Source organism: Stieleria marina, from assembly GCA_007741555.1.
GTDB lineage: Bacteria > Planctomycetota > Planctomycetia > Pirellulales > Pirellulaceae > K23-9.
On sequence record CP036526.1, the window covers coordinates 7,900,993 to 7,948,699 of the forward strand.

Sequence of the window (47,707 nt, forward strand, 5' to 3'; positions counted from 1 at the left end):
CGCAAAGCCCAGCTTCTTTTCGCATCCCGCCTTCGTCGCTCCGCTTACCGCGTTGGTCACCACCATGGCGATTTACATGCTGCTCCCATTGGCGGGTTGGAACCTGTTTGGTTGGAATCTGCGTCCTGAAGCAAATCGAATCAATCGCAATGCAGTCACAATTGCCCCACCCAGAGAGAATGCAATTCACCTAGGCTATGAACGATCCGCTGCGACCAAGCCGGTCGAATCGTTTTCGCAAGATCCTTCGCGGGTGCGACGGCCATCGTTGCAAGCTTCCCAGCAAAACACGTTCAGAACTGGCGACGCGAACGTTAATCGATTCGACGGATTTGGCACACGGTCAGAAACCAAAACGCCATTCGCCAGTACGCCAGGTTTAGTCACGCAGAACTCACCGTCCGCGATCGCGTTGCCACCACCGATGCCCAAGTCGACTAATTTCGATCCACCAAACGCCACACCAATCGTTTCCACCACCAGTGAAATTTCGACGACCAAGGAAACGGTGTGGTCAGAAATCTCGCTGCTAGAAGAACTGCTCCGCGATGCCGAAACCAACTCGCCGTGGACCGTTCACTAGCCGCTGACAAAACTCGAATACAATGCCTTACACTTGCCACACTCAGGAAATCGCCATGAACTCTAGTCATCCTAAGCCCGTCCTGAGATTCGCTTTTGCAGCCGTGATCTCAATTTCATCCGGCGTGTCATTGTTGGCACAAGACGCAACCAGCGAAACTTCACCCTTGAAAGTACCGGAGAAGATAGAACCAGCGGAGTCGGGCGATGCATCCAAGCCCAAACGAGAAGCTGGGACGGTCGACGATCCATTGGCAGGCACACCCGAGGATCAGTCGCCCGAGAAATCGTCGATCAGCGAAGAATGGACAGTCGGCAGATTAAGCGATTTACTAAACGGAAAGGCTGATCCACCCAAGGGTTGGCCAAAAGACCGGTTCGAACTTCGATCAAGACGCGAAGTTACCGTTCGACACTCCGATGGTAAGACTGGTACGCGCCCGGTAGTTGAATCTCAATTAATTGATCCCAAGGAAAAGCAGCTATCATCCGTTCATCGACATGCGATCTGCGTCATGCAGTTCGACGCAGTGATACGTGATCTGCGAAAGGATTTGGACCAAGCAAATGGCGCAGCCGCAGAAACAGAGATTCTAGACGAATTAGCAAAAGCCTATTCAGCGAGGTTCAAAATAGACACTGTCTATCAGGACATCAAAGTCAAGGAAATCGAACAACGCGCTCAAAAATTGCGTGACGAATTGACCGCCCGCGATGAAGCCGAAAAGGCTTGGGTCAAAGCGATGATGACTTTGGCGGAATTGCGCGCCGATGGGATCGAAACGATGCAAACTACGACGAGTGCAGGCGTCGGGGCGCTTCCTTCGATGGCCTATTCACTGAACCGATCTGGCAATCCGGTTGATCAATATGGTCGTCAGCTTGATCGCTCCGGCAACATCATTCGATCTAATCCGAATGTGGCGCCGGTCGAACCCAACACCAATTCTCGTCGTCAATTCCTGGGCACCTCAATCCTGGGCACCTCAAGACCTAAAGCGGCTCAGCCTGGTTTCTCTGCACTTCACACCGATCGACGCTCAGCGACGACTATCTCGCCCAGCTGGAGACCATTGAATCGATCGGATCAGAGTTTGGAGCCGGATTCGGCATTGCGTCCAACTCCGCCAACTCCGCCAACGCCAGCACCGCCAGCACCGCCTCGGTCAAGTGACCCGCGACGTTAACCACGCGCGTCGCCATTTTCTCGCAACCCAAAAGGATACGTAACGGCGTCGCATTTTCCCTTTCCGCGAACGACAGGCCGACGGCGGACCACATGAAATGGCCTGCTCTTGTAAGATTGCTCTGTGTTAGACTACGCCGGAATCAATCCGATTTCGCCTTCTAGATAGACAACTCGATCAAGCCGAGCCGATACGCTGAAGACTCTTGAACGACGATTAGGACTCGGCGCGGTCGTTGCCATCAGCATCAGCGCGATGTTGGGTAGCGGCATCTTTGTGCTGCCCGGACTTGCCGCCGCCAAAACGGGGCCCATGGTTTGGTTGGCCTACTTAGCGGCGGGACTTTGCGTCCTGCCTGCGGCGCTATCCAAAAGCGAACTCGCCACTGCGATGCCGACATCCGGCGGTACCTATGTGTATCTGGAACGCACGTTCGGGCCATTGGCGGGAACAGTTTCTGGCCTGGGCCTGTGGCTGTCTCTGCTACTTAAAAGTGCCTTTGCGCTGCTTGGCTTTAGTGCCTATCTATCGGTTCTATCTCCGGGAATCCCGCCCAAGCCAGTCGCGCTCGCGTTGCTAGCCGCGATTACGTTGCTGAACATCATGGGCGTCAGCGTCATCAGCAAGATGCAGAAAATCGTAGTCGGTGTGGTCATCGTCGCGCTGATTGCGTTAGCGTTGTTGGGTCTGCGAACGATGGACACCGAACTCCTTGCAGGCGGTTTCGCCCAAGGCACTCATGGCTTCATCGCCGCAGCGGCCTTTGTGTATGTCTCGTACGCCGGTGTGACCAAAGTTGCTGCGATTGCCGAAGAAGTAAAAAACCCCGACCGAAATTTGCCGCTTGGCATTTTGATCTCTTGGGTCAGCGTGATGTCGATCTACGTGTTCGTCGTGTTAGTACTGGTAACCAACGTGCCAACCGAGCAATTGACCAACTACAACGGCACCGGAAAACCTGATTTACATCCAATCTATACTCTGACCGTGATCATCGCGGGCAAGACTGCGGGAACCGTCGCCGCGGTCCTAGCCGTGCTAACGATGGTATCGATGGCGATTGCTGGCCTGCTCGCTGCATCGCGTTTCCCATTTGCAATGAGCCGCGATAACTTGCTGCCGCAGAAATTGCGCGAAGTCAATCAGCGATTCATGACACCTGTGTGGTGCATTCTGCTGACATCAACCGTGATGGCAATCAGCATCCTGTTCTTACCTGTCGAACAGATCGCCAAACTGGCCAGTGCGTTCATGATCCTGGCGTTCATGTTTATCTGCGGCACCGTTTTTGTCCTGCGTGAGTATGCTGGCACGTGGTACCAACCGCGTTTTCGCGCACCACTGTACCCGCTGACTCAAATTGTCGGCATCGTCTTAGGGCTGACGCTATTGTCAGCGATGGGCCTGACCAGTTTGGCTGCGATCGCAGGCATCGTTTTGCTGGGCGCTTTGTCCTACGCTTTCTACGGACGCAAATACGCTTCGCAGCGCGGCGTATTCGGAAAGATGGGAAAACGCCGCGAACTCCTTGGTGACAACGAAGCAGCCATTGCTCAAACACTGGGCGAACAGTTGCCTGCCGAAGCCGCCGTTGTGGTGCCACTCTTTGGCAACGAACGTTCCGCGGAAACACTCGTTGAAATGGGTGCAGCCCTGGCGCATGGTCGCAAGCTAGAAGTCCTACATGTCACGCCCGTGCCCGAGCAAATGTACATGGCCGACGCGTTGGCAGACGACAACCAGTCCAATGCACTTCGTCGTCGGATCCACACGATGGCCGATGAAGAAGACGTGCAGTTGGAATACGACACGACCGCAACGCGCGATGTCGTGCATACGATTCACGATGTCGCCAACCGTTTGCACTGCGAATGGGTGGTGATGGAATCATCGCATAAGCGACACCGCGGCATCACTTTTCAAAATCCGCTGGGCTGGCTACAAGATCACTTGCCGTGCAACTTGGCCGTGTTTAAAGACGCCGGCGTACGCTACATCCGACAAATTTTGGTTTGGGCCGAACCCGGACCACACGATTCGTTGGTCGTCGCCACGGCCGATCATTTAGCCAAAATCTACGGCGCAGAATTGAACTTTGTCTGCTTCATCCAAGACAACGAAGAGGCGCACTCATCGCAAGCGCGTGCAGACTACGTCGGTCAATTGATCGACATGTGCGAAGCTCCCAGCAAAGCTGTCATGCTGCATGGCACCGATGAATTGGCCGCGATCGAAAAAGCGACCCAAGACGACGATCTGTTGATCATGGGAGCTCCGCCGGATCGCTCCTTCATTGGTCGCTGGTTCGGAACCCCGAAAGACAAACTGACACGTGACGCGTCCTGCAGTGTGCTATGGTTAAAAACACCTCGCACTCAGACGCATGAATCCTTTGACGTGTCCAACATAACGGTTGAGCGTGAGTTTCATCTTTTTGATCACCTACCGGCGGACAACTTCCATCTGCAACTGAAGACGAGCAAGAAGGAAGAGCTTTTCCGAATGGCAGCGGACTACTTCGCCAAACAATACGGCGACGACATTAGCCCGATCATCATCAGCACGGCGCTTTGGGAACGCGAACAACTGCAAAACACATCGGTGGGCAAAGGCGTGGCGATGCCGCACGCGACGCTTGCACGCGCACCAGCAGGCAAGTCATGTGTCGCCATTTTTTCGACGGAGAAACCAATCGATTACGGTGCCCCCGACAAACAGAAGTGCGATATTTTCTTCTTTACAATCGGACCTTCAAGCGACCGAACGATTCACCTTAAGATCCTGGCAGAGATTTCCAAGTTGTCGCTCAAAACAACGTTATTGGGGGACATTCGTGCCGCGAAAACGTCCGAAGAAGCCACCGCGGCAACGCATCGGTGTTTGGACCAGATTCACGGGGTGTAATCCTTTTCATACACCTCGCGTTGGATTGATCGACCTTCCCGTTTCTTAGGTCGGTGAACTCACCGAGCGAACCGGCCATTCGTCATTCACGACAAAGAGCCGATTTGCTTCTTCGTAGTGACCTCTACTCATCTCAAGTTGGCTGACCAGCACCGGGTGATTGTTTTGCTGGAAATGACGCTCGAGGCAATCGGCTATCCCAGCTTTGCTCATCAGAGAGTCGTCATCGATTGCCGCAATCTCATTTGCCAACCAATGGGGTTTTCGCAAAACACAAAACCGCGAATCGCTCGGTTGATCTTGAAAGCAACGCGTTTCACTCTGGCGAATCCAATTTCCTTGCCCGTGATCAGGTGATAGCTTGGCCGGCAGACTACGGGGAACAGCGTTATTGGGATGATAGAAAATGCGGCCTTTGACGATCGCAATCGTTTGCGTGATGCCGCTAATATGCTGGCGTCCTAATGGAAGCTGATGATCGAACAGTCGCGACATTTTGCGATCGAAAGTGTCGGCAGCGTTGGGTCCGATGAAGTGGCTACCGCCCACGTCCGCATCAGGCGTGTGCAAGTAAAACTTCACTGCTATTTCGAGATGCGTTCGTCGCCCCTGCTCATCTGTATAGAGAAAATCCAGTTCACCGATGGTGCGTTTCACGTCGCGAATTTGCCGCGAGTGTTCTAGATCCGTCACGCCCCGAATTTCCGCCAACCAAAATCGAATCAAGTGCTCGAAATACTTGCCAACGCGACGATTCGGATTGGCTGCAATCGTATGGGCTAGTCGTTCTTGATCAAAATCGCCCCGTTCAAGCGGAGCAACGCCAACCGAATCATTTAGCAACGACGGACTATTGATCGCCCACAGCAAATCATTGACTGCACGCTGGGCATCGGTGGTAGAAATCAAGTGAAGGGACTCCAGCGGATTGGGTGTGCTGATTTCATCGAACCGCCCAATAACACGAATGAAATACTCGTCAAACCGACGGAGTATCGATGTAGATTAACGTCTAGAGGCGGTTTCTGGCGTCGATATATCTCGTCTCACTTGCGACGCTTCGAAAAGGCTAAAATGATGTTCTCATCCACCAGTTTCTTCTCGCTCAGGCTTGACCATGACGTCAGATTTGGACGCCTCGACAGACAACGATCCGATTGATTTGAACGAAGCCTGTGAAATGTTTGGGGGTGACCGGCAGCTGCTTCGATCGATCGTGGAGGCCTTCCTGATGGAAACACCCGGCATGATGAAAACAATTGACGGGTCGCTAGAGTCGGGAGATGCCAAGGCCATCGTGCGAGCCGCTCACACGATGAAGTCCAACTTCAGCAATCTTTGTTTGCACGAAACCGCCAAGCAGTGTCGTGACGTCGAAGACTTCGCCAAGCAGAACAATCTGACCGAAATTAAAAGCAGTTTGGATGCTCTTCAAGTTCGCTTGCAAACAATCGTCAAGCAGTTAGAAGCGTATCTCGCGTCTTGACGTTTACTGCATCGCCGCTTGGACGACCGCTTTACTCTTTTGCAGACCTTCTTTGCAGACCGCTAGAGCATCGCGTTCCCAATACTCTGGATTGAAAAGCTCCAACGAGAACACTCCCGCGAAACCACGGTCCAATAGGCCGCGAATGATTTTCGGAAGTTCACAGACTCCGTCCCCGGGAAACACACGATGCTTGTCGCCGATTTCATTCAGCGGTGGGTCGGACGGATAGTCATTCATGTGGAAGCAGTGCATTCGCGAAGATTCGATCATCGCCAGTCCCGCAAAATCGCTGCCGCCTTTGTAGATGTGATAAAAGTCCGGCAGAACGCACGCACTGTCGTGTTGTGCTCCAGTGGCCACGTAAGCCAATTCGCTAAGCTTGCTGAGCGTTTTGGAGAACCCCCACAATTCTAGCTGCGGGATGACGCCCTCCTGATCGCCGATTTCCAACAATGATCGATAGCGGTCGGCGATCACCGGCAACGGCGGCGAAGCTTGATCGGCCTTGTGAGCACCGATGGGCGGCGCGGCGATGTACGTGCCGCCAATGGCTTTGACCAAGTTCATGTCACGCTTGGCTTGCTCCAACCCTCTGGCCCGTTCTGAGTCGTCATCAGTAATCCAGTTGGCAAACCCGATCGCGCTAACGACGGACAAACCCGCATCGTCGATTTGCTTCTTCAGCGTCGCAAGCTGGCCGCCGTCTTTCACGTACTGTTCGATGTCACGAATCCAAGGTTCGATGCCATCGTATCCGGCCTGCGCGACGACTTCGACTTGCTGGTCGATCGATAATTTTTGACCACGAATGGTACTGGTATTCAGAGCAAAACGAACGGGCATGGCGGGCTGGTCGGTGGGAGTAGCAGCGTTGGAAAGGGAAGGACGGTGGAGGCCGCAAGCCGCCGCAGCGGTGCCGGCAGCAACCAGAAAATCACGTCGGTTGGTCATCAAGTGGGTCTCTCACGCAGAAGGCAGGAAGGATTCAGCAGAGTATAGACCACTTCGTCGCCATGCTCCGCGTCTGAAACGACGATCAGCATAAAACGAGAGCGGGTCTACCTGAGCGATGCCATTCGGAGTGCCTGGTCAGCCGATGCGCCAAAAAGACGCTTGAACTCAGCGGTCGCCAGTCGGCGTAGATTTTCGGATCGCAGATTGCCAATCGCTAAGCGATAACTCGCAAACGACGATGACTGATTGCCCGCGCGATACTCTCTGCGGGCTTGGCGGACCAGCGATTTGCCTTTGCCATCAGGGTCAACTGGTGCAAGCGGGTCGATGCCCAAACGGGCTTCGTTGGCGCGCTGGCGACGCAAGAATTCTTCGGGCGTGCCGCCCAGCAACTGCCGATCGATTTCGGCGTGATCGATGATGTGTACTTTCGCTGTCGCTTGGCTGATACCGTGATCGAAACCACTCGCACGGCTCAGTCCACGACGTGACGAACCACTGGCCGATCGCTTGACGCTGCCCAAGTGTGCCTCCCCACCGTCGGGAACCAGTACGGATCCATCGTAGGAAAAACTAGAAAACGACGGCAGTTGAACCACCGACGGCAACTGTCTCTGTGCAAACGATTGGCCTGACAGCAGTGCTAGAGCGGATACGGTCAGGATCATGAAGCGTGCTGCCGTTAGCATGGGTCTTTGGCCTTCTTCTTTAGCACGTTGTTTGCTTTGCGAACTTTCTTAGCGACCACTTGGCGACAGTAACCCGCGTTGGGATTCTTGCGGAAATAGTCCTGATGATACTCTTCGGCGGGAAAAAACTTCGTCGCAGGTTCCAACTGAGTCACGATCGGGTCGCGAAACTCCGAAGCGATCTTTTTCATGTAAGCGGCCGCGGCGGCCTTTTCGTCGTCATCACGGTAAAAAATACTGCTGCGATACTGAGTCCCCTCATCGGCGCCTTGCTTGTTCAACGTCGTAGGGTCGTGCGTCTTGAAAAACATGCTCAGCAGTTCTTCCAAACACGTTTTGTTTGGGTCGTAATAAATCTCAATGGCTTCGGCGTGATTGGTCAATCCAGTACAAACTTGTTTGTAAGTTGGATTGGGATTTTTGCCGCCGATGTATCCCGACACCACATCATTGACGCCGTCCATCCGCTCGAACACCGCTTCGGTACACCAGAAACACCCGCCAGCGAGAGTGAGCACTTTTTCAGTTTGGGCGGTCGGCTTTGCGTCCGATTTAGCAGGGCTCGTGGTCGCTTCGTCAGCGCTGACTTGGGCGACTGCGAAAAGCGCCAGGGCGACTAGCGGTAAAGTGTAGGAGATTGTTTGAGAGATTTTCATTTTCGGTGACCTTTTGCAAACACGGGGTTACTTGGAAAATGTCGATTCGACCTCTCCCTCCGTCACTTCCATGATACGCTGCCGCCTACCGGTTGATGCAACGCCGACTGCCCCAAAACGACTAATTCTCGCCCGATGAAGCCCTTTTTTGACCTTTTGCACACCGTATCGGCTGACGAAATCGACGCTCAGCAGCACGTCCACAACTTGCGGTATTTGCAGTGGACGCTTTGGGCAGCCGGCAAGCATTCGGCTGCCTGCGGATGGGACAGCCAAGCCGCTCTGGATCGCGGAATGGGCTGGGTCGTTCGCAAACACGACATCACCTACCGTGCGGCTGCCGTTGCCGACGACGAAATCGTGGTCAGGACTTGGGTGGCTGACGTCGCGTCATTCGCCGCGCGGCGAAAGTACGCCGTCTGCCGGCCGTCGGATCAAACCGTCCTGGCTCGTGTTGAAACCCGCTGGGTCTACGTCGACCTGACCCAGCACAAAGTCGTTCCGATTCCGCAGGAGTTAAAATCAAAGATGCTGGTCGCCGACCGAATTCCGCCGCTGCCTTGGGAGCAAGCCAATGACTGATGCTACGCACATGGAACCCCAAAGCACCTCTTTGAAATCCGACAAGCTCCTGCTGCTATATTTGCGTCTGGTCGGCTATTTCACGCTGCTGGCGTTCGCCGCCGCCGTAATGCCCGAACGTTGGATGATCGATATTGCCCAATGGCTAACGATCGATCCGTTTCCTGAGCATCCCTTGACGTTTTATCTTGCGCGGAACCTTTCGCTGCTTTATGGATTTGTCGGCATCGGATTGCTTGTCATTGCCAATGACATCGATCGGTATCGTCCAATGGTCCGAATGCTGGCGTATGGCACAATCGCGTTCGGCGTATTGCAAATCGTCTGCGACCTCATGTCAGCAATGCCTTGGTGGTGGAGCTGGGGCGAAGGGGCCGGGGCGATCATGGGCGGCTCACTGATCTACTGGTTGGACGCGCGCGCTCGGCGTGAAATCGATTCGACAACGAAATGTCTGACGACAAGCTCCGCTGGGCCCAAGACAAATCAAAACAAAAACGATTGAATGCGATCGATCACCGCCTGCGTTTGATCCACGCTCTGCAGCGGTGGAATCTGCTGCAAGAAATTGTCGGGCAATCCTTTTCGCTGCAAAAACATCTGGGTCGCTTTGAAGTCACCGTCGCGAAACGACTCTGCCTGCTGATACAAACGCACGCCTAGGATCGAATCGGCGATCTGAGTGACTACCAAACCCCAGATTTCTTGGTCCACCGAATCCAATCCCACTTTCGGCGGTCGCCCGTTCTGACATTCAAAAGCCGCGACCGCACTGCGTCGCCAAGACGTGGGCGTCAATGCTGGATCGTCGATTTCCATCACGATCAGATCAAACAGCTCGGCAAAGATCGCATCAATTGTTGCTTCCAACATTGCCGCTGGCGATGGCGGATCAGCATCGGTCAGGAGAGCGTCGGTGACTTGATCAAGCAGCCATAACCGTTGGGCGACTTCGCACGAATCGAACCACTCGATCCCATAAAATTGTTGGTCGGATTCTTGGCGTGATTCGGCTACCAATTGGTCGACCATCATGCCAATGATTCCGCGAATCAATTTCGCTTCGTCACCACACAGCTTGCGAACGCCATTAGTTGTCGGCCACATCGCCAGCCTCCGGATCCTTTTCGGGCCGCGCAACGATGACTCCCGCAGCCAAAAGACAGGTAGCGGGAATGATGGGCGCACGCATCCGAAAGTTGGTCCAGTAAATCGCATGGACGCCGCAAAGTGTGATCGCCAACGCCAAGATCGCCCACCACTTTGGCGCAAGCACACGGCGTCGCAAACGCCACAAAGTCATTGCGACTGCGACGTACAGTGCCGAGTAGTACAATCCGACGATCACAACCTTTGCCCAGCTTCGGCCGGGCGCCACATGCGGCATCGGACTCCACAATCGGCCCACTCGAACCAAGCAGGAGTACAGGAACATGGTCGGCTGGCGGTCGATCGTCGCGCGAGCCGCCAAGTAACAACGCCGGTCGTCGCCTTGCTCTGTGATCAACGGTTGCTGGGAATCGGCCGGAGCTTCGAAATCGGACCAATCGCGATTCCAAAATTCGGTCGTGGTTGGATCGCCATCGAAACGATGAACATAGGCTTCCAAAAACGGCTTTGCATCCCAGGCTTCGCCCCAGTTTCCGTTTCGCAGGTAGTCGTAAAACGATTCGTTGTTGGCCAACAGCAACGTGTAGCCGCCATGGCTGGTTGCCCAGATGGGATGTCCGACAGCGGAAGCGTTTCGCCAGGACCAGCCAGCTAAAGCAACGACCACTAGTAGCGCCGTCAAAACGCCGTGTTTGAAACGCTGGGTCAATTGCGTTTTGCTGCCAGCGAAAAAACTGGCCAGAGTCAACAACACGGCCCAAACAAGAAACGTGGGCCGGCACAGATACGCCAGCGCCAGGAGCAAGCTGAGCACTAGATAACCGCCAGCGTTTCGAGATGCGTTTTCGCTTCCAATGCGACCGACCCACCACGCGATCACACTGATCGATAGCAGCGTTGCTATCGTTTCGGTCATCAGCTGCGTGGACTGTTGAACCAAAATGGGATCGATTGCGACCAGCAATCCGGCAACAATGCTGGCTTTACCAATGCGATTTTTTTCGATCAGTCGGCTTGCCACCCAGGTCGTCGCAAGTGACGTTAGCGCGCCCATCACGACATGCAAAATGCCCACCGCGAACGTCGAAAGCTGACCCGTTTGACTTGGGGTCAACCATGACAGCAGATAAGGGTACAGTGGCGGACGAAATGCAGTGGGTTTCGGCGGCAAGTCGCCCAGCGTGATTCCAAAGACACCGGTCTGGGCCAAGGACTGGGACAGCGCACGGTAGGCGTCCGGATCTGACGAAAAAGCACTCGGTGCAACGATCAATACGGCAGCGCGCACGGCAATCGCAAACGCAAAGACACCCATCAACGCTTTTCGTTCATCAAGACGCGTCGCAATCAAAGTCGTCTCCTGAAAAAGCGAAACCATACACGTTAGCTGCGAAGCTGATTCTAACTCGCCAAATTTTTGAGCCATTCATGGGCCATCTCAAGCCCGAAACAACGACACATTCCGCCGTCCAAGCCCCGACCCCTCAAGCCCGATCGAGGCGTTGGACACGGGCGTTGGCCGATCGATTGGTCAACATTCGCGTCGTCGCAGTCTTATCGGCGATCGCACTTTTTGCAATTGCCTATCCCATCGCTTGCCGTCTGGAGATGAATCGCAGTGTGTCGGCCATGTTCGCTCCCGATGACCCAACGATGCGAGACTATCGGCAATTGCAAACGGCTTTTGGCGGCAATGCTGTCGCGATCATGGTCTACCGCGATACGGACTTGTTTTCGCCCGAAGGGTTTTCGCGAAGCCGCCAGATTTCCGAGCAAGTACTAGCGGTCGACGGTGTTGATGAAATTCTATCCCCGTCGATTCTGAGCGATTTGGTTGCCAAAATAAGACCCTCGGGGTTCTTGACGGGCTTTTCCAGCAAAGTGCCCCCGTTGATGCGGCGCCGCGATGTGGTCGCACGCGGCATCGACAAGTTGTTCGCCGGTTACACGCACAGCGAAGACCATCAGCAAGCCGCTGTGGTGGCGATGTTGGACCCACAGCACACCCCCGACACAATCGAAGCGATTAAGTCGATCGCAGCGTCCTTGCCTGATCAACATCTCGGAGCTGTCGATCAAGTCGCGTTGGTTGGCGAGCCTCTGCTGGTGCACGACGGGTTTGCTTTGATCGAGCGAGACGGGACAAAGCTGGCGACGTGGACGATCATTCTGCTGTCGATCGTGGTTCTGATCACGCTGGTCGACCTACGGTTTGTCTTGCTCAGCGCGGCGTCCATTGTTTGGTCGATTACGATTACACAAGCGATCATGGTTCTGTCGGGAATCCAACTCTCGCTCGTATCCACCATCCTGACCGCCATCGTCACTGTCATTGCTGTTGCATCGGTGTTGCACCTGGGAGTGCGCTTTCGCATCGCAAGAACGCGCGGCTACGAACACCGCGAAGCGACTGTGCGTTCGCTGGGCATGCTGGTGATGCCGATTTTTTGGACTTGCGCGACAGATGCCGCAGGATTCGCCGCCTTGCGATGGTCACGTATCTTGCCGGTTCAACAATTTGGCTGGTCCATTGCGATTGCGTCGACATGCGTCTTTCTGTCGATCCTGCTGATCGCACCCGCCATCATGATGTTGCCCAATTGGCGCACAGCATCCAAATTGCATCAGTGGCAATCGAAACTGGCCCGACAGATGCGACGCCTTTGTCTGCGAATTGCGATGTGGTTCGTCGCTCACCGCCAGCTCAGTGTCGCAGTGGCGGTGGTGATGATGATTGTGTCCGCGATGGGGGTTTGGCGGACGGAAACAGAAACCAGTTTCTTGAAGAACTTTCGCCCTGATAGTCCGATCGTGGTCGACTATGACCGAGTGGAAAAAACATTCGGTGGTGCAGGGGTCTGGGATATTATCGTCGACGCGCCGCCCGAAATCAGTAAACGTTATTTGGCTGATGTGCTGAAATTAGAAGACGACTTGCGCAAGATCCAGGTCGATGGCGTATCGCTGGCCAAAGTGATCAGCGTTGCCGATGCCAGCGAGATCGCCGGCAAGGCACCCGGTCTAAAATACTTGCCACCGCCCGTCAAACTCCGGGCAATGCGATTGATTATGCCGCTGTTCGTCAACGCTTTGTTGACGCCGCCCACGGCCGAACCCGAACTTCGCCATTTGCGAATCATGCTCCGCAGCCGCGAACATTCCTCGGCGCTGCAAAAGTCGGGTTTGATTGACGCGGTCAACCAAGTCGTCAAGAGCCACACGCTTTCTGCTCAGTGGCGTGGTCACTTCAAAGACGTCTCCCCGCCGCCTCGTGCCGGCCGCGTGACGGGCTATTACGTGATGATGTCTCGGTTGGTCAGTCAATTGATTCGCGATCAATGGCGTTGCTTTATTGCCTCCAGCATTTTGATTTGGCTGCTACTGTTAGCGGCAACCCGATCGCCTCGCCTGTCGACCGCGGCACTGCTTCCCAATTTGCTACCGGTGCTCTTTGTGCTGGCCGTCGTTGGGCTCTCAGGCGACAAGATCAACATGGGGGCAGCCATGATCGCCGCCGTCTCCGTGGGATTGTCAATCGATGGCTCGGTGCACTTTCTGGCAACGTATCGTCGGCATCGCGACGAAGGCCATTCGTGCAAAGTGGCCGCCACTCACGCGTCGGGCAACGTCGGCGTTCCCGTTTTGTTAGCAACGATTGCACTCGTGATCGGTTTCAGCGTCCTTGCCACCAGCGACTTCGTTCCCACAGCCACGTTCGGATTACTCGTCGCAATTACTCTGGCGGCAGGAACGGTGATCAACCTCACCATCCTGCCTGCGTTCGTATCGTGGATCGATCGTTAACCGTCGTCCCGCAGCGCCGATAATAGGACTACGAGAACAATTCAATTGGCTCGAACGTGCCACCCAAAACTTGTTCGGGATCGCATTCCAACCACTCTTTCAATACGGCGGCATACACCTGCCGAAAATCCGTGTGAAACTTCAGATCACCGTGATCCAAATCCGACAGCGATGGCATCCGGCCAACTAAACCACTTCGCAGCTTTTGACCTGCGAAAAACATTGGCCCCGCAGTTCCGTGGTCCGTACCCTTGCTTGCGTTCTCTGCTACTCGGCGACCGAACTCGCTGAAACACATCACTAAAGTTCGATCAGCTTCCCCGCGATCTTTTAGATCGTTCGTCAATGCCGTCACGCCTTGACTGACATCTCTCAGCAAGGCAGCGTGAGCTTCGGCCTGGTTAGCGTGCGTATCAAATCCATCGATGCGGACGTAATAGATTCGCGTCTGCATCCCCGCGGCGATTAACTTTGCCACCGTCTGCAACTGACGCCCCAGTTCTGTGTTGGGGTAATCTGCCGATGATCGCGCTAATTGTTTGGATGCCTGTTCGACTTGGTCGCTGGCGTTGATCGCCGTTGACGTACTGGATCGAACGAATGCCAACAAGTCGTTCTGCCCTGCATCAGTTTGCAATTCCGGCTCCGCAACCAGCTGTGTAAGTTCCCGCTGCTGCGACAGTTCGCGGATGGCGGCTTTCAAATCCATGCTCTGATTCTTGGCGAAACGAAACTGATCCAACGAACGGATGGATACGGATCGCACATCGCGTGACATCAACGCAAACGGTTGTTTATCACGCCCCAAATGGATCGCTGGCGGGTCCGACGCGTCTTCCATTCCCATGGCCTGCATGTAGCGTCCAATCCAACCGTCGTCGCGTGTGACGTCTTTGCGAAAACAGGAATGCCAGATATCCATCGACTCGAAATGCGACCGATTTGGATTGGGGTAGCCGACACCTTGGACGACTGCCAAATGCCCGGCTTCCAGTAAATCCGCAAATCCTCGGAGTGACGGATGCAGTCCCAATTCATCCGTCACTGCCAACGTGTCGGACCTATCGATTCGCAGCTGTTTGCGCGAATTCAAATACACATCGTGGGAATGGGGCACGACGCAGTTCAATCCATCGTTTCCACCAGCCATTTCGACCACGACCAAAATTCGCTGGTCACTGCGCGACGCTTCCGCGGCCCGGCACAGAATATCGGGCGCAATCGCGCCCAAGCTGACCATTGCCGAACCAGCCGCAGCACGTCCAAGAAATTCACGACGATCAAAAGGTTGTCTCATGCCAATTGGAACTCCGGTAGTGAGCACAGAATATGAATCGCATCCTTCATCCGGTCGTCGTCGCTGCCAACCAGTTTTGCCACCCTCGACTTGGCAGCCTGCGGAATCGGCACCGCAAACAACAATGGCTCGATCCAATCGATCAAAGAACTGACGTCCTTAATTTCTTGCTGACGGAGGTAATCCGCGAGTGACTTTTTTGCGAACCGCGTCTTGGAATGATCAAGGATCTGCCGGATCAAGTTCGATCGCCCCAGCAGTGTCGACGAATTGATCCACGTCCGGCCGCCATCCCAACCTTTCACGCTAGGTGGGAAATACAATCCCTGCCCCAATTCGTGCAGCGAATCGGCCAATTTGTACGCGTCAGCCGAACCATTCATTGATCGCAAAAAACCAATCGCAAATTCAGCGGGCGAGCGAATTTTTCGTGCTCGCGCATGGGACGAAAAGAACAGATTGCTGCTCAAGATTCGCTGGATGGTCGGTCCAACATTCATGTCATCCTTACGAAGTTTCTTTGCCAACGGATCCACCAATCGCTCTGAAACTGTCGGTTCGTCCATCACAAAAAACTTTACCAGCTTTGCGACGATGAACCGCGGGGCAGATGCCTGCTTCGCGACCAACGCTACACCTTGTTCGCCACCGAAGTTGCCCGTTTCACCGAGCAGCGTTTTTGTGCCGCCGTCATGCTGATATTGATTGAAACGAAACTTCTTTCGCTTGATCTCCCATCCCGTACAACACCTCGCCAATTCACGAACATCTTCCTCGCTGTAGTTGCCTTCGCCGAGACAAAACAGTTCCATGATCTCGCGGGCGAAATTTTCGTTGGGATGGCTTTTGCGATTCGATACGGAATCCAAATAGATCAGCATGGCCGGATCACGAGCGATTCCCAGTAGTAGAGTATTGAAATCACCGAGTGCGTGCTTCCGAAGCAAATCGTTTTGCGTCTGCATCAGCTCCGCCACTTCGACCTTCTGAGCGCTGGTGGCGAAATGACCGTGCCAAAACAAGGTGGTTTTCTCTAGCAACGGTCTTGGCGTTCGAAGCATACGATACACCCACTGAGCTGACAGTTGTTTTGCGTTTCCACTAGCCAGCGCTGCTCGGATCAAAGCCTGCATCTGCGTTTCAAACACTTCGCCTTCACGACTCGCCACCATCAAATCCCCCACCACTTCACCGGGCGACAACTGCACTGCCGAATACAACTCCGATCGGTTCGCTGCAAAACCCGCGCGACGAAACAAGTGAGCCGCACAACGAATATCCCACGGACTTTCGGCCGAAGGTTTGTACGGACTCCAAGCCCAGTCTGGATTGACGTCGCTGATGTTCATCGCTCTGGTCACGGCGATTCTCCAGGATTTGTCGAGCAATCGAGCCGGACAGAAAAATCAAGCTGCAACTCGCCGTCGGCTTGCCCCATTCGTATCGAAGCGTCATCTAAATAGCCAACGACTTCCAGTAGCAAACCGATTGACGCTTCTGCTTCTTCACGGCTATTTCCGTCCGTCAGCATGTTTTGGGCGATCAGCTGCTCGCGATTGTCAGTCAGTACACGTTGCAAAATGCTGGCCTGCAGCTTGGCCGCCGTGTTGTCCGCCATTTGATTCGGATTGGATGTTTTGGCGGTCGACAATTCTTTCGCCAATTCTTGGGTGCTGGCCAACACAAATCGATCGCCTGCGAACCCTACCGTCGGCGAAAAATTGAACACGATCGGAGCCGCGGTCGACTGGCGATCATCCTGCTCAGGCACATAAAACGACGAAACCAGTTCGACATCATCGCCGATTTTTTCCATGTCCAATTCCAATTGCCGCTGTCCGTTCATCGCCCCAACCACATTGAAAAAGCCGATCATGCTTTGGAAGGTTCGCCGCAGTTCCCGCGTCATCTTTGCGGAATCCTTCATCGTCATCACGACTCCAAACGCTGGCAGCTTGATCGTCGGAATCGGAGTCGTCCCCGAAAACGTCTGGCGGGACGATACGAAAGCCACTTCTGGATTGAAGCTCCCGAGAATGTCTTCGCCAAAATCCCGTCCGGCAAACAAGGTCGTCAATGTCGCATCGGCTTTGGCAAATTCATCGTTGATGCGTTCGTCAAAAAGATCCCCCGCTCGCAACCACATCTCCGCAAAATCACGATGGGTACTGAGCGTGAAAAGCTCCTCGGGCACTTCCGCTACTTTCAATCCTCGACCGTGGCCGTCCGCACCGAAGTAGTAGTGCCGCTTCTCATCGACGGAGTCCGGTTCGTGTGGCGCCGACAGCCGCAGAAACATTCTTTCGGTTCGCGCCGTGAAGCTCGCTGACACGAAAGGAGTGTCTTGCAAAGTTTCTTGGATCCCACCAAACAGCAGTTCAGCAATGGGTTGATTGATTTGATCCTCGAAAACGTTCTGCCCCACACCCGCCTCGCGAATCATCGCCACATCAACGAATCCCCATCCCGTTGCACCTGCGTTTCGCGTCTTCAATGAGGATTGGAATCGATCCGCGTTTTGAAGCAACGGTAACTCATCGCCCAACATTCGATCCAAAATGGCTTTTCCCAAGTCGGAATGATTTGTCAGCAACAATTGATCGGCCACCACGGCCATGCGAACGTCCTCAATGCGATGCGCGTCGACACCTCGGTAAGACACCTTTTGCACTTTCTTGCCGGACTTGGCCATCGATCCAAGCGTTAGCAGTTTGTCGCGAAACAGCTTCATCGATTCCGCGTTGTCGCCTTGGACAATCACCGCCACACCGCGCGTCGGACCGTCCACAGCGATCGACACTCCTTTTGCAGCAAACGTTTCGATCGCTTCACGCCACGGCATACCAAATAGATTTTCGATCATGTCGCGGCCGAGCACAAACTTCTGGTAATCGTTCGATCCGGTGGCCTGTTGGTAGGACGGCAGCGATTCGATCTTCTGCCGGAGCGGATGGTCAAAAATCGTCGCCAACAGTCCCTTCACGTCGGTCAGTTCCGCAAATGCCACCGTCGATTCCGGCAAGACCCTCGCTGATCGAATGACGGTGCGTGGAGCTTCGGCCCGCGCGCAGACCGCAGTTGCCGTTAGCAGGACAACGCAGACGCATTGGCGATTTATCATGTTGAGTCCAGATGACGAGGGAGGAATGCAGGCCGATTCAATTCGCAACACGGATGCCAATCTTGGCAAGGAAACTGCCACTTTAGTGCATGCCTTGGTCGAGCGCCCCATTCCGCCCAGCTATCATGTTGCCGAATCGGCTGATTCATCTTTCCCGCCCCCCCGTTGCCTGCGGCCCATTTCCTGCGGCCCGTTGCTTGCCGCCATCCTCAGTCTCCTGTCCGCTCAACAGCCCGCCCATCCCGAAGCCGCCATGTCACGCCCTCTGATCGTTTTCGCCGTCTACGCTCTGATCATCACCGCCTCAGCGACTGGATTGGCTGATGGTCCCAAAGACAACTCAGCTGCGAATGTTCGCCCTATTCCCCCCGTTGGGATCGAAGTTGCCCAGGACAAGCTGAATGCCTTGTCAAAGCGTTGCAAGTCGATTCGCAAATCCTGGGAAGAGCTGCTTCGCGGAACTTGGAACGAAGCTGTTCGCGAATCGGTTCAAGGCAGCAAGAAATCGACGGACAAGAAGCGCGCTGCGGAACAGTTGGCAACTCTGACCCGACTGCGCTCACTCGAGCCAGAAATCTTGGTCTTTCCCCGCGCGGTTGAAATGGCCATCGAATTTGGACAATTTCACAAACCCGCCGAAGTCGACAACGCTGGCAAGCTGTTGGACCTGGCTCAGCGACGAATCAACGCTGCCGGTCGCGACGGTAACTGGGCCGAAATCGTTGGTCTTTCCGATGGCACGCAGCAACAGCTAATCGTCGGCGGGTATCGCAGCAAAATCGATGGCTCGTTCCAACCCTATAGCGTTGTCATCCCAGCGGGCTACACGACGGGTGATCTGCGCAAACGTCGCATGGACCTGTGGTTTCATGGTCGTGGCGAGACGCTCAGCGAAGCCAACTTTCTTAACAAACAACAATACGCCGCTGGTGAATACACACCCGCCGACACGTTCGTGGTTCATCCGTATGGTCGCTATAGCAACGCATTCAAATTCGCCGGCGAAATTGATGTGCTTGAGCTGACCGATCACATCAAGTCGCGTCTGCCAGTGGATCCGTCGCGCATTGCAGTGCGAGGTTTTTCGATGGGCGGGGCAGGGTGTTGGCAAATGGCCGTTCACTACGCCGATCATTATTTTGCCGCCAATCCCGGAGCAGGCTTCAGCGAAACGCCCGAATTTCTGAGCTTCTTTCAAGGCGAGAACGCCGCTGAGACAGCACCAGGTTATCAGAAACAACTTTGGCAACTTTACGATTGCCCGCCCTGGGCCACCAACTTGAACCAGTGTCCCACTGTCGTTTACAGCGGCGAAATCGACCGTCAAAAACAAGCCGCTGACGTAATGGAAGTCGCCCTGAACGAGGTCGGTATCAAGATGACTCACATCATCGGTCCCGATACCGCCCACAAAATCCACTCCGACTCCAAACGCGAGATCGCATCGCGTCTATCCGCAATCGAACGCAGCTTATCGCCGGAAGTTCCAAGATCCATCCAATTCTCCACCGTGACACTTCGCTATCACCGGATGCACTGGGTGGACGTACAAGGTCTGGCCGAGCACTGGAAACCCGCTGGAGTTGATGCCGCGATCGATCAAGACGAAATCAAAATTGAAACGACTAACATTACGCGTCTGGATCTGAATTTCGACGCCGGACAATGGCCCGAAAACACAAACGGCCCGATTCACATCGCGATCGACGGCGATGAAATCGTCGGTGACAATGTCGGGTCCGATCGATCCTGGTCCATTCGTTTGGCACGATCCGACGACGGCTGGCAAGTCGCCGACGAGGAATCTGGACTTCGCAAACGACCCGAATTGCAAGGTCCAATCGACGATGCCTTCATGGACTCGTTCGTATTTGTGCTGCCAAGCGGAAAGAGCAGTGACCAAATCGTCCAGCAGTGGATCGAAGCCGAATCGCAGCACGCGATGACTCACTGGCGAAAACACTTTCGCGGTGACGTGCGAAAAGTGATCGACACTGAACTGACCGATGAACTGGTCGCGTCGGCCAACCTGATTCTTTTTGGCACGCCCGAGTCCAACACGGTGATCAAGAAAATCGTCGGCGAACTCCCAATTCAGTGGACATCCGAAACGCTGGCGATCGGAAAACACAGCACAACCGCAGCTTCGCACGTCCCGATTCTGGTTTACCCCAATCCCCAAAACCCAGATCGCTACGTCGTGCTCAACAGCGGATTCACGTTCCGGGAATACGACTATCTAAACAATGCTCGTCAAACTCCCAAGCTGCCCGATTGGGCGATCGTCGACGTCACCGAAGGTGCCAACTATCGCGATCCCGGCAAAGTCATTGCAGCTGAATTTTTCGACGAAATGTGGCAACCGAAGTAAACCTGCTGCGACGCACACTCACAAAGAACGTCGGTGTTCTCGCAGTGCGCAGGCAGCGCTACTGTTTTCGGTAATCAATGGTCAAAAACGACACCATGCTGAGCGTGGCGACGACGGTGATCGACAGCAGGCCGATCAAGAATACTGACCAGCCGTAGTCTTCCGCGATGCTGCCGCCAAAAAAGTTAAACGCCCAGGCACCGCTGTAGCCGCAGACATCGATCAGCGCGACCAAAAAACCCGCGTGCTTGCCACCGAATTTCACCGCAAAAATACTCATCGGTATGTAGTACGCCGGCGAGATTGCGAATCCAAACACGAAGATCAACCCGATCGCCAGCGGCATGCGGGCCGTCGGACTGACCGGCAGGTTTCCCAAATTCCAAAGTGCAACAACGCAAACACAGCTGCCCGCCAGCAGACCGCCCAACACATAGATCAAATTCTTCTTGGTCACTCGGTCATACAGAAAACTAGTCGCAATGAGTGCCAGGAACATCCCGGTCGGAAAGGCACTACCTGCCATTGACGCTCGGTTGGCAGGAATTTCCAGTACTTCCGAAAGGTAGATCGGGATGAAATTGATGAAGTCCATCAGGATCGTCAGAAAACAAATGCTCAGGCAGATCAACCAGAATCGGCCGCTTGCAATGAACCGGTAACAAACTTGCCCGATCGACAAATCATCAAATGGGTGACCGACCGATTCGCTCGTTTCTAGCGGCGTTTCGTCGGGCTGTAGCGGCAGCAAGCCAACACTTTCGGGGCGATCGCGAAGCAGAAAGAAAGCGCCGATCACGGCGAACGCAGTCATCACGGCCGACACCACGAACACCATTCGCCACGGCATGACGCCCAACAGGAAACCTAACAACACGCCCGCCGTAATCGTACCGACGCGTGAACTAGTCGAAATGATGCTCCAGACTTGGCCGTAGCGCGCCTGCGGATACCAATCGGCGACCAGTTTTGTCATCGCCGGCCAACCGCCAGCTTTGAAAAACTGGCCAAAGAAATTGAACACGCCCATCATCACCAGCGACGAACTGAGTGCAAAACCGATGTTGGCGACCGCGGTCAACGAAAGCGCGATCATGAACATGCGACGCCCGCCCAGCAAATCCGCGGCAATGCCTGTCACCAATTTGCCCGCAATCGCGCCGGCACTATGCCAGCTCATCAAACGGCCAAACGATGCTTTGTCCATCGCGATCGTCGGGTCTTCCATCATCGCTGGGCTGGCCGCGCCCAAGGTGTTGCGACAAAGCATAAAAGCCGCATAGCCGATGTACATCGTCAGCAGAATGGTGATCTGCCACTTGGCTCGCGGATCACTCAGCCAGCGTTTGTCTTCAAGTGCACTACTCACCAGCGATTCCCAACATGCGTCGCATGTCCGATTCCAATTGCAACATCACGGGATCTTGCTGGCCGCGAACACGCTTGGCGGTCACTTCGATCGGATCACCGACTGACACTTCCACGGACATCGGTCGATAGATACGGGAGTGGTCGGTCAGGTCTTCTTCAAATTTTTCCACCGTTTCAAGCATCCGTTCGTTCGTCGGATCGTCGCTGACGTAGTCAGGCGGATAGTGCCCCAGTTGTTGGGCCATGTACATGCCGGCAAGTTGATCCCAGCGACGGTCCTTTTCGTCATCGCCTAAATCACCGTCGATCATGTCAGGCAGGACAGCGCTGCGGAGCTGCTTGACGCGAGCAACAGGAGTTTTGTCGCTTTGCGATTCACCGTCGCCGATCCATTCGTTTTCCATCGGTACCAAAATCTTGTCAATCAAGTTCTGCAGTCTTTCGGCAACCGCGCCCGTTTGGGGCTGCCCGAAGTACTCAATTTCTTTCAGCCACAAGAGCGCTTTGCCGATCCTGTGAATGCGTTCTTTCAGCGTTTCACCTTTCTGAGGACGCCAAGAAAGTCGCTCCTCGATGTCGTCCAGAGCGGCGTGCAGTTCTTTTTCCGCATCACCGTGAAACCGATACCGAATCGCGACCGGGTGAACCACGACTTTGGCATCCGAATTGTCTTTGGTTCGTTTCTTGGCCGCGGATCGGGCAATAAACGAAAGCCCTTCCATCATCGCCAACAATCGATCGTTTGTTCGTGTGATCACGCCTTCGGGAAAAATCACCAACGGCCGATTGGCCTGGGTCAGAATTTCGATCGCTGCGTTGAGTGCCTGCCGATCAGTGCCTTCGCGATAAACACTGAACGCACCGACGCGCCGAAGCACAAACCCGTGTAGCCAGCTGGTTTTGAAAACGTGCCAGCTAGCCATCATTTGTGGCTGCAGCCCCACTTGGTGGCACAATTCATTGACCACCAAGGGATCTGCTGGACGACAGTGATTCGGTGCCAAAACCACACTATGCCCAGCCGCCACGCTATCACGGATCTTTTCCAAGCCATGCCATTTGTACTGCTGGATGCCAAAGTCTTTTCGCAGCCGACGACGCAGGAAAAGCTGCAAAAAACGCGGCCAAAGGGTCCCGTGGTGCGGCGGAACGAATTGATACGGTTCGTCCAAAACGACAGCATGCATGATAGATCGATTGCCTATTTTGCGGGAGAATCTGAGCGGGCGATAGCGTAGCGACTTTTCATCCTCTGGTGTCCGCACGCTTTGTTGGCTCGCTACACTACGAGCCTCTTGGGCCGACCATTCTTCGTCAAAAATCGTTTCTTATGCGTCACCTGTTTGTGATCTTTGTGCTCGCGCTGCTTGTGGCGAGTGGGGTAGCCGGTTTTTTGGCACCATGGCTGTTGTGGTCTTGGGTACTGCTGGGCCCCATCGTGCTACTGGGTCTGCACGACTTTTTCCAAACGCGCCATTCGATCCTGCGAAATTTTCCGGTGCTGGGGCACTTTCGCTATCTGTTCGAACTGATCCGTCCCGAGATCTATCAGTACTTTGTCGAATCAGATACCGAAGGCGTCCCGTTTGATCGGGACGAGCGATCGTTGGTCTATCAACGTGCCAAAAAAGAACGGGACACGGTTCCATTCGGCACCAAAGAAGACTTGTACGAACCAGGCTACGAATGGATCAATCATTCGATGGCGCCCGCTCATCATGCCCCCGAAGACATGCGAGTTCTGATCGGCGGCCCAGACTGCACTCAACCATACTCGGCTAGTCTGCTGAATATCAGCGCAATGAGCTACGGATCGCTCAGTGCCAACGCCGTCGTCGCACTCAGCAACGGTGCCAAGATCGGTGGCTTTGCGCATAACACGGGCGAAGGCGGTGTCAGCCCGTATCACATCGAAGGTGGCGGTGATCTGATCTGGCAAGTCGGTACGGGGTACTTTGGGTGCCGCGCCGCTGATGGTGGTTTCGACGCCGAACGGTTCAAGGAAACGGTCTCGCACGAGAACGTCAAAATGGTCGAACTGAAACTTTCCCAAGGGGCGAAACCCGGCCACGGTGGCATTCTGCCTGGCGCCAAAGTGACCCCAGAGATTGCCAAGATCCGTGGGGTGCCGGTCGGGCAAGACGTTAATTCACCGCCCGGTCATAAAGCGTTCTCAACTCCGACGGGTCTGCTGGAGTTCATTGCCCAACTGCGAGAACTCAGCGGCGGCAAACCAGTCGGTTTCAAGCTGTGTGTCGGCAAGCGACGTGAATTTTTGGCGGTCTGCAAAGCGATGGTCCAGACCGGCATCACGCCTGATTTTATCGTCGTCGATGGGGGCGAAGGAGGCACAGGAGCTGCCCCGTTGGAATTTTCCAATCACATCGGATCACCTCTGGTTGAAGGTTTGATCTTTGTTCACAACGCACTGATCGGGTACGGCATCCGTCGACACATTCGGGTCATCGCCAGCGGTAAAGTCACCACCGGCTTTTCCGCTCTGAAACGACTGGCCCTCGGGGCCGACGCGTGCTATTCAGCCCGTGGCATGATGCTGGCACTCGGTTGCATTCAAGCATTGAAGTGCAACAGCAATGAATGTCCGGTCGGTGTCGCGACGCAGAAACCGCATTTGATGGCCGGGCTGGTTCCGTCAGCCAAGAACACGCGCGTCGCAAGCTTCCATGCCGAAACGATCGAAAGTCTGTGCGACATGCTTGGCGCAATGGGGCTGGATAGTCCAGCTGATCTGAGACCTTGGCATGTGATGCACCGAATATCGCCTACCGAAACAAAGCACTATGGCGAGCTGTATGAATTTCTGGAGGACGGAGCACTGCTACGCGATCCGCTGCCGGCCAGTTACCAGCGAGCATGCACCGCTGCGTCCGCCGAGACATTTGCGCATGTGATCGCGCCGTAGTGCACCGCGTTTCATGCGTGACTGGTTTTTGTATTGCGACCAGCCGCCGGCGCAATAAAAAACCCCGGATGCGATTTGCGATCCGGGGCTGGTGAAGTTGACCGTTGTTAAGTCGATTGAACTTTTGACGCGAGGTCTATCAAAATCGAAACGTCACTCGTGAACTACCACCACCGATCGAAAACTGTCGGCCTCGTGAGTACGAATGTCCAAATCCGCTCGACTGTGGACGGGCATTGTACCCTGACCATCGGCTTGGACTGTGCCCGTACCAACTTGGCTGAGTGATCACCGGGCGTCGCACGACGACGGGTTGCCTCGCATGCCGATGGGAGGCAACAAGTGACCGAATATCATCTTGCAAGTGATGCAGGTCGGATTCGATCGAACAGAGCAAACCTCGAACGTGTGACGTGTCGCCATGAATGTGACCATGGCCATAAGCAGCGTTGTGCTCAACCCGATTGAAAACCGATTCCAAGTGATGGAATTTGCGATCCAGTTCCACGAGATCCGAATTTAAATGCGTCAGGCTGCCGTGATCATGCGCCAAGTCGTGAACATGATCGGCCAGTCGCGCCATGTGACGGGCATCAGAAACCAGATGGCTGTACTCAGGTGTATGACGATAGTGACGAACTTCACTGATAAGACGCTTCGAGTTTCGCTCGATCTGCAGAGCCAATTCATCGATGTGATGGTAGGTATCGGCCGATGCATTCGATGCAAATGCCGTCAGGACTAGCAGGCCCAGAGTCGTGATCGTTTTGGTGAATAGTTGGGTCATGGTTTGGTCCTTCCTTTAAGTTTCGTTGATAGGCTCAATCGCCTGTGTCAAAGGAAACAAATCGCATCGCCCGTGCCAAAGTCGGGGACACGTGCAACGAAAGAACATGTTTCACGGGACTTTTCACACCAAAGACCGATTTCAAAGACGAATGTCTCTGCCGTTTAAGTAGCTTTTTACGTAATCATTTCGATCACATGGACGCGACGGTCGTGATCAGAATGAACACACATCGTGCGAGCTACCCCATAACGGCTGGAGCCAACCGTGAAATGCGCAAGCTACGAAAAACGAACGTCACGGGTGGCCCGTTCGCGGCCGGTTGGCTGCGATAGCGACTGGTAGAGCTCAGGCCGTCGCGACTGGATCCACCGTCTTCCTGTACTACTCTCGAGCATGCTGGGATCCAGATCGGCAACAACGGTCGCATCATCGGCTTTCCATGTTTCTGCGAGCACCGCCCCGTACGCGTCCAGGATCATCGAATTGCCTGTTCGGACTTCGTCGTCGTCCACGCCCACACCGTTGCTGAAGATCAAAAACAATCCGTTGTCGTGCGCGCGTGCGGGCAACCAACGCATCAACCACTCACGCCCCTTTGGCCCACGAAACGCTTCTTCGATCGCTTGCGGATTTTCAACGCGCGATTCCCAAAGCGCCGGATCAATCACGCCCATGCATCGCGGGCTCGGTGAATTACATCCGCCCGTTTGATGCGGCGCTAGCAGGATGTCTGCACCCGCCAGCGCTGTGGATCGAACGTTTTCGCCGATGTTGTTGTCGTAACAAATCAGGACGCCAACACGCGCACCTTGGGGGATGTCAAACACCGTGAACTGATCGCCAGAGGACATGTGCTGGCTAATGAAGCAGTGCAGTTTTCGGTGTACCGCAATTTCACCATCCGACATCGCGACGACGTAACTGTTGTAAAGCTGCCCATCGTCGGCCAGTTCAATCAGGCCGACACCAATTGTGATTTGATGTTTCTGCGCCAAGTCCAATAACTTGCGCACCGACGGACTGTCGTCGATCGGTTCGGCAAGCAAGACGATTTCTTCACGCGAAAGATTGCGTACGTGCCAGTAGCCCGTGAGGCACATTTCTGGAAACGCCGCCAAAGTCACTCCCTCCGCTGCAGCCTCGACCGTCAGATCAGCGACACGCTGCAGGTTATACGCTTTGTCGCCGGGCCGATGATTGAACTGAATCGCTGCTGCTTTGATAGGTTTCATGGCTTTATCGAAGTGCCTCAGAATTCACTTAGGTCGTACTTGAAGTCTAAAAGAGTAACGGTCGCGTAGTGAAACGCCAAATAGGCAATCAGTGTGAGAGCAAACTCGGCAAGGAGCGACCAACGTTGTTGACGATCGCTAATAAGCCGAGCAATCCAGAAGACTGGCGCGGCAGCAATGAAGCCGCATAGGAACATCCACTGGGTGACTAAGCTGAGCTGCCGACAGAGGAAAAAGTAAGCAAAACAAACCAAAAGGAAGCCGAGGCCAATCAGCCTTTCGTGCCAAGTCGACGTTTGGGCGACGCTGCGACGAATCCTGGAATGATAAACCGCGACTTGAAGTGCAACGAAGATAATGATCGGCCACGTGAACACAAAGTCCTGAGTTTGGTGACTGGCAATCGTTCCGGTAAACGCGCCCAAACCACCTGAGACAATCCAGAAACACCATCGAATGGTCGGCCGGTTCTTTACAAAGACGCTAACCAAACCAGCGATGATTGCTGCGACCAACAGGATGCCTAGGCCGGCAAGCAACCAATGGTTCAGCCAGACACGAGTCGGAGGATCCATCGCGTATTCGGGTTCGACTCCCAATAATGTGGAGAGATCTCGTACCGTCCGTCGCGGAATGTCTTCGACGGTCAGGACTTCCGTTTGAGCGATCTGCTTGAGTAGCTCAGGCTCGCCGATGTAAAGACAAACGACGCGAGAATGGTTTCGCAGGAATATTCGCCCGCGATCCAGCGTTGGCGTCGTCCAACAAATTTCGCCGCTCAATGCAGGAGTCCTCGCCAATTCGACGTACGCTTGCGAATCGGCTTCGGCCAAAATCAGATCGCCCAGATCGTTGAACAAAATCAATTTTCCGTCCGCGGTGATCACACTTGCGTGCCCAACAATCTGCTCGTTTGCGTTGACCTTGAAATCCGTACCCCGGCGTTTCCGGCTGTCGCCGTTGGACCAGCTTGTTTCGCCAGTGAGAAAATCAATGCAGCGAAAACTTCCTCGCGATGGACGGTGGGCTTTCGTTTGAGCCTCTGTCAGATCAAATCCGTACAGATGATCGCCGATCAAAACCGACGAAGACACATCATTGGACAGAATCGGTTTCTGCCAAACCAATTCTGCCTTGGGTGTTTCTCCACCGGTCAATTCCTGCAACTGCGATCCCGCCTGAAACGGAGCCGACGTCCAGAGGAATGGCTCGCGGTAGATTGGCCATGAGGAATGTTCGTCGTAGCCACGCGAGAGCTTCTGTTGCCAAAGCTGTTGTCCCAATTCCAATTCAAAGGCTACCAGATCGTGTTCCATGTAGCCGATCACAAGTGGTTGTCCGGCAACCGTGATGGGCAAGGCCGATGCGTAACTAGCCGATGAGTCGCCGGATTTCCAAAGCACCGTGCCATCATCGGCATCGAGCGCCACCATGCTGGCCGACTGGCCTCCCACCGGCATGATCACTTTGCCGTCGATGACTGTCGGCGAACAGGCGTACCCAAAATCCGTGCCTTTGCCATCGAACTTGGTCTTCAGATCCTGTTGCCACAACAATGTTCCGCCGTGTGTCAGGCAACCGACAGCACCAGCGGGAGTTGCAAAGTAGACCTTTCCGTTGGCCAAGGTCGGTGTGCTTCTTGGACCTGGATAAAGACCGGCAGTTTCAAACGGCCAGTCGTAACGGTAGGTCCAAATCGTTTGACCCGTCGCGGCGTTCATGCAGACAACGTACTGCCCGGCCAACGTTTGGTACTGAGTGTACGCGCGGTTGTTTTGCACAACGACCGATGAATAGCCTTGCCCTAGTTCTTTGACCCACAAAACCGGCGGACCACTGCTAGGCCAATCGCTTGCCAAATGGATTTCGGCTGAGTGACCACTGAAATGGTTGCCACGTACGTGCGTCCAACCGTTGTCGTCGGCATCGGCTGGTAAGAAAGGGTTGTCGTGTCCGTAAGCAATCGTGGCTACCGCGGCCGACGACAATGCAAGGCAAATCGCAATCACCGAAAGAGCGGTTCGAACGATCATCGACACTCCCAGCGCGGCGGAGACAAAAAAAGCGAGATAGATGTCTCCAACATAGCGTGATGACGCGCACGTGATCCGCTTGCGCTAGGATCGGCCGCGTGGGCCTAGGCGGCCAAACATTCGGTCGAGTTCATCGCGGCTAAAAAAGAGTGCCGTGGGTCGGCCGTGGGGGCAGTGATGCGTATCGTTGTAGAGATCGCGTTGTTCCAAAAGTGCGACCACTTCTTCGGGCGATAGCGGGTCACCGGCTTTGACGGCGGCCTTGCAGGCAATCGTTGAAAGCAAATGATTCAGCAAATCCAGCGGATCCGGCTTTTTACCGGCTCCCATGACCGACTCGAGCATCGTTCGCAGCATGTCAGCTGGTTTGACGTTTTTCAGCATTGCAGGATAAGACTGAATGACGATTGTCTCGCCGCCAAAGTCTTCGACTTCCATGCCGATGCGGGCAAGTGTTTCGGCGTTGTCCAGCGCGGCGGTACGTTCGGCCGGCGTCAACGACACGGGTTCAGGGACCAGCAAACGCTGTGATTCCAGTTTGCCCTCTTCGCTGTCGTTCTCGCCAAGTACTTTGTCTTTGACGCGTTCATACAACACCCGTTCGTGAAGCGCGTGTTGGTCGATCACGACCATGCCCGATTCATCTTGCGTGACCAAGTACCGATTGTGAACTTGGAAACCAAGGTAGCAAACCGTAGGCGTGATTGCTGCTTGCGGTTGCGCGCCATCCCAAGGTGCAACTTCGGTGGGCCCGCCCATTGGACCCGCTGGGTTGGCGACTTCGGTTGAATCATCCAATGTGCCATTCGCCGGCGCACCTCCGCCGGGAAAGGGTTGAAATGAGGGCGTACCGATCGACGGCAGCGCCGATATCGCGGAAGAGCCAAAGGATGATGCACCGCCGACCGATGGAGTCGTTGAAGATGGATTGACGACGCCTGTGCGAGCCCACTCGATCACATTTTGACGATGCTCTTGTTCCACTCGAACCGGCATGCCCAATTCGCTTTGTGGCTGGCCACGAAGCTCACGTTCATCGGTTATCGGCGCTGGCGGACCGACCCGCTGAGTCATGTCGGTCGACAAAAATTGATGACGCAGCGATTGCAGCAATCTTGCATAGACGCGGCCGCCATCCGTGAAACGAACCTCCAATTTGGTTGGATGAACATTCACATCGATCATCTCGGCGGGCATGTCCAGTCGCAAAAAGCAAACCGGCTGTCGACCGACCATCAACAAACCGCGATAGGCTTCGACCAAGGCGTGTTGCAGCGAACGATCGCGAATGTGGCGACCGTTCAGAAATAGATATTGCATCCGTGCATTGCCACGGCTGACCGACGGATCACAGACGTAGCCGCTGATGCGGATCTGTGCATCATCGCTCTTGATCGGAATCAACGATTCGGCAATCTCACCGCCAAAAAACGCGCTGATGCGATCCGACCAACGCTCGGTCACTGGCAGGTCATGAACCAGTTTGTCGCCGTTGTTCAGAACGAAATGCACCTGTGGATTGGCAAGTGCCAATCGCGTGAACGCTTCGACGATGTGACCTTTTTCGGTTTGCGCTGTTTTCAAAAACCGATGCCGAACCGGCGTATTAAAAAACAGATTGCGAATCTCCATGACCGTGCCAACCGGGCAACCACAGGGCGCAGGCGGTTCGATCACACCACCGCGAACATTGATCTCGCTACCACAATCATCGGTCTCGGTGCGGCTACGAATCGTCAAGTGCGACACGCTGCCGATCGATGCGAGCGCTTCGCCGCGAAACCCCAGCGTGCTGACGTGGAACAACGATTCATCGTCAGGCAATTTGCTAGTCGCATGCGATGCCAACGCCAGCGGAAGTTGTTCCGCTGTCATCCCGCATCCGTTGTCGGCGATGCGGATCAACTCCGTGCCACCGCCCTGGATGGAAACTTCGATCCGAGTCGATCCGGCATCAATGCTGTTTTCCAGCAGTTCTTTAACCACCGAAGCAGGGCGTTCGATGACTTCACCCGCCGCAATTTGATTGATCAGATTGGGCGGAAGCTGACGGATGGTCGGGAGTGTTTTTGCGGTCGCTGTCATAAGAGCGAATTTACCGCTCTGAGTGAATGAAACAACCGCAAAAGTCACGACGACCATTCAAAACGCGGACTCCGATGTGAAGTGCGAAAACACAGCGCCGTTCGGTGCTGTGTTTCGCTGCCGTGTTTGACGAGGTCAAACACGGCTCAATCCGCTTTTTCAGTTCGCACAGTATTCCAAACTACGGACGGACAACCATTAGCATCCGTTCGTTCGCTCGGCGAACAATCACGCGAATGTTCTGTTGCCGCTGCGTACCGGCATCCAGAATCTTCTCGAAATCGGCCACTGATTTCAGCGGTGCTCCGGCGGCCGATTCTATGATGTCGCCTGGTTTCAAACCTGCGTTTTCCGCATCCGTGCCGTCCTTGACGTTTGTTACGATCAAACCACTTTTCAAATCACTGTAGCCGTACTCGCGCGCGGTCTCTTCATTTGCCGGAATCAACTCTGCCCCCATCACTTCACCGGCTTTGAACGCCGCCATCACCGAATCGGTTCGTTCTTGCAAGTTCACTTTCACTTGCATCGGTTTGCCATCGCGGTTGATGTCCATCACCACCACAGCGCCTGGCAAACGACCAGCGATGTAGTTGCGCAGTTGCGAACCGCTGGTGACAATTCGGCTATCCATCCGCGTCACGATGTCACCTGGTTTCAAACCCGCGTTGGCGGCCGGTTTGCCTTCCAAAACATTGCCAATCAATGCGCCTGCTGTCACTGGCAAGTTGAATTCTTTGACAATGCTGGGCGTCAGGTCTCGTACCCCTGCTCCCAAGAACCCTCGCCGCACGGTTCCGGTTTCGATGATGGAACTGAGCACCGGACGGGCCAATCCGACGGGAATGGCAAAACCGATTCCAGCACTGGCTCCACTTCGCGAAAGGATCGCCGTGTTGATGCCGACTAGTTCACCGCGCAAGTTCACCAAGGCGCCGCCGGAGTTGCCGGGGTTGATCGCGGCATCGGTTTGCAAAAAATCTTCAAAGCCTTCGCCGTCTTCACCGATGATGTCTTGATCGCGGTTTTTGCCGCTGATGATACCGGCCGTCACCGTTTGGTCTAAACCGAACGGACTACCGATCGCCAGAACCCAATCACCAACGCGAATCTTGTCGGAGTCACCAAACTTCACCGCTTTCAAATTTGGCAGATCGACTTTGACAACCGCCAAGTCCGTGTCCGGGTCGGTCCCAACAATCTTGCCCGGAGCGCTGCTGCCATCACTGAATTCGACTTCCAATGCGTCGGCGCCTTGGATGACATGGTTGTTTGTCAGGATGTATCCGTCCTGGCGAACAATGACGCCGCTGCCACTGCCGACGGAGCGTTCTTGGCGCTCCTCGGGGCCCTGTTGTTGGTTAAAAAAGTCCTCGAATCCGGGCGGAGTTCGGAATCCGCGAGGCAGACCCCGACCGGCTCGCCGAATGATGCGCGTCTGTTTAGTACTGATGCTGACGACGCTGGGCCGGAGCATGTCGGCGACATTGCGAAAGGCCGATGAAAGATCCTGAGCGGTGTCTAGATTCGCGGCTTGATGGGTTGTCAAATTCCCACCGCGGTCCTGAGCGATCGCGTCACTTTGTAGTCGGGTCGGCTGACTAATCATCGCCCCGGTAATCAATGAACCAACTAACGCAGCAGTGAACACAACGCTCACATTTTTCCAAATATCGGGCACAACAGGACTCCTGTGTGAGGAACATCAATTGAAAGTAGCAGCACCATATTAATGGCGATTCACGACACAAACCCGTCGAGAGGGTGATCGTCACGGCATCCATCGCGGGCATTCTTGACCGGTACCGCCGTCAGCCACACCTCACGGGGCGAACCACTGCAGCGGACCACCGGGCGACCACTGCGCGGGCCTCCGGACGGGGCAATTGCTCGCACGTTAACTGGCTGCAACATCAACGACCGGGTTGCCGGAAGGGCAACTTCAGGCGGCTGATACAGCAGGGCACGTCGTTGACCCACCTCATTTCACCCACTTCATTGACCCACGTCGCTGGCCGAAATTGTTCGTCCGCGACAAAACGGGGCCGCTGATACCGGTTCAACCAAGGGTGTTTTCGAGGCAACGTCCGCCGGAAATGCCAAGTTGGCACCGCAAATGGCAAGAAGCCAATTCATAGCAATCAGCGTGCCATCGTCAAACCGGCTGATAGATATCATCGACCGGGCAAAATAGGCAAATTGAGTGTCGACTATTCGCGTACCCGCCGCTGAAACAATCTGATAGCTTATTTACGAGGGTACGAGTTCACACGGGTGTGGACCGACAAAATCAGGGAAGGAACAAGTGGTATGCGAGACACTTTGACGGTCATCTTGGCGGGAGGACGCGGTTCGCGTCTGGAACCGTTGACGCGCGACCGCGCCAAACCTGCGGTTCCGTTCGGCGGACTTTATCGCATCATTGATTTTGTCCTCAGCAATTGTCTGAACAGTGACATGCGTCGACTGCTGTTGTTGACGCAGTACAAGGCTCAGTCTCTGGACCGACACATCAACGTTGCTTGGCGAAATTATTTTTGCCGCGAGCTAGGCGAATTTATCGACGTCGTTCCGCCTCAGCAACGCATCGACGACAACTGGTATCAAGGCACTGCCGATGCCGTCTACCAAAACATCTACGCCATCGAACGTGAACAGCCCGAGGATGTGGTCGTGCTCGCTGGCGACCATATCTACAAAATGAATTACAAGACGATGGTCGACTTCCATCGCAAAACCGGATCCGACATCACCGTGGGTGCCCTTCGTGTAGGCCGCGATGCAGCACGTGAGTTCGGCGTCATGCAAGTAGACTTGGACAACCAAATCACTGGCTTCCAAGAAAAGCCTGACGATCCGATGCCGACACCGGACGACCCGGATATTTGTCTGGCGTCGATGGGCATCTATGTGTTCAACGCGCGGTTTCTGTACGAAGCGCTTTGCGCGGACGCGACACGCGAAGATAGCGATCATGATTTTGGCAAGAATATCATTCCGGGTGCGATTGCCGATGGATTCAAAGTCTCTGCGTTTCCGTTCTTAGACGAAAATCGTAAGCGCGATGCTTACTGGCGTGACGTTGGTACGATCGACGCCTACTACGAAGCGACAATGGATTTGATCGACGTCGATCCACTATTGAATCTGTATGATCAAAAGTGGCCCGTCCGTGCTCATCAACCTATGTTGCCGCCGCCGAAATTTGTTTTCGGCAGCGAAAGCCGCGGCACTACTCGTCGCGGACAAGCACTCGATTCGATCGTTTGCCAGGGCGCGATTTTGAGTGGCGGTTCGGTGGCACGTAGCATCATCGGCCCCAACGTACGGGTGAATAGTTACGCCCATGTCGAAGACAGCATCTTGTTTGATGAAGTCGTCGTGGGTCGCCGCAGTCGTCTGAAACGCGTGATCGTCGACAAAGGTGTGCAGATCCCGCCGGAAACCGAAATCGGCTATGATCGCAAAGCTGACTTGGCTCGCGGCTTCACCGTGACCGACAGTGGGCTAGTGGTGATTGCTCGTGGCGAACTGATTCAAAGTCAGAGCGATCAGTCCGAGACGTTGTCCGCCGAACCCGGTCTTTGATCGCAGCGGGCCTGATTTCAGTGACTCGACTCCCGCAGCTTTGCTCGATTTGTTCGATTCACCTATCTCCTGTACCCGTCTCTTTTATCCGTCCCTCCGTTAGGCCAAATTCACCCAACGCATGTTGCTCAGTTCAAGCATGTTGTCGTTAGCTGTGATCGGCTCCGAACAAGTTTGGATGACCGCGTCGATGCGTGTTGCGTTGTGGGCCGCCGCCAGCGATAGCTCTGCCGCTCCGCTGAGCATTTCTTGGCCGCTGTTGATCATCAGCGCGATCGGCATCCTGGTCTTCACGTTTGGGTTGGGATACGTACTTGGCAAGCGCACGTCAAAACAGGTCCGCCACGCAGTCCCGTCCGACACTGCTGCGGAACTACAACGAGCCATTGAGCCAGCCGAACGACAGCGGATGCTTGAATTACTACGCGAAATCGGCACTTGGTCAAACGAGTACTCCGGTCAGTTGTCGGAATACCAAAATGAGCTAGGCGAACTGAGCCGTAGCGTGCAACAAAACTCTGGCAGCGACCCAAAAATCGGTGACACCAGCGAACGCATCACCATGCTGTTGCAGCAATTCATGCAGAATAGCGGGCAGCTTCAACAAAGACTCGACGCCGCTGAATTTCAGCTCGAACAAAAGACTCGTCAGATCGAATGCTATCTCAACGAAGCCCGCACCGATTCACTGACAGGTCTGTTTAACCGCCGAGCGTTTGATCAACGCTTGGAAGAATTGTTTCGCAACTACCGTCGCGGTGGTCGATCCTTCGTCGTTGCTCTGATCGATATCGATCACTTTAAAATGGTCAATGACACACACGGTCATCAAACCGGCGACGCGGCACTGCAAGCGATTTCCAATCTGCTCAAGCAATGTCTAAGCGAAACCTTGATGGTGTCCCGATTCGGCGGCGAAGAGTTTGCCGTGATCATGGACGGTCCGTTGCTGTCGGCCGCTCGGCAATTGGACACCATTCGCCGAAGTCTTTGCCAACGTGGCTTGGAATTGGAAAAGATGAAACTGACCACTTCAATGAGCGTCGGCCTAAGCGAACCGATGGACGACGCAAGTGCCAGTAGCGTCGTGCGTCGCGCCGACGAAGCTCTGTACGCCGCCAAAAATTTTGGTCGCAACCGTGTCTACTACCACGATGGCCGCGAACCGACGCTGGTCGGATCTCCCGAAACCGCTCGCAATTTGTAGTCGACGCAGGGGAGGGTTGGGCGATTCAGTTTTTGAATCGGAGTGTTTGAGGTTGTTGTGGAAGACGCCGCAATCCAATCGGGCAACGAATTCGGTGTTCCCAAACCGAGCGAAGGTATCCGGCGTATTGATTCAGCCAAAATGTCGCTATCCTTATCTCCACGCACCTCACCTGACCGCGTCGCACGTTGTACGACGCGATGAATCGGCATTGGTGAGGCCCGTTCTCGAACTTCAAAATATTAGAGAAGAGATACATGTCTCAAGCGCAAATTGAACAGCAACCCAAAGTCTTCGGGCATCCTTCGGGCCTATACACACTGTTCTTTGCCGAAATGTGGGAGCGATTTTCGTACTACGGAATGCGGGCCCTGCTGATCTTTTACATGATCAAGGGTTTCTTGGGGTATGGCGACGCCCAGGCCTACACCGTCTACGGTGCCTACACAGCTCTGGTCTACATGACTCCGTTCATTGGTGGACTGCTGGCTGACAAGATCTTGGGCAAGCGGATCGCGGTGGTGATCGGAGGGCTGCTGATGGCCGCCGGGCACCTGCTGATGACCATCGAATCAGAGTGGCCGTTCTTTTTCGCGCTAGCGCTGCTGATTGTCGGCAATGGTTTTTTCAAACCGAATATTTCGACGACGGTGGGATCGCTGTACCGACAAGGTGATCGTAGGCGTGACGACGGATTCAATATTTTTTACACCGGCATTAACCTCGGTGCCGCAATGAGCCCGTTGTTATGCGGATTCGTTGGAGAGACCTACGGATGGCATTACGGATTTGGGTTGGCGACCATCGGCATGTTGATCGGGCTCGCCGTATTTGTCATGCCCAATCTAGTGACTCAGCTGCTGATCATGGCGGGTGCGATTGCCTCCTCCGTCGGAATGCTGTTGTTCCGACCCGACAACATTTACGCAATCCTGATCAACATCTTTGTAGCGGTCTGTTTGATGGCTGCCGCCGTCGTTGCCTGGATCGCACTGTCGCGAGGTGGATTGCCCACTTGGGCAGGTGGACGCCCCGAAGGCGTAAGCTCCAAACATGATTGGAAAATTTATACGGGTATCGCAATCTCCATTCCTATTTTTGCACTCTTGGTATCAGGTTTTTCGCCCTTCACTCAGCCCGCCGCTGACGCAGTCCTGAAGACAAAGGATGTGCTACTGCAAGAACGAGTCGCATTCCTGGAAAAACTAAACGTCGATGCTGATACCGTGGCACAGGTGCAGGCAGCGGGTATTTCGGTGGAACCGAAGCTTCGCGGGGAGACTTACAAACTGATCAACCAAGAGACGATCGATTCCGTCAAAGGCGATGGTTCATCATTCGCAGGGACCATCGCAGGAATCTTCTTGGAAGAGGTCAGCAAACCAGCCGGATTGGTGCTGACGGTCTTGGGGATACTGGCTTTCGGCTATCTGATCATCGAAACGTTCAAGCTGAATAAAGTGCAACGCGAACGCATGATTGCTGCACTGGTGCTGATCTTTTTCCAAATGTTGTTCTTTGCGTTCTTTGAACAAGCCGGCAGTAGTGTCAACAACTTTACCGATCGTAATATCGACCGGGTCGGCGAAACGACAGCCGTCACTGACGAGATGGTTGGTACGACGATTCGGATCGAACCTACCCAAGCTCAGTTGGGCTACCAGTTTGATAGCGGCAAAGCCTTTACAAACTCCGATCTCGACCAGCTGCGCAAGATCATTAAAGAGACGCCCAATCTGGATAAAATTGAAGTCGATTGGAACGTTGCCGACTCCAATGTCGGGATGGGTATCGCCAGCCGATTGGATGAACTTCCAGCGTCGATTTTTCAATCCTTTAATGCGATCTTCATTCTGATCTTTGCGCTCGTCTTTAACTGGCTTTGGTCGGCGCTGCGACGCAAAAACATGGACCCCAGTGCCCCCATCAAGTTTGGCTTGGGACTGATACAACTGGGGCTCGGATTCGGTGCCTTTTGGCTGGGAGCCCAGAACTGTACCTCCGTCGGAATGGTCGCGATCAGTTGGTTGACCCTCGGCATTTTGCTCCAAACAACGGGCGAACTTTGCTTGTCTCCGGTTGGGCTTTCGACGATGACCAAACTGAGCCCCAAAATATTGGTGAGCACGCTGATGGGAGCATGGTTCTTGGCAACCGCTTTCAGCCAGTACCTAGCTGCCATCATCTCGCAATTTACCAGCGTGGGCGGACATGGAGGCGGAGGCGCTGACCTGCCTGCACCCAAAGACACTGTGCACATCTACGGGGATGTGTTTGGGAGCATTGCCATGACGGCGATTGCGTCGGGGATTCTTTGCATCATTCTGTCACCAATTTTGAAAAACTGGATGCACGAAGGCGTTGTGCTGGACGACGACGGAAACCCAGTGGAAACGCAAGTTAGTGCCAGCTGAATGCGGTCGATCCCGATTATTCGTCCGTATGCGAAACACCTGCGCCTCTCCCATGAGGCGATTCAGCCATTAGACTAACATCGCGATCAAATCGCTCGAGTTGTGCTTCCGCTGTTTTGTCACTGGCTGAATTAAACTTTCTGTATGAACCCCGTTGATGATGCACGACTGATCGGCATGCTGCGGCGAGTGATTCGTGATTGCGGCAAGCTGTATCAACACTGCGGATCATGGATGGTCAAACGCTATCCTACCCTGATCGAAGGGAACGCTGATCAGTTTGTGGCGTTGATGGATGACCTGCACCGCGGGCTACTGATCAAAGTCTATGTGACGATTGTTCGCGCCGACGATCGCTGGACCGGCCCGGAAAAGTTGGTCGCTGCCGCCATGATCGAACATCTCTGGGGCGAAGAACTTGCGGGCCGGCAATTGCGTGAAGCTGCCACAGGTCTGTTCCAGCAAGCCGACCGGCTGAATTGGGAATCATTGGTGGCCCCGTTTGTCCGCTACCACCCCTTGGCCGACAGCAAAGCGCAAGTGGAAACAATCGTGATGCGACTGGCCAATTTGGTCGCAAAATGTGACGGACAAACGATGCCCGAAGAATCGGTCGCGCTGCATACGCTGCAGCGTGAGATCGACGCTGCTCTGCATCCCGCAAAACCAGACGAAACCCTGGCACCGCTTTCGACGCCTTCGAGCAAACGACGCAGTCAACTTGCACAGGAGAAGGAGCAAGCTCAGCAAACGTTGCCCGATACGCCGGCAGAGCCGATCAGTGACGCGGACCGCCAGGCCAAGTTGGCCAAGGCCATGGGTGAACTGGATACCTTGATCGGATTAAGAGGTGTTAAAGAACGAGTCCGCAGCTACGCCAATTTTCTACGGCTCCAGCAAGAACGTCGTGACGCCGGTTTGACAACAATGCCAATCAGCTTGCACATGTCGTTCATCGGTAATCCAGGCACAGGGAAAACGACGGTCGCCAGAATCGTCGGACAGATTTTGGGAGCGATGGGGACATTGCCAAGCGGTCACGTCGTCGAAACCGACCGCAGCGGACTGGTAGCGGAATACGCGGGCCAGACAGCTCCCAAGACGAACAAACTTTGTGATGCCGCGATCGGCGGAGTTTTGTTTATCGATGAAGCCTACAGTTTGATTGATGCATCCGGCGACGATGCCTACGGCCGCGAAGCGATTCAAACCTTGTTGAAACGGATGGAAGACGATCGCGATTCGATGGCTGTTGTGTTGGCCGGATACTGTGACGAAATGGAACAGATGATCCGTAGCAACCCGGGCCTTTCATCGCGCATCAACACGCAGATTGAATTCGATGATTATTCACCGGCGGACTTAGGGCACATCTTTGAATCGATGTGCAACGAGAACCAATATCAATTGCCCAGTGACGCTCGACATCGGCTGCTGTTAGGCTTTCATGAACTGTACAACAAACGCGATCGCCATTTTGGCAATGGTCGATTAGTGCGAAACGCGTTTGAAGACACCGTGCGTCACTTGGCTGATCGGATAGCCGAAGTCAGTGAATTGACTGAGTTGTTGCTCACCAAGTTCACGGTCGAAGACATCAGCGTACCGGGGCTGAGTAGCAGCCGACTGGCGGAACTGGCCTGCCAACCCCATCGACTGCGAATCGTCTGTCAACAATGCAATCGACACGTTCGCATACAGCCTGCCGCGCTGGGTGGCAAAATTAAATGCAACAAGTGCGAACATGTTCAACACGCGTCTTGGGCAGAAGTATCCGAGCTACCGGCATGCTAGCGCCTAGCGACTTCCATCTCAGCGTCCTTATCAAAGCTCTCTCATGACCACGCCAGAGTCACGCTGCTACACGCACAAAAAATGCAGTGCCGAAACGGAAGTCTCTGGGCCAGAGTTTCATGCGATGTCGGATCCACTGGCCGGGATGAATCGCACGTTTTGCAGCCAATGCGAAGACATGTTTTCGATTGACGAATTCGTCTGGACCGACACAGGCGAATCGATTCCTGATTACTACCAGCGTCACGGACGCAAGGCGAGCGACACCGACCGCATGCTGTGTTCCAACCAGGGTTTGCTGGCGCTCGGTGGAGCTGGTTTGTTCATCGGTTTTATGATTGGTACCGCTGTGTGCCTGACCATCGGCGGGTTGACTGGAATATTCATCGCCGCCTTCTTGGCGTTGGTCGGAGCAGTGGGCGGGGTCATTTTTCGCGAAGCTGTGGTCACCCCGAAAATCCTGCAGCGTGTGTGCGGCGTAAGCGATACACGCCAACTGAAGTAAAGAAACCAGCCAAAGCACAATCCGCTTTGCAGATCCGGACGGCTTTGTGTATTCCTGGACGTAAAATTCGGCAGAAAGGTATCGTTTGACTGGTGCTCTGGTCGAGGAAAAAAGGGATTCGGATTATGGTGCAGTCGAACGGCAGACCGGGGAAACGGCAGACCGGCACTCGCAAGCCCACACAGCTAACAGGAACCTAATCGTTTGACGCAGACTTTTAAAAACGTCGTATGCCCTGGCTGTGCGTGTCTTTGCGATGACGTCACTTTGACGTTAGGTCAAAACGAACTGATCGATTTTCAACCTGGCTGCTCGCTGGGTCGCAATTGGTTTGCGTCGAAGCTGCAAAAGGTTTCGCAAGCCGTCGTTTCACCCGCGGGCTCTCTGGCTTATGCAGACGGGATCGATCGGGCCGCCGACCTTCTGAATCAAGCCGATTATCCGCTGATCTATGGGCTCTCGCGAAGCTCCACGCCGGGTCAGCGCGCGGCCGTCGAACTGGGCGAGGCCCTCCGGGGTGTTGTCGACACGACGGCATCGTTGTGTCACGGACCGTCCATCATGGCGTTACAAGAATTCGGCGAAGTCACTTGCACGCTAGGCGAAGTCCGAAATCGCGCCGATCTGGTCATCTTTTGGGGATGCAATCCAGCGGATTCGCACCCGCGACATGCAGAACGTTACAGCGTAACGGCAAAAGGACAGTTGATTCCCGGCGGTCGAGCGGATCGCAAGATCGTGATGATTGGCAGCGAAGATCAAATCCACCAATGGCGACTGGACCACAACGGAACCGAACCCGATCTGACCATCGCCGTGCCCAAGGGCAAGGACTTTGAAATGTTGTCGACGCTGAATCGAATGGTTCAGCACATCACGGCCCAGGGTAAACCGGTCGACGATGTCAGCGATGATTTTCGCACACTGATGAAGATGATCTGCGATTGCCACTACGGCGTGTTCTTCTTTGGACTGGGTCTGGCCGAAACCGGTTCCTGGGGTGGCACAGAGCGAACCGGTATAGGTCACATCAACGTTGCAGCCCTGTTGCACTTGGTCGCCGAACTAAACGCCATCACTCGATTCACCGCACGTCGAATGCGATTGCAGGGCGACGTTTCCGGTGCCGACAATGTTCTTTGTTGGCAAACGGCATACCCTTTCGCTGTCGATTTTTCGCGTGGATACCCTCGCTACAATCCCGGTGAATACACCACCAACGAACTTCTCGAACGCGGCGACGTGGACGCGGCTCTCCTGGTCGGTGCCGAAACAGTGCAGCATCTCACTTCAGAAGCGAAGACGCATCTGGCCAAAATCCCTTCAGTTATTTTGGACTATCCCGGTTCAGAAAAACCTTTTGTCGCGGACGTGGCATTCACCACCGCCGTCTATGGACTGCACGCGCCGGGCACCGCGTACCGAATGGATAACGTGCCTCTGGACCTTAAGAAAATGGTCCCGAGCGATTTGCCCACCGACGAAACCGTCTTGCAAGACTTGCTAAAAAAACTGAAAGAACTGGATCCAACGCTTTAGTTCTGTGAGTGTAGAAAACCATGGATCGCGTCGGCCAGTTCATCAACCATTTGCTCCGTGTGAGCTGCGCTAAGCGAAACTCTTAAACGCGCCGTGCCTTCGGGAACTGTGGGCGGCCGGATCGCCGGGACAAAGAACCCCTTCGCACGAAGCTGACTGGAAAGCTTGATCGCATCCGCATCGCTGCCGATCAGGATCGGAATGATCGGCACTCCCGATTCGGTCTCGTCGACATGAATCGACAATCGACCTCGAAGTCTTTGTGCAAGACTGCAAACGTGGTGACGACGTCCCGGTTCGTCGCGCACTAGTTCAAATGCCGCCAACGCCGCTAGCACCGACGCTGGCGCCAACGAAGTGCTGTAAATCAGCGTGCGACAACGATTGATTAGATAGTCGATCACGACTTTCGGGCCGGCAACAAATCCTCCCTGACCGCCGATCGCTTTGCTAAGCGTTCCGATCCGAATCGCGACCTGCTCCTTGACCCCCAGAGCTTCACAAACCCCGGTCCCGTTCGCGCCCAACACACCGGTCCCATGAGCTTCATCAACGATCAATTGCGAATTGTATTCAGCTGCCAATTGAGCCAGTTCGCGAAGCGGCGCAACATGCCCATCCATGCTGAACACGCCGTCGGTGACGATCCAGACACGCTGGTACTGCTGTCGCTTTTTACGCAGTACATCAGCGACATATTCGAACGACAGATGAGGGTAGACCATGCACTCTGCTTTACTCATTCGGCATCCATCGATCAGCGATGCATGGTTTAGTCGATCGCTAAGAATCAAGTCTCCCTCTTCGGCAAGCGTCGCGGTCGTTCCGCTGCACGCCACAAACCCGCTGGGGAATACAACCGCCGCTTCGGTCGATTCAAAGTCGGCGATCGTTTCGGCTAACCGCTGATGCTCCGCTGTCCAGCCGCACACCAGTGCACTCGCACCGCTTCCACGAAGCGTATCGAAATGCCCTTTCCTCACAGGCTCCGACGCAAAACCTAGATAGTCATTGCCGCCAAAATTGACTAATTCCGTGCCATCTGGTTCAACGATCCGAGTGCCCCGGGCAATGCGTGGAATGAGGCTCCGCAATCGCTGCTGTTGATCGAGATCGCTTAAGCGATCAGTGAGATATCCATAGGGATTCGACTTTTTCATCAACCTGGTGGCCACTTCATTTGGCGACCACCCATGACGTGAAAGTGCAAATGAGGAACTTCTTGTCCACCGTCGTCGCCGCAATTGCAGATCAGTCGGTAGCCGCCATTGAGTCCTTCGGCAGCAGCGACTTTGTGAACCGCCATGATGCAGCGACCCACGATGGTTTCGTCTTCGTCGGTCAGGTCGGCCAGAGAAACAATTTCTTTCTTGGGGATCACCAAAATATGAGTCGGCGCTTTGGGTGCGATGTCCCGAAACGCCAAACACAAATCGTCTTCGTAGACGATGTCGGCCGGAATTTCACGCTGGATGATCTTAGTAAAGATGGACGACATTCAAGGGCTCCGCGTGCGGGAAATTTTCGACCGATCCATTGTAAACCAGCCCGCCCGATTCTGGCACCGACCCATCGATTCGAGCAACCAATTGGCAACACGACCTATTGGCTACTTCTTTTTGCGTTTGGGTCGCTTGCTGACGGGATCAGTGTAGGGCGATTTTTCGAACACGACGTCCTCGGAGATTCGTGGGTCGCCGGTTGATTTCAATTCGTTCATCAACCGATCGTGAAGCTCTTGGCGGACACCGGCCATCGATTCGTCGTCGGCTAGGTTTGTGATGCAGTGTTCGTCCTTGTGCATGTCGTACAACTCGTACTTGGGAACACGACCAAACGCGTACTCAAACGACTTCGGATCTTCATCCCGCCGCGTCGCCACCCAAGCTTTCGTCGGGCTGGCGTCCAAGTCCGCAAACGCTGCAAATGTGTTTTCGCGGAGGTCTTCGTAGCTCGGAAGCGGAGCATCCGGGTCGCCGTATCCCGGACCGGTTCCCATGGGCCAACGGTCTGGCTGAAAATTAATGATATACAGATAGTCGTCCGTCCGAATCGCACGTTGTGGAAACGGCTTGTTATCGGTCCGTGCCGCGGCGACGTGGCGTTCGCGACCGGTAAAGACTGCGTCACGAGCCGGATCGACTTGCCCTTCGGATTCACTTTTCAGAATGTCGACCAACGACCGCGCGGTCATGTTTGCGGGAGCATCGACGCCGCCGAGTTCTAAGAACGTAGGTGCCAAATCAGGTAGCGTGACGAAATCATCAACCACTCGCCCGGTTTTGGTAATGCCGCCGGGCCACCGAATCGCAAGCGGTACTTTGGTTCCGAAGTCATACAAGTGGCATTTTCCACGCGTGACGCCTGGCACGCCGTGGTCACCACTGACAACCAAAATCGTGTTGTCGTACTGTCCGATCCGTTTCAGTTCTTCGATGATGACGCCCAGTCCCGCATCAAACGCTGCGGCCTCGCCAAGGTAATCAGCGAAGTCTTCACGAACGACATCGACATCCGGTAGGAAAGCTGGCAGCTTTCCTTTCAACGAATCGGGGTCGATACCCCAGAGTTTCTTTCCGCTGCCAGCGATCCATTTGCGATGAACGTTGGTGGGGCCAAACCAATAACAAAACGGTTTGTCGCTATCCAGTTTGGCATCATCATCGGCATCCAAGAACGAGCGAATGTTTCCGCGGACTTCTTGGAGTAATCCCTGCCTGGCCGCTTCGTGATCGTCACCCTTCATTGCGTTCTGCGAAAAACCATTGAACTTGGTTCCGGCCGAATTGAATGCGGTCCGCCTGTCCCCGTGCGGTGCATTGGCGGGCGACCCTGGCGACCAGACTTTGTACGTGTGTCCGATGCGATAGCCGCTATCTTCTAACAACAGCGGATAGCTGGGGCTCGAAAAATCCCAAATCGCACCCTGCAAGATCGATGCGCGTCCACATCGCCAAAAGTGTTGTCCCGACAGCAGCGAACTGCGGCAAGGCGTGCAGGACGGAGCACTAACAAATGCGCGAGTGAACAAGACGCCTTCGGAAGCGACTTGGTCAAAGTACGGTGTCTTGGCCGCGTCACTAATTCCCCCCGGCGAAAGTTTGCCATAAGCACTGGCGTACTGTCCCCAGTCATCTGCAAAGGCCATCACGATGTTGGGGCGGTCGGCAGCGGACAATTGCAATGCGCTGACCAGGAGGAAGCCTAAAGCGAGGATTTGTCGCATGCTAATCAACCAAAGAGGGTGGGGGAGGGAAGTCGCAAGATTGTAGTCAGGACCGAACGCCCGGTGGACTCTCTGCACTTCAAAGAACCTTGATAGAGCCCGTCATAGTGACAAATGCCTTATCAGCGTCTGGTAGGACTACTAAGATAATGTCTTTCGCTTTCGCCGTAGGATCGATCCGCATATGTCTGAAGAACCGGGTGAAGAACCCAAACGACCAGTGCCGCTTTCGCCCAATGCTCGCCGCGTCCTAGGTGTTCTGGTCGAAAAAGCCAAAACCACTCCGGACAATTATCCGCTGACTTTGGCTTCGCTTATCAGTGGTTGCAACCAAAAGTCGAACCGTGATCCCAAAATGGACTTGGACGACGAAGATGCCCTTCTGGCACTCGACGAACTACGCGGCCTGGGCGCTTCCTTGGAAGTGCAGGGCAGTGGTCGCGCGACCAAATATCGGCACGCTGCTTACGAATGGTTAGGGGTGGAGAGTGCCGGCGCCGCGGTCATGACAGAGCTGATGCTTCGCGGACCACAAACCATTGGCGAAATCCGAACTCGTGCTTCTCGCATGTACGCGATCAGTGATCTGGACGCTGCCAAAGCGGTGATCAAGGAGCTGTTGGACAAAGACCTGGTCCAGGCCGTTTCTCCGCCGGGACGCGGGCAAGTGTTTGCCCATAAGCTTTATCCGCCCGATGAACAGCAGTATTTACAGGCCAAGGTCGAAAAGCGTGCTGCTGTAAGTACCGCGGCTCCCAAAAAATCGCAGACCAAAGTCGATCAGTTGCTGGCTCGGTTAGAAACGGTCAGCGATAGAATCGATCAGCTAGAAAACCGTATCAAAGAACTTGAATCCTAGTATCGTGTTCTTAGTAACGGAGCTAACAACAATCGAGGTACCAACCCGCTGCGGAGCGCCGCGAAAACTTGGAATCACCTGCTAAATGATCTATCTGGACAACAACGCGACGACAGCCATCGACCCCGCGGTTGTCGATGTGATCACCAAAGTGCTCTCTGCTGGCCCCGCAAATGCGTCCAGTCAGCATGCGGTCGGGCGGACCGCGCATGGCATCATCGAATCGGCGATGCAGACGATCGCAAAAGTGTTGGACACCGACTTTTCGCTTCCTGGCGGTCCCCGCTTGATCTTTACCAGCGGTGGAACGGAGTCAAACAATCTTGCGCTCGGTGGCATCGGCGACCCAACCCAACCGCTGGTAGTCAGCCGCATCGAACACCCCAGCGTTCTGGCCGTTGCTCAGGCTCAGGAGTTGGCTCTGGCCCAGCAATCTGCCGGTCGCAGCGTCCGTTGGCTGGATGCTAATTCCGACGGCGTGGTTTGTGTTGACGAACTGCAAGCCAAGATTGGCAGCGGTTCCGATCAAGCTTCGCTCGTTTCGCTGATGTCGGCGAACAACGAAACCGGTGTGATCCAATCAATCGATACTGCCGCTGAAGTTTGCCGAAGTGTTGGAGTCCCACTTCATATCGATGCGACTCAGTCGATCGGCAAGTTGGCTTTTGGACTGTCAAACATTGGTGCGTCAGCGGTCACTTTTACGGCTCACAAATTCCACGGGGCAGCCGGCGTGGGCGCGTTGTGGTTGGACGGTGGAGTGACACTGAATCCGCTCCTGCGTGGCGGCGAACAACAACTTGCGTCACGTCCGGGCACCGAACCGGTCGCCCTGATTGCCGGGATGGCGAAAGCTTTGCGGATCGCGGAAACAACGCTTGACGAATCCGCCCATCACACGTCAAAGCTGCGTAATCACTTAGAAAACGAGCTCTGCGATCGATTTTCCGACATCGTTGTTCACGGCAAACTGGCCAAACGGCTGCCTGGTACCAGCTGCCTGTCATTTCCTGGCACCGATCGCCAATCGATGTTGATGGCACTGGATCTGTCTGGAATCGCCTGTAGCAGTGGATCGGCTTGTAGCAGCGGCAGCAGCCCGCCCAGCCACGTGCTGCTGGCGATGGGCATTTCCGAAAGGCTGGTCGAATCGGCACTGCGTTTTGGAGTGTCTAGGTTTTCCACAGAGCAAGAAATTGACTTGGCGATCGACCGTATCTCCAATGTTTACAGGAGGTTAAGGTCAAAATAAATTGTTGATAACTACGCTATATCCTCTGGATTCTCGAGAATATCCCGTACAATGCTGCCCTCGGAAAAGTGTTCTCCACTCTTTCGACGCAAGTCCCCTAGTTTGTCAACGCTCAGTTCTCGCATCTGTCCGCTCGTGTTCTG

General features: G+C 54.6%; 36 protein-coding genes (1 of these 36 cut by a window edge). 17 read left to right on the forward strand and 19 right to left on the reverse strand.

The window, feature by feature from the left end; all coding sequences use genetic code 11:
- From K239x_RS27950 to K239x_RS27960, 3 genes are all read left to right on the forward strand, one after another.
- A protein-coding gene (locus K239x_RS27950; protein WP_145421849.1) for a serine/threonine-protein kinase crosses the window boundary here: on the forward strand, positions 1-583 show its 3' portion. 1,166 nt of this gene lie to the left of the window's left edge; 583 of the gene's 1,749 nt are visible here — the last part of the coding sequence; the start codon falls outside the window, past its left edge; it ends in the stop codon at positions 581-583.
- 55 nt (positions 584-638) lie between these two features.
- Entirely contained in the window at positions 639-1,769 is a 1,131-nt protein-coding gene (locus tag K239x_RS27955) for a hypothetical protein (RefSeq protein WP_145421852.1), read from the forward strand.
- A 255-nt stretch (positions 1,770-2,024) separates the two neighbouring features.
- Positions 2,025-4,673 carry an amino acid permease gene (locus tag K239x_RS27960; protein ID WP_145421855.1) on the forward strand — a complete coding sequence of 883 codons (2,649 nt, stop codon included), beginning with the start codon at positions 2,025-2,027 and terminating at the stop codon, positions 4,671-4,673.
- 45 nt (positions 4,674-4,718) lie between these two features.
- Here the strand turns inward: K239x_RS27960 and K239x_RS27965 are convergent, their stop codons facing one another.
- Positions 4,719-5,582 (reverse strand): DUF1853 family protein, encoded by an 864-nt coding sequence (locus K239x_RS27965; RefSeq protein ID WP_419189476.1) that lies wholly within the window; start codon positions 5,580-5,582, stop codon positions 4,719-4,721.
- Between the two features lie 208 nt (positions 5,583-5,790).
- Between K239x_RS27965 and K239x_RS27970 the strand changes: the two genes are divergently transcribed.
- Positions 5,791-6,159 carry an Hpt domain-containing protein gene (locus K239x_RS27970; protein WP_145421861.1) on the forward strand — a complete coding sequence of 123 codons (369 nt, stop codon included), beginning with the start codon at positions 5,791-5,793 and terminating at the stop codon, positions 6,157-6,159.
- A 3-nt stretch (positions 6,160-6,162) separates the two neighbouring features.
- On the opposite strand, the gene K239x_RS27975 is transcribed toward K239x_RS27970, so the two are convergent.
- From K239x_RS27975 to msrA, 3 genes are all read right to left on the reverse strand, one after another.
- Positions 6,163-7,113 carry a sugar phosphate isomerase/epimerase family protein gene (locus K239x_RS27975; RefSeq protein ID WP_145421864.1) on the reverse strand — a complete coding sequence of 317 codons (951 nt, stop codon included), beginning with the start codon at positions 7,111-7,113 and terminating at the stop codon, positions 6,163-6,165.
- A 107-nt stretch (positions 7,114-7,220) separates the two neighbouring features.
- Complete coding sequence (locus K239x_RS27980) at positions 7,221-7,805, reverse strand: hypothetical protein (protein ID WP_145421867.1); 585 nt, start codon at positions 7,803-7,805, stop codon at positions 7,221-7,223.
- The gene (gene msrA, locus K239x_RS27985) at positions 7,799-8,461 is read right to left on the reverse strand and encodes a peptide-methionine (S)-S-oxide reductase MsrA (RefSeq protein WP_145421870.1); all 663 of its coding nucleotides are present in this window, start codon (positions 8,459-8,461) and stop codon (positions 7,799-7,801) included. The genes K239x_RS27980 and msrA overlap by 7 nt, the downstream gene beginning before the upstream one ends.
- A gap of 135 nt (positions 8,462-8,596) precedes the next feature.
- Here msrA and K239x_RS27990 point away from each other — a divergent pair, with 135 nt between their 5' ends.
- Together K239x_RS27990 and K239x_RS27995 are read left to right on the forward strand one after the other, a co-directional pair.
- Entirely contained in the window at positions 8,597-9,043 is a 447-nt protein-coding gene (locus tag K239x_RS27990) for an acyl-CoA thioesterase (protein WP_145421873.1), read from the forward strand.
- Entirely contained in the window at positions 9,036-9,548 is a 513-nt protein-coding gene (locus K239x_RS27995) for a hypothetical protein (RefSeq protein ID WP_419189477.1), read from the forward strand. The genes K239x_RS27990 and K239x_RS27995 overlap by 8 nt, the downstream gene beginning before the upstream one ends.
- Here the strand turns inward: K239x_RS27995 and K239x_RS28000 are convergent.
- Complete coding sequence (locus K239x_RS28000; RefSeq protein ID WP_145421876.1) at positions 9,530-10,150, reverse strand: hypothetical protein; 621 nt, start codon at positions 10,148-10,150, stop codon at positions 9,530-9,532. The two genes, K239x_RS27995 and K239x_RS28000, sit on opposite strands and share 19 nt — an antisense overlap.
- Positions 10,134-11,579, reverse strand: a complete 1,446-nt coding sequence (locus K239x_RS28005; protein WP_145421879.1) for a glycosyltransferase family 39 protein — start codon at positions 11,577-11,579, stop codon at positions 10,134-10,136. The genes K239x_RS28000 and K239x_RS28005 overlap by 17 nt, the downstream gene beginning before the upstream one ends.
- Before the next feature lie 2 nt (positions 11,580-11,581).
- Between K239x_RS28005 and K239x_RS28010 the strand changes: the two genes are divergently transcribed.
- Positions 11,582-13,957: an efflux RND transporter permease subunit gene (locus K239x_RS28010; RefSeq protein WP_145421882.1), complete on the forward strand. Its 2,376-nt coding sequence runs from the start codon at positions 11,582-11,584 to the stop codon at positions 13,955-13,957.
- Between the two features lie 28 nt (positions 13,958-13,985).
- Here K239x_RS28010 and K239x_RS28015 read toward each other — a convergent pair whose 3' ends face one another.
- From K239x_RS28015 to K239x_RS28025, 3 genes are read right to left on the reverse strand one after another with little or no spacing between them, the layout of a single operon-like run.
- On the reverse strand, positions 13,986-15,254 hold the full coding sequence (locus tag K239x_RS28015; protein ID WP_145421885.1) for a DUF1501 domain-containing protein: 1,269 nt from the start codon (positions 15,252-15,254) through the stop codon (positions 13,986-13,988).
- Entirely contained in the window at positions 15,251-16,615 is a 1,365-nt protein-coding gene (locus tag K239x_RS28020) for a DUF1800 domain-containing protein (RefSeq protein ID WP_145421888.1), read from the reverse strand. The genes K239x_RS28015 and K239x_RS28020 overlap by 4 nt, the downstream gene beginning before the upstream one ends.
- Positions 16,612-18,375 (reverse strand): hypothetical protein, encoded by a 1,764-nt coding sequence (locus tag K239x_RS28025; RefSeq protein ID WP_145421891.1) that lies wholly within the window; start codon positions 18,373-18,375, stop codon positions 16,612-16,614. The genes K239x_RS28020 and K239x_RS28025 overlap by 4 nt, the downstream gene beginning before the upstream one ends.
- Here K239x_RS28025 and K239x_RS28030 point away from each other — a divergent pair.
- Entirely contained in the window at positions 18,374-20,746 is a 2,373-nt protein-coding gene (locus tag K239x_RS28030; RefSeq protein WP_419189478.1) for a prolyl oligopeptidase family serine peptidase, read from the forward strand. The two genes, K239x_RS28025 and K239x_RS28030, sit on opposite strands and share 2 nt — an antisense overlap.
- 58 nt (positions 20,747-20,804) lie before the next feature.
- Here the strand turns inward: K239x_RS28030 and K239x_RS28035 are convergent, their stop codons facing one another.
- Together K239x_RS28035 and K239x_RS28040 are read right to left on the reverse strand one after the other, a co-directional pair.
- Positions 20,805-22,115, reverse strand: coding sequence for an MFS transporter (locus tag K239x_RS28035; RefSeq protein WP_145421894.1), 1,311 nt, complete (start codon positions 22,113-22,115; stop codon positions 20,805-20,807).
- On the reverse strand, positions 22,108-23,304 hold the full coding sequence (locus K239x_RS28040; RefSeq protein WP_145421897.1) for a 1-acyl-sn-glycerol-3-phosphate acyltransferase: 1,197 nt from the start codon (positions 23,302-23,304) through the stop codon (positions 22,108-22,110). The genes K239x_RS28035 and K239x_RS28040 overlap by 8 nt, the downstream gene beginning before the upstream one ends.
- A gap of 143 nt (positions 23,305-23,447) precedes the next feature.
- Between K239x_RS28040 and K239x_RS28045 the strand changes: the two genes are divergently transcribed.
- A complete protein-coding gene (locus K239x_RS28045) occupies positions 23,448-25,040 on the forward strand; it encodes an FMN-binding glutamate synthase family protein (RefSeq protein ID WP_145421900.1) in 1,593 nt (530 codons plus the stop codon).
- Positions 25,041-25,179: 139 nt separating this feature from the next.
- Here the strand turns inward: K239x_RS28045 and K239x_RS28050 are convergent, their stop codons facing one another.
- The 5 genes from K239x_RS28050 to K239x_RS28070 form a co-directional block, all read right to left on the reverse strand.
- Positions 25,180-25,827, reverse strand: a complete 648-nt coding sequence (locus tag K239x_RS28050; protein WP_145421903.1) for a hypothetical protein — start codon at positions 25,825-25,827, stop codon at positions 25,180-25,182.
- A 281-nt stretch (positions 25,828-26,108) separates the two neighbouring features.
- Complete coding sequence (locus K239x_RS28055; protein ID WP_145421906.1) at positions 26,109-27,062, reverse strand: nitrilase family protein; 954 nt, start codon at positions 27,060-27,062, stop codon at positions 26,109-26,111.
- A 17-nt stretch (positions 27,063-27,079) separates the two neighbouring features.
- Positions 27,080-29,095, reverse strand: a complete 2,016-nt coding sequence (locus K239x_RS28060) for an outer membrane protein assembly factor BamB family protein (RefSeq protein WP_145421908.1) — start codon at positions 29,093-29,095, stop codon at positions 27,080-27,082.
- Positions 29,096-29,179: 84 nt separating this feature from the next.
- Positions 29,180-31,180: a DNA mismatch repair endonuclease MutL gene (gene mutL / locus K239x_RS28065; RefSeq protein ID WP_145421911.1), complete on the reverse strand. Its 2,001-nt coding sequence runs from the start codon at positions 31,178-31,180 to the stop codon at positions 29,180-29,182.
- Between the two features lie 181 nt (positions 31,181-31,361).
- Entirely contained in the window at positions 31,362-32,861 is a 1,500-nt protein-coding gene (locus tag K239x_RS28070) for a Do family serine endopeptidase (RefSeq protein ID WP_145421914.1), read from the reverse strand.
- A 629-nt stretch (positions 32,862-33,490) separates the two neighbouring features.
- Here K239x_RS28070 and glgC point away from each other — a divergent pair.
- The 6 genes from glgC (at position 33,491) to K239x_RS28100 (ending at position 42,227) form a co-directional block, all read left to right on the forward strand.
- Complete coding sequence (gene glgC, locus K239x_RS28075) at positions 33,491-34,768, forward strand: glucose-1-phosphate adenylyltransferase (protein WP_145421917.1); 1,278 nt, start codon at positions 33,491-33,493, stop codon at positions 34,766-34,768.
- Between the two features lie 121 nt (positions 34,769-34,889).
- The gene (locus tag K239x_RS28080) at positions 34,890-35,975 is read left to right on the forward strand and encodes a diguanylate cyclase (RefSeq protein ID WP_419189479.1); all 1,086 of its coding nucleotides are present in this window, start codon (positions 34,890-34,892) and stop codon (positions 35,973-35,975) included.
- A gap of 257 nt (positions 35,976-36,232) precedes the next feature.
- On the forward strand, positions 36,233-38,389 hold the full coding sequence (locus tag K239x_RS28085; protein ID WP_145421920.1) for a peptide MFS transporter: 2,157 nt from the start codon (positions 36,233-36,235) through the stop codon (positions 38,387-38,389).
- Between the two features lie 144 nt (positions 38,390-38,533).
- Positions 38,534-40,183, forward strand: a complete 1,650-nt coding sequence (locus K239x_RS28090) for an AAA family ATPase (RefSeq protein ID WP_145421923.1) — start codon at positions 38,534-38,536, stop codon at positions 40,181-40,183.
- 43 nt (positions 40,184-40,226) lie between these two features.
- Positions 40,227-40,688, forward strand: coding sequence for a hypothetical protein (locus tag K239x_RS28095; RefSeq protein ID WP_145421926.1), 462 nt, complete (start codon positions 40,227-40,229; stop codon positions 40,686-40,688).
- A gap of 204 nt (positions 40,689-40,892) precedes the next feature.
- Entirely contained in the window at positions 40,893-42,227 is a 1,335-nt protein-coding gene (locus K239x_RS28100) for a formylmethanofuran dehydrogenase subunit B (protein WP_145421947.1), read from the forward strand.
- Here K239x_RS28100 and K239x_RS28105 read toward each other — a convergent pair.
- The 3 genes from K239x_RS28105 to K239x_RS28115 all read right to left on the reverse strand — a co-directional run bounded on the left by K239x_RS28105 (position 42,224) and on the right by K239x_RS28115 (position 45,453).
- A complete protein-coding gene (locus tag K239x_RS28105; RefSeq protein ID WP_145421949.1) occupies positions 42,224-43,387 on the reverse strand; it encodes an aminotransferase class I/II-fold pyridoxal phosphate-dependent enzyme in 1,164 nt (387 codons plus the stop codon). The genes K239x_RS28100 and K239x_RS28105 overlap by 4 nt on opposite strands.
- The gene (locus tag K239x_RS28110) at positions 43,387-43,725 is read right to left on the reverse strand and encodes a histidine triad nucleotide-binding protein (protein WP_145421952.1); all 339 of its coding nucleotides are present in this window, start codon (positions 43,723-43,725) and stop codon (positions 43,387-43,389) included. The genes K239x_RS28105 and K239x_RS28110 overlap by 1 nt, the downstream gene beginning before the upstream one ends.
- 111 nt (positions 43,726-43,836) lie before the next feature.
- A complete protein-coding gene (locus tag K239x_RS28115; protein WP_145421955.1) occupies positions 43,837-45,453 on the reverse strand; it encodes a sulfatase family protein in 1,617 nt (538 codons plus the stop codon).
- 184 nt (positions 45,454-45,637) lie between these two features.
- Here K239x_RS28115 and K239x_RS28120 point away from each other — a divergent pair, with 184 nt between their 5' ends.
- Positions 45,638-46,312, forward strand: coding sequence for a YceH family protein (locus tag K239x_RS28120; RefSeq protein ID WP_145421958.1), 675 nt, complete (start codon positions 45,638-45,640; stop codon positions 46,310-46,312).
- 85 nt (positions 46,313-46,397) lie between these two features.
- Positions 46,398-47,564, forward strand: a complete 1,167-nt coding sequence (locus K239x_RS28125; RefSeq protein WP_145421961.1) for a cysteine desulfurase family protein — start codon at positions 46,398-46,400, stop codon at positions 47,562-47,564.
- The last annotated feature ends 143 nt before the right edge of the window (positions 47,565-47,707 follow it).

What these genes read in the sequence shown, in the direction of transcription:
- K239x_RS27955 (WP_145421852.1), top strand. Translation starts at nt 639, where the DNA reads ATGAACTCTAGTCATCCTAAGCCCGTCCTGAGATTCGCTTTTGCAGCC.
- K239x_RS27960 (WP_145421855.1), top strand. Translation starts at nt 2,025, where the DNA reads ATGTTGGGTAGCGGCATCTTTGTGCTGCCCGGACTTGCCGCCGCCAAA.
- K239x_RS27970 (WP_145421861.1), top strand. Translation starts at nt 5,791, where the DNA reads ATGACGTCAGATTTGGACGCCTCGACAGACAACGATCCGATTGATTTG.
- K239x_RS27975 (WP_145421864.1), bottom strand. Translation starts at nt 7,113, where the DNA reads ATGACCAACCGACGTGATTTTCTGGTTGCTGCCGGCACCGCTGCGGCG.
- K239x_RS27980 (WP_145421867.1), bottom strand. Translation starts at nt 7,805, where the DNA reads ATGCTAACGGCAGCACGCTTCATGATCCTGACCGTATCCGCTCTAGCA.
- msrA (WP_145421870.1), bottom strand. Translation starts at nt 8,461, where the DNA reads ATGAAAATCTCTCAAACAATCTCCTACACTTTACCGCTAGTCGCCCTG.
- K239x_RS27990 (WP_145421873.1), top strand. Translation starts at nt 8,597, where the DNA reads ATGAAGCCCTTTTTTGACCTTTTGCACACCGTATCGGCTGACGAAATC.
- K239x_RS27995 (WP_419189477.1), top strand. Translation starts at nt 9,036, where the DNA reads ATGACTGATGCTACGCACATGGAACCCCAAAGCACCTCTTTGAAATCC.
- K239x_RS28000 (WP_145421876.1), bottom strand. Translation starts at nt 10,150, where the DNA reads ATGTGGCCGACAACTAATGGCGTTCGCAAGCTGTGTGGTGACGAAGCG.
- K239x_RS28005 (WP_145421879.1), bottom strand. Translation starts at nt 11,579, where the DNA reads ATGGCTCAAAAATTTGGCGAGTTAGAATCAGCTTCGCAGCTAACGTGT.
- K239x_RS28010 (WP_145421882.1), top strand. Translation starts at nt 11,582, where the DNA reads ATGGGCCATCTCAAGCCCGAAACAACGACACATTCCGCCGTCCAAGCC.
- K239x_RS28015 (WP_145421885.1), bottom strand. Translation starts at nt 15,254, where the DNA reads ATGAGACAACCTTTTGATCGTCGTGAATTTCTTGGACGTGCTGCGGCT.
- K239x_RS28030 (WP_419189478.1), top strand. Translation starts at nt 18,374, where the DNA reads ATGTTGAGTCCAGATGACGAGGGAGGAATGCAGGCCGATTCAATTCGC.
- K239x_RS28025 (WP_145421891.1), bottom strand. Translation starts at nt 18,375, where the DNA reads ATGATAAATCGCCAATGCGTCTGCGTTGTCCTGCTAACGGCAACTGCG.
- K239x_RS28040 (WP_145421897.1), bottom strand. Translation starts at nt 23,304, where the DNA reads ATGCATGCTGTCGTTTTGGACGAACCGTATCAATTCGTTCCGCCGCAC.
- K239x_RS28045 (WP_145421900.1), top strand. Translation starts at nt 23,448, where the DNA reads ATGCGTCACCTGTTTGTGATCTTTGTGCTCGCGCTGCTTGTGGCGAGT.
- K239x_RS28050 (WP_145421903.1), bottom strand. Translation starts at nt 25,827, where the DNA reads ATGACCCAACTATTCACCAAAACGATCACGACTCTGGGCCTGCTAGTC.
- K239x_RS28055 (WP_145421906.1), bottom strand. Translation starts at nt 27,062, where the DNA reads ATGAAACCTATCAAAGCAGCAGCGATTCAGTTCAATCATCGGCCCGGC.
- K239x_RS28060 (WP_145421908.1), bottom strand. Translation starts at nt 29,095, where the DNA reads ATGATCGTTCGAACCGCTCTTTCGGTGATTGCGATTTGCCTTGCATTG.
- mutL (WP_145421911.1), bottom strand. Translation starts at nt 31,180, where the DNA reads ATGACAGCGACCGCAAAAACACTCCCGACCATCCGTCAGCTTCCGCCC.
- glgC (WP_145421917.1), top strand. Translation starts at nt 33,491, where the DNA reads ATGCGAGACACTTTGACGGTCATCTTGGCGGGAGGACGCGGTTCGCGT.
- K239x_RS28080 (WP_419189479.1), top strand. Translation starts at nt 34,890, where the DNA reads ATGTTGCTCAGTTCAAGCATGTTGTCGTTAGCTGTGATCGGCTCCGAA.
- K239x_RS28085 (WP_145421920.1), top strand. Translation starts at nt 36,233, where the DNA reads ATGTCTCAAGCGCAAATTGAACAGCAACCCAAAGTCTTCGGGCATCCT.
- K239x_RS28090 (WP_145421923.1), top strand. Translation starts at nt 38,534, where the DNA reads ATGAACCCCGTTGATGATGCACGACTGATCGGCATGCTGCGGCGAGTG.
- K239x_RS28095 (WP_145421926.1), top strand. Translation starts at nt 40,227, where the DNA reads ATGACCACGCCAGAGTCACGCTGCTACACGCACAAAAAATGCAGTGCC.
- K239x_RS28105 (WP_145421949.1), bottom strand. Translation starts at nt 43,387, where the DNA reads ATGAAAAAGTCGAATCCCTATGGATATCTCACTGATCGCTTAAGCGAT.
- K239x_RS28110 (WP_145421952.1), bottom strand. Translation starts at nt 43,725, where the DNA reads ATGTCGTCCATCTTTACTAAGATCATCCAGCGTGAAATTCCGGCCGAC.
- K239x_RS28115 (WP_145421955.1), bottom strand. Translation starts at nt 45,453, where the DNA reads ATGCGACAAATCCTCGCTTTAGGCTTCCTCCTGGTCAGCGCATTGCAA.
- K239x_RS28120 (WP_145421958.1), top strand. Translation starts at nt 45,638, where the DNA reads ATGTCTGAAGAACCGGGTGAAGAACCCAAACGACCAGTGCCGCTTTCG.
- K239x_RS28125 (WP_145421961.1), top strand. Translation starts at nt 46,398, where the DNA reads ATGATCTATCTGGACAACAACGCGACGACAGCCATCGACCCCGCGGTT.